This window comes from Myxococcus sp. AB056, from assembly GCF_006547365.1.
GTDB classification, from domain to species: Bacteria; Myxococcota; Myxococcia; order Myxococcales; family Myxococcaceae; genus Myxococcus; species Myxococcus virescens.
Genome location: NZ_VHLB01000008.1, coordinates 54,210 through 111,880, shown reverse-complemented (window position 1 = coordinate 111,880; position 57,671 = coordinate 54,210). Strand labels below are relative to the sequence as shown.

The window sequence follows — 57,671 nt, the reverse complement described above, 5'->3', positions numbered from 1 at the left end:
AGGGCCTGCCGGTGATGACCTCCACCTGCCGGCTGGCCATCACCAACCGGCCGGATGGTGCGTCCGCGATGAACACGCCCGCGGGCATCTGGTCCAGCACCGACGCCAGCCGCGCGCGCTCGGCCTCGATGGCGCCCAGCAGCCGCTGCCGGTCCATCTCCATGGCGCGGCGCTGGGTGATGTCCACCACGGTGGCCACCCGCTGCTCCACGCGGCCGGCCTCGTCCTTGAAAGCCGTGACGTGCGTGAAGGCGGGGAAGCGGGTGCCATCCTTCCGCATGTGCAGGGATTCATATTCGTGCGACGGCTTGGAGTTCGCCGCCGCGACGTGCCGAGGCAACACGCCGCGCGCTTCCGGCGCATAGGTGTCCTCCAGCCGCCGTCCCGTCAGCTCCTCGGGCGAGTAGCCATGCATGCGAGCGAAGGCGGGGTTCACCTCGCGCAGCCGCTCCTCGGTCGCGTCCACCACCGCCACGCCCACGCCCAGCCGCTTGAAGACCTGCGCCCACCGCCGCAGGCCCGCTTCACTCTCCCGGAGGCGCTCCAGGGACGCCTCCGCCACGGCGCGCGCCTCGCGCTCGCGGGCATGCGCCTGGGCCTGCAACAGCAGCGCGGTGGTGCGCGCCGCCATGGCCCGGAAGAGGAACTGGTCCTCCTCCGACAGTTCATGGGTGGCGCGGCTGCCCATCAGCGCCACGCCCATCAACTGCTCTCCCAAGAGCAACGGCACACCGAACAACGCGGACAGGTCCGCATCGCGCAAGGACGGCTCGCTCACCCGGCTGTCCGTGCGCGCCGCGCGCACCAGCAGCGGCTGTCGCGTGGCCGCGATGGTGCCCGTGAAGCCCTCCCCCATGCGCACCACGTCCCCCACGGCCATTCCCGTGCCCACCACGCTCTCCACCCGCAGGACGTCCTCTTCCAGCAGCAGGACGGCCGCCACGTCCACCACGGCCACGGTCTCCCGAAGCACCTGGAGGAGGGCCGGCAACAGCTCCGCGGCGTCGGCGCTGCCCAGGGCCGCGGTGCTGATGCGGTCCAGCGCCTGCAACGTGCGCTCGCGCGCCAGCGAGTAGCGGCTGACGGAGGCCGCCACCGCCTCATCCATGGCCTCGTGGAAGACGAGCTCCGCCTCGGGGCGGTGGGTGGCGTTCTCCCGGGACGTCCACAGGCGCAGCACGCACGCGCGCAGCAGCCGGTACTCCGTCACCACCTGCCGCAGGTCGAAGCCTTCCCCCAGCCGCTCGATGGCATGCCGGTCCGGAATATCCCCCAGGCCATCCGCCACGCCGCCGGGCGAGCTGCGCTGCATCAGCGAGGCGACGACCTCCAGCAGCCGGGGCAACCCGTCTCGCAGCGCGAGCTTTGGCAGCGCCTGGGCCGCAGGGATGCGGCGCACCTCCACCTCCCACGCGGACATGATGGATTCCCGCTGCTGTAGAAGGAACTCGGCCAGGAGGATGGGCACAATCTGGTGGATGTAGGCGTCAGCGCGGCCGACGACAACAGCAAAGCGCTCCGAGTGCCCGGCAGCGAAAATGTCCGAAAGCGTGCAGCCACCTCGCACGTCCGGAGTGCGCGTCACGGACACTCCTTGAAAAGAGCGCTGGAGGTCGCCAGGGGCGGCGCTGTTAGGGTCCCTTCGACATGAGCGGGCGCGCACGGTTTGCCTGGGCGCTGGTGGTGGGGCTGTTGGGCCATGCGCTCAACCGATTTCCCGTGGAGCTCATCCCAGGCATCGACATTCTCCTGGGCTTCTTCCTCATCATCCCCGCGGCGCCGCTGCTGGGGCCCTGGTGCGCGGGGCTCGCGGCTGGCATCGCCATGTCCACCACCGTCCAGATGTGGGGCCACCCCTGGAGCATGCTGGGTTCGATGATGGAAGGGGTCGTCCTGGGCGCGCTGACCCGGCGCTACTGGCCCCTTCAGGCGGACGGACTCTTCTGGCTGGGAGGCATCCCCTACCTCATCATCGTCGGCAATCACATGGGCGTGGACGTCACGGCGACGAGCACGCTCGCCATTGCCCTCAAGCAGGCGCTCAACAGCCTGGTGCCGGCGCTGCTGACGCAGGTGGTGCTGATGACGCCCATGGCGCGCGCGCGGCTGTGGCCCCTGCTGACGCCCACGCTGCGCACCTTCACCTTGTCGTCGGCGGTGGGCTCGGCGCTGCTGGTGGCGCTGGTGCTGCCGTTGCTGATGGTGGGAACGCTGGAGGGCCGGGCCCGCTATGCCTCCGAGCGGCGGCGGATGGACGACCAGGGCCTCTCCACCGCCCACCTGCTGGCGGAGACGGTGGACGCGGAGCTGTCCACCGCCCAATCCCAGACCGCCTTGCTGGCGAGCATCGTCACGAATTGGTGGGAGCGCGAAGGGGAGCGTCCACCCCAGCCGCAGTTGGAGAATCTGCTGCGGGACTGGGTGTATCACTCCGCGTTCGCGCTCAACTTCGGCATCGGTGACAGCGACGGCAACCTGGTGGCCATCTGGCCGCCGCTGGGCGTGGCGGCCCAACCGATGGCAGGCGCCAACTTCGCCGACCGCGCCTACTTCCAGGACGTCCGCGGCAAGCGCGAGCCCGTGGTGAGTGGCGTGTTCGCGGGCCGGGGCTCGGTGACGGGTCCCGTCATGGTCGCCGTCGCGCCGTTGCTGCGGCAGCAGCGCTTCGAAGGCTTCACGTTGGTGGCCATCAACCTGCCTCGGATGCGAGCCGTGGCGCAGGAGCGCCTGGCGCCGGGTCAGCGCGCGCTGCTGGTGGACCCGGACGGCAACGTGGCCTTTGACACCGGGTCCACGCCCGGGCCGGAGCCACAGTCCCTGAAGGGCACCGTGTTGGGGGAGCTGCTGTCGACGCTGCCCGCCACGGGCACCCGCACCTACGACACGGAGCCCAAGGCCCCCCCGTTGCGGCGGACCCTGGAGGCGCGGCACCTGGCCACCGCGCCGCTGCTCCAACCGGGGTGGCGCGTCCTGGTGGAACATCCGATGCGCGACATGGACTTCAGCGTCATCGGCACCTACAGCGCGCTGCTGGCCACGCTGGCCCTGACGCTGGTGCTGGCCATTCCCATCACCCGCCTGCTGACGCGCATGCTCTCCAGGCCCGTGGAAGCCGTGTCCCAGGCCGCCGGCCGCATGGCCGCGGGCGAACGCGACGTGCGCGCCTTCGGAACGCGCCACCGCGCAGGCGCCATCGAGGTGGAGAAGCTGGGCCTGGCCTTCGATGAGATGGCGGCCCGGCTCCAGCGGCACCTGGAGGAAGTGGAGCGCGTCAGCCAGGCCAAGGCGGCCTTCTTCTCCATCGCCAGCCATGAGCTGAAGACGCCCCTGGCCACCCTCAAGCTGCGCTTGCAGCGGCTGCGTCCGGACACCGTGCGCCAGCAGGACCTGGTCCTCATGGACCGGCAGGTGGATCGGCTGGCGCGGCTGGTCAACCAACTGCTGGATGTGTCCGAGCTGGCCAGCGGCCGGCTGTCACTGGCGCAGGTGCCCCTGGAGCTGTCCGCGCTGGTGCGGCGGGTGTCGGAGCGGCGCGCGGCGTCCGCGCCCCAGCACCAACTGAAGCTGAGCCTGGAGCGCGTGGACGGTTGGTGGGACGAGCCCCGGCTGGAGCAGGTCGTCTACAACCTGGTGGACAACGCCATCCGCTACAGCCCGGAGGGCGGACCGGTGGAGGTGGTGCTCCGGCGGGAGGGCAATGACGCGCTGCTGGAGGTGAAGGACCGGGGCGTGGGACTGGGGCCGCGCGGGGGCGAGGAGCTCTTCAGCCGGGCGCTTCGCGGCAGCACGCTGTCCACCATCAGCCGCGTGGAGGGCCTGGGCGTGGGATTGTATTTGAGCCGTGAAATCATCACCCGCCATGGCGGCAGCATCCACCTGGCGGCCCGCGAGGGCGGCGGCACCTGCGCCATCGTCCGCCTGCCCCGGAACGACCCGCGCGAGGCGTGACGTGCACACCGCTCATGGGTCGACGGGTGGCACGTCGGGCCAGGGCCGCGGCAAGGAGGGCGCGGCCACGTGTGTCAGCCGCAACAAGCCGCGCCCCAGGTCGAGCTGGTAGCGGACGCGAAAACCCGAGTCGAGCACCACCAACCCACCCTGGTCCGACATCAAAGGCCCGTCGAGAGGAAGGCCCGCGGCGAGAGCGCCCAGCTCACATTGAAGCTTCTCTCGCACCGGAGTCGAACATCCTGCCAGGGTCCGGAGTGCCCGGGGAGCGAGCTGAAGTCGAAGGGCCATGGTCGTTTCACACTGACGAGCCGTGGCGATGACGACAAGCTGTACCTGAAGTGCATATTTGACGTCGGCTTCCAGCCCCATGAGGGGACCACCCCTCACTTCGCTGTGGAGTGCCAGACACCCAAGACGGTGAAGACGCCGCCCGGGCCGAGATTACCGCTGCCGCGCGAGGATACGCCGCCCTTCGACGTCGATGGCGTAGGTCGCTTCCATGTCCATGATGATGTTCTGCTTTTCACAGACATCTGGGCGCAATGTCACACGGACGAATGTCACGCCTTCGGGGCCCGGGGATGCAATCACTTCGTACGATTCACGCCGATAGAGACAGCGCTCCACGTCCAGGGGCAGGAAGTCATCGAGCGCAAGAAGCTGAAAACCTGTTTCATCTTCCGGCACCCGTCATGGAATCGATTCTGGACGCGAAACACGGGTGGAGTGCCGTAACGCCAAACTTCGACGCCATCCAACCTTTCCAGCGAGAATCCATGCTGAAGACCCGTCAGGTGGGTATCATCACATCCCACAGGCCCCAGGGAAGCACCGGAGCCCCAGGGTGTCGGGCATCGGACGCGGGGGGCGCTGGCCCCTGGCGCAGCCCTCAGGTCCGGGGTATCTGAGACCCCTCACCTCTTCTTCCACCATGTCCCGGCCGCTCCAGCACCTGCTTCTCGTCGAGGATGACCTCGCCTGGCGCGAGCGGCTGACCGTGGTGGCTCGCGCGGAAGGGGTGAAGGTCTCCCACGCGGCGGATGGCCAGGAAGCCCTGGACTGGCTGTGCACGCGGCCCCGGGCGAGCCACCCTGACCTCATCCTCCTGGACCTGCTGCTGCCGCGGATGGACGGGTGGGAACTCTACGGGCAGCTCCGGACCAACGCGCGTCTGCGCCATCTGGGCGTGCTGATGTTCTCCGGCGCGCTGAGCGGCCAGGAGCCCCCGCTGGAAGGCGTGGTGGGCTACCTGCGCAAGCCGCACGCGCCCGAAGCCGTGGACGGGGCCCTGCGCGCCCAGCTTCGCGGGCTCCCTGAGCTTCCCGCGAGGGACTCCGCCGAGCCCTACGCACTGCACCTGCCCGAGGACGTGTCCCTGCCGCTGCGCACCCTGCCAGGCCCCCTGAGCCACGCGGTGCGCCTGCACCTGCTGCGCGCCGCGGAGCTGACGGGGACGGAGCTCCCCCTGGCCTCCACCTGGTTGATGGCGCTCCCCGGGACGCCCCCCTCGCTCCTGGTGACGGTGGACGGTGTACAGGTGGAGCTGGAAGTGGATGACGCGCAGCGACGGCTCACCGTTAGCAACGTCACCCTGTCACCGAACCTGCGCCACGGCGCCTGACGGCTCAAGGCACCGGCAAGTGCCGGACCTCACCGCTCTCCAAATCCAGCCACACGCCCCGGCCACCCGCGTCAAATGCCAGCAAGACGCTGTCCGTGAGCCGCACCCTCGGGCGGGCATTCCCTTCGAACGTCAACACGGCGCGGGAAAATCCGCGCCTGTCCGTCAACTGAAGCTGCCAATCCGGCCCCAAATCCATCAACTCCAAAAGCCATTCTCTCGAGAGAAAGATGCCCTTGAGCGTCTCGTGGTCGCTCTCCGTCCGAACCCGATTGCGAAGAGACACGGGCCGCACCCAAGCCAGCGAGCTCCTCAGATTATTCCATCCGCGTTCCACATCCTCGGGGTTGGAGGGAGATTCCATGCACAGGACAGCAGCCTCACCGTCCGGGACCACGGACTGATGCCAGCTCACCATTTTCGGGTCCGACACCTCTGGAGGCAGCTCCGAACGGTCGCGCAATGTGGGCCCGTCCGCGAGCGTATACGTCCACCGCTCCTGTGCTCCGACGATGAAACTCATGTGTGTGGCATCCGCCGCAATGGAAAACGCACGGCTGGCAAGTTCCGGGACTCGCCAGAGCGCGCGGCAATCAGCGGCGAGCGCATCCACCATCATCACCATGTTTTCAGAGGACACGAACCAGACATTGCCGTCGTAACTGGGGGACCAGTCCGTCAATGACATATCGACCCAGGGGCTGCACCTGCGTGTGACCAGGTCCAGCCGGGACAGGCGCCACACCTCGTCCCGCCGCGCGAGTGCCAGGACCCGGTCCCCATGGATGGAAGGCACCAGGTGGAAGGCCGGCACGTCGAAGTGCGCCACCGTCCGGCCGTCCTCGCGAACCAGCCGCGCCCCCGCTTCCCCCAGTGCGTACAGCAGCCGGCCGTCTGGCAGCACCACCACGTCATGAAGCGTGAAGGTCCCCGCTTCTGAGGCCCGCACCGTGATGTCGATGCGCGGCCGTGCATGGGTATCGCGCCACGCGGTGTGGGTATTGTCGGCCAGCGACGGCAGGTCCGTGCGCAAGGTGCCGTCGGGCGCCGCGTCCAACAAGCGCTTGATGAGGCTCAGGTCCGAGGTGAAGCGGGCATTGCCCGCCGCCCGGTCCCGTAGCAACGCGCGCAGCGTGGGCACCACCAGCGCGGTGCGGTTGGCGGAAGGAGGCTCTTCCACGAGCGCCAATCCAAAGACGAAGCGCTCGGACGCGCGCTCCGGCGCGTCGTCGTCGAGCAACGCACGCACCCGCGCACCCGCCACCGTCAGCCCATCCTCGAACGCCGTGGCCCACATCGCCAGCAGCCGAGCGCCCGTCGCGCCACCACTCGCCACGCCCCGCTCCAGCCATTCGCGCGCCGGGGCACGATTCTTCGCCACCGGCCACACCACCTGAACGGCGCGCGCGTAGTCGCCGGCCTCGGCGAGCGTCTCCGCCCATAGCAGGCGGAGCGCAAGGGCCTCCGGTGGATTCGAACGCTCCAGCCGCGCCACCGCGTCCCCGAAGGCCCCACTGCGTCGGGCGATGGCGACGGCGCGCGCTACGTCCTGAGCCAGGAACCACTGACGCACCACGAGCCCTGGAGCCAGCTTGCGCCCCTCGGCCAGCTCCGCCGCCAGCTTGAAGCGGCCATGCCGCTCCAGGAAGGACACGGCTTCCTCGACGGCGCCCAGCAGCTCCGCGAGGACGAACGCGGCTTCGTCGATGCGCCCCTCGCGCTCGAAGCGACGGAAGGCCTCGCGGTAGCGCTGCTGGAGCGCGGAGTAGAGGTCAGCGCCTCCCCCGAACACGGCCCCCGCCGCTCCCCGCGCCTCCGTCTGGAGGGCGAGTTGCGCACGAGGCCCTGGCAGCCCCAAGGCCTCGCGTGCGTTCTCGCTCAGCTCCTTGCCCAGTGGAATGGCGTGCCGCAGTGCCTCGTCGAGGTTGCCCTCCTCGAACATGTCGAAGAGGCGGCGCACGTACTCCGCCTTCCGCTGCCGCCCCCACGCGCCGAGCAGGGTGTTGCGCATCATCCAGTCGGACAGCCAGCTCCAGGGACTCGGGCCCTGTAGTGCTCCGGGGGCCACCGCTCCCAAGAGCGTGGCCCCAAGCCGCGCCATCCATCCTGGCCAGCCACGCCCGGACTCGCCGCCTCCGCGCACCGCCGCTCCCTGACGGGAGAACTTCTCGCGCAGCCGTGCCCACCATCCCGGCCGGCGCGCCCCAGCGGCGACGGGAGCGCGGCGCCCCTCCATGCGCGCGAGCATGTTCTGTGCTTCAGGTGACGGCTCGGGCACGCCGGGACCGAAGCGTTCGCGCGACGGCGGAGGCACAGGCGCCAGCACGGGCACGGGGGGCGGCGGCGCGCCCAGCGTCTCCGGGGCTCGGAGCGTCCACGCGGACACGTCGAGCCATGTCGACACATCCACCCGCGGCATCGCACCGACAGAGAACACCAGGGACCGTCCCCTGAGCACCAGCAACGCCGCGCCTTCATGGAGACTCGGGTGCCGACGCTCCGCTGGAGACAAGGGCGCCGAGGAGAGGACGCCGTACTCCCGAGTGAGCGGCAGCCCCAGCGCGGCTTCGCACACCACCGTGCGTGGCGCGGACATCTCCACAAGATATCCACCCGCCACGGCGTGAACGGACATGCCGGGCGTCCACACCGCCAGAATCCGGCGGCGAGCCTCCGCCTCACCGAGCAGGGCCGGATCGAACCAGAAAGCCGAGGCCCGGACCGTGCCCCGATGCACCTGCTGCCGGGGCCGTAGCCCCGCACGTGCCGTGCTCATTCCCCGCCCCCCGTATGGATACGGCACAGCACCGCTTCATGCTCCAGGTGGTACAGCACCAGCTCGCCTTCCGTCGTCAGCCACCCGAGCACAGGCACCGCATGGCTGGCCTCCGCGTGGACCACGTCAGCGGCGGCCACCGCCAGCTTGAACTGGTGCTGGAGCCCCACGTTCCAGAAGGTTCGCTGGTCCGGGTCGAGCGCCAACAGTCCGGCATCCCCTTTCGCCTGCGGACAGACCCCGACGCCCACGGCTCGCAATCCCGAGCGCAGCGCCACGAACTGCACCGAGTCCCGATGGTGCAAACACCACATGCCTGGGATTTTGTTCACCGCGAGCAACCCAGCATCCGGATGCCCCGAATGGTGCGATGCACCGAACCAGAGGGTGTCGCCCCTCGAGTCCTGCAGGCGAACCTGGCGCACCTCCTTCGCACTCACGATGCCCAGCCGCATGCAACTCGCAGCCCCCCCATTTTCGTCGCGCGTCACGACGATGCTGGAGCCATTCACGTGAGCGGCGGCGATGACCCGCTGAGCCACCTGGGCGGAGACCACGCGGCGGGAGGAGGCGTCCTCCTCGAAGAAATAGAGCCTGTCGTCCAGGCCGGACAGGAGCACGCACTCCCGATTGAATGCATCGAGATACGTCGTCAGCCGGCCGGGGGGCTGTCCACGAGCAGGATTGGGTGGATGCGCCTGCGTATCGCGCAGCGTCCAGGGGAACGCCTTGGGCCCACGAGTCCTCGACTGATGTTGCAGTTGCCCCCGGAAGGCATAGGCATAGGCGCCCTGCCGCCGCATCAGCACGAGCAGCCCCCCCTGCCGCCGCCAACCCGCGCCCAGGAAGGTCTCATCACTCCGAGGCATCATCCGCTGGGGCCGAGCGAGGGTGGCGCGAGGAGAATTGGGCAGCGCCATGGCGCCGACGCCTCCCCCTTCATAGAAGAGCATCAATCGGCGGCCATCCGCGGAGAAGGCAAACCCCGACACCCGCGAGTGCTGGACTGTCTTCACGGGCGCGGCGACGCGCGCACGGAACGGGTCTCTCAACAGACGCACGCTGTCGTCCGGAGACGGCAGGTCCAGCAACACGGAGCGCGGCCCGCGCGCGGCGGGATGCACCTCCACCGCGAGCTGGCGCACCTCGGGCGCCAGGACTTCGGAGACCTCGATGCGCGAGAGCGTCTCCGCCCCCCCGAGCCGGGACAGGCGGGAAGACCCCACGAGCCAGGCGTCCGCCGTCCGCGCGCCGAGCTCTAGTGCCTCACACCAAGCCGAGAGCCGCTCAGCCGAGGGCGGCGCGGTGTCACGCGCGTTCAACCAGGCGCCCAGCGTGGCGGGCGTCACTTCCGTGAACCAGCCACGCCGCGGGTCTGCCTGAAGCACGCCCCATGCGAACGTGGCGCCCGCGGCCTCCGCCCTGCGCGCCATGACGATGAGCAACGCGAGGTGCGCGATGCGCGGAGCGCCAAGCTGGTCTGGTCCCGCATCGAGCAACATCACCGTGCGACGCGCGCGCTGAGGCTGGCGGAACGAGGGCTTGAGATAGGACAGCTCTCCGAAGGCGGCACGGCGCACCAGTTCGTCGGGTGCCTCCAGGGCCCACAGCCATTCACTCACCAGCAGCCGGTCGAAGGAGCCTCTTCGCGACAGGCCGTCATAGCCTTGAGGCTCGCCGCCCTCCCTCTCCGAGGGCGCCCGCAGCGGCCCCAACGCCACGGACAACCGGGCAACCAGCGGGCCCAGGTTCAGCGCCACCTCCAGCGGGAACTTCGCGAGGATCGACGCCCAGGGGCGTAGCGCATGGGGCAACGTGCTCACGGCGTGTCCCCCCGCGACTCCGTGTCCAGCCAGGCCTGAAGCGTGACACGCGACACGGGCCGCGCGGCGTCCATGCGGACGAGACACATGGACGCGGGCAGCACCGCCCACTTCGCTCCCCCCGCGTGCACATGCACCACGAACGCACGCTCCAGCAGCGAAGCCGCCACATCTGGCACCAGCGCACAGGGAAGCAACAGTGAGGGCGCCGCGGCATCCCGCCCCAGGTACACGGCACCGTCGACCCATGGCAACGACGCCGAGGCACCGAGGAGCACCAGGAGGCCCCGCCCCGCGACGCCTTCCCAACTGGCAAGGCGTGCGTCGTCCTCGGCGAGCACCCGGCGCGCGAGCGCCACCGCCACGGGGCCTTCTCCTGCCACGGCGAGCGGCTCCAGCGGCTCGGCGCGCGAACGCCACCGCACCGGCAGGAGCGCGGCGTCTTCGCCGCGCGTCTCCAGCGAGTCCCCCGTCCGCGAGTCTCTTCCCGTTGCGCTCACAGCGCGTCAGCCACCGCACCCGGGCCACGAGGCGGCGCCTCCGGAAACCGATGCGCGGAGCCTCCAGGCTCGCGGGCCTGCGCCCAGGCAGTGGCGGAGACAGCGCGGGAACCCTGCGCGCTCACACCGCCACCTCCATTTCGGATGACTCGAGCCCTGAAGCGCCGGAGGCGAGCACACCCGCCACTTCCGCGCGAAGCACCTTCAAGTCATCGGGAAGCGACTCGGGAGCGAAGCCCGCGTCCATCTCTCGCGCCACGCCCTCCAGCTTGAGCCGCCACGCGGCGAGCGCCTCGCCATGGCCATCCACGGGCCGCTCCGCCAGCAGCGCCTGCCCCGCGGAAGCGATGCGCCGCGCCCGCGCCAGGGGGCCCGCGCTGGCCTCCAGCGCCGCCGCCGGCAGCGCCGGGTTCTCCGTCCCGGCGAGCACGTCCCGCAGCACGTCCCGAGCGAGCGCCTGGGCCTCCTTCGTCGGCACGGCATACACGAGCGGCCACAGGTCCGCGGTCCCTGGCGTGCGCCGGCCCGCGAGCGCCGCGGCGGCGGCGATGAGCTTCTGGACCTTCACCGCGCGGCGGTCGGACAAGGCCACGCCCGCGGCGCGCAACGTGCGCAGCGCATGCGCCAGATGAGGGCGCACCCCGGAGAGGTCCGCCTCACGCGCGGCCTGGGCGACCACGTCCAGGGACTCCAGCGAGGTGACATGCGCGTCCGCGTCCCCCCACAGTGAAGCGCCGCCCGCGAGCAACTCCTCCAGCCGCGGGTCTGGCACGGGCTCGACGAAGATGCGTGCGAGGAACCGGTCCGCGAAGGCGGCCAGCGACTCGTCTTCCGGCAAGGCATTGGAGGCACCCACGCAGACGCGCAGGGGGCAGCGCATCCGGGTGTGGCCGCGCCGGAAGGTGCGCTCATTGAGGAGGCCCAGCAGCGTATTCAGGATGGCGGTGGAGCCGAGGAACACCTCATCGAGGAAGGCGACCTCGGCCTCGGGCAGCATGCCCTGGGTCTCCGTTTCGACGATGCCCTCGCGCAGCTTGCGCAGGTCCACGGGGCCGAAGAGCTCGGAGGGCTCGGTGAAACGCCCCAGGAGGTATTCGAAGTACGAGCCGCCCAGGACACGTGCGGTGCGCCGCACCGCCTCGCTCTTCGCGGTGCCCGGCGGACCGATGACGAGCAGGTGTTCCCCCGCCACGGCGGAGAGCGCGACGAGCTCCACCATCGCCTCGCGTTCGACCAGACCCCGGCCCGCACTGGAGAGTGCGTCACGAACAGCGGAGGCGGCGGATTCGAAGGAGCTGGACATGGAACACCACCCTAGCTTCCGGACTTGCCCCTCCGGAAGCACATGCAGGTCCCCACCCCACCCCTCTCTCCGACAGGGCGGCAGTAGTTGGACTGTCCGCAGGGATGCGCATGGCCACACCGAGGCACGCGCGTCTGCATGATTTCATGACACGCAGCGGCACTCGGAGTCCCCCACGGCGACCTCCAGGCATAGAGTGCAACGCATGAGAAAGCAGTCGATGTGGGTGGCGGTGGTGGGCGTGCTGTGTGTGGGAACGGACGCGGTGGCGGCAGGCTGGAATGGCTATGCATCGCTGGGCGCCGGCATCACCCTGGACCATTTGAGCAACTTCCGCACGAAGGGCCCGGCGCTGCACGGATGCCTGGGCCTGGAGACGCCACCCGGATTGTCGGTGGGCCTGCTGGCGGAAATCTCCGAGACGTGGGGCCAGCAGTTCCCGGACGCGATGCGGCCGGGGCAGTTGGAGCGCTCGCAGCTCGACTACCGGGCGGTGGGCATCGAGGCGCGGCTGCGCTTCTTCCAGGACAAGCCCATCACGCCATGGGTGGGCGCGCGGCTGTCGAAGAGCTGGGGGAGCACCTTCACGCCGGACGACGTGGGCACCTGGCTGCGGCAGAACATCGACACCACGAGCATGGCCTTCCGGGTGGGCGTGGACGGCTGGTTCAGCGACCGTTGGGGCGTGTCTGTCTCCACGGGCTTCCAGTTCTGTGACGTGAAGCTGACGACCAACTCGCTCAACCAGTGCGCCAAGCTCATGCAGTCGGTGATTGCCGGTCCGGTGTTGCGCATCTGAAGCCACGGCCCCGCGCGCCCGTTAGAGTGGGCCTGTCATGAGCACTTCGACGACATCGCCTTCCGCCGTGGGTCCTCGCTGGCTGTACCTGCACGGCTTCGCCTCGGGTCCGGATTCGAAGAAGGGCGTGGCCGTGGCCCGGCACTACGCGGACCAGGGCATTCCGGTGGAGCGGTTGAACCTCCGCGTCCCCTCCATGGAGCAGCTGCGCCTGAGCGCCATGCTGGACACCGTGCTGGCCGCGATGGGCGGGCCCGAGGAGCGGGTGGTGCTCATCGGCTCCAGCCTGGGAGGCCTCACGGCGGCCCGAGTGGCGGAGCAGGACGCCCGCGTGTGTGCGCTGGTGCTGCTGGCGCCCGCCTTCCGCGTCGTCCCGCAGCTGCGCCGGAGAATGGGGAACGCGGCGTGGCAGCATTGGCAGACGTCGGGCTGGATTGAGACGGACGACTTCGTGACGCAGCAAAAGGCGCGCATCCATTCGGGCTTCATCGCCGACGCGGAGGCAGTGGACGCCCGCACGGGTGGCTGGCCCGACGTGCGCGTCCCGACGCTCATCATCCACGGCCGTCAGGATGACACCTGTGACGTCCAAAACTCGCGCCAGTGGGCGGAGGGCAAGCGCCACGTCCGGCTGGTGGAGGTGGACGATGGCCACGAGCTCACCGCGTCACTGCCGCGGATCCTGGAGGAGACAGAGGTGTTCCTCCAGCCCTGGGGCACCCGGGGTCCTCGCGCTCAAGGTTCGATGCCGTAAGCGGCAGTCACCTGCTGGATAAAGCGGAGGATGTCGGGCGGCGTGTCGCTGTCCAACGTCAGACGCGTGCGCCGGCCGTCCACGGTGAATTCGAACGTCGTCACCTGCTGGTCATGTGCGACGGGAGAAGGGCGCTGTGATCCTCCTTGTATTCGTCCAGCCGGTGCGCGGCGATGAGCAGCATCGTGAGCCAATGGGCGTCGGCCGCGTTCACGTCGGATAGGCGCGAGCCGTTGCGCTTGGAACGGCCATCCCTGAAGACCTCGAACGAGAAGTGCCATGGATTGGGAATGCCCGGCGACGTCTGGAGCCTGAGCACGAGCGGGTCCGCGGAAAACTGCTGCTGCCTACGAGCCGGATGATCCAGCGGTGAAAGTCCTTCGCTCAAACGTGGAGGGAGCAACGGTGAGTACCGGCGAGCTGAACCGTTTCAACCCACGCTCCTCGCGTTCACGAGGAGCGACCCTCTGTTTCTGTCGGCTACGACGTCCACAAGATGGAGTTTCAACCCACGCTCCCCGCGTTCACGAGGAGCGACGGCGGCACGCTGCCGGGCTGCCAGGACGTCGTCGGGTTTCAACCCACGCTCCTCGTATTCACGAGGAGCGACTGCCCCCTTGCCCCAGAACCACCCCGCGATGCGGGTTCAACCCACGCTCCCCGCGTTCACGAGGAGCGACTGCTCGTCTGCTCGTCATCCATAGCGGCTCCCAGGCGTTTCAACCCGCGTTCACGAGGAGCGACCAGACCGACGGAGATCTTCCTCACTATGACCTGTTTCAACCCACGCTCCCCGCGTTCACGAGGAGCGACCGCGCAGGCGGCGGCGCAGGCCCAGGCGCAGCAGTTTCAACCCACGCTCCCCGCGTTCACGAGGAGCGGCTCACCTACAGCACCTCGACGGACCAGTACGCCTCGTTTCAACCCACGCTCCCCGCGTTCACGAGGAGCGACCCCGGCCACCTGCTCGCGCGAGCGAGGCCGGTCAATGTTTCAACCCACGCTCCCGGCGTTCACGAGGAGCGCCCCAGGCCGCGCCCCTAGCTAGCTCTTCGGCGTGTTTCAACCCACGCTCCCCGCGTTCACGAGGAGCGACCGAGCCGCAGAAGGAGCAGAAGATGCCGGACGCGTTTCAACCCACGCTCCCCGCGTTCACGAGGAGCGACTTCTTGTTGACGGGCTCCTTGAGCCACGCGGATGGTTTCAACCCACGCTCCCCGCGTTCACGAGGAGCGACTCCAGCTCGCAGTAGCCGGACCACTCGAAGCAGTTTCAACCCACGCTCCCCGCGTTCACGAGGAGCGACGGTAGCCCGTGTCGATGTCGTGGTAGTCACAGTCGTTTCAACCCACGCTCCTCGCGTTCACGAGGAGCGACCACGCCTGCAGATGGGCCACCCGAAACCCTACGTTTCAGCCCACGCTCCTCGCGTTCACGAGGAGCGACCGGGCCACGCCTGGGACTGAGCGTGCCCACCGTCGTGTTTCAACCCACGCTCCTCGCGTTCACGAGGAGCGACAGAGGCCAGAGGGAGCGCCACTCGCCGAGACGCAGTTTCAACCCACGCTCCTCGCGTTCACGAGGAGCGACTCGTCTGCGGCCTGAAGCTGCGCTTCCACCGCGCATTTCAACCCACGCTCCTCGCGTTCACGAGGAGCGACGCAGGCCCAGTGGAATACGCGCGAGGCCGCGCAGTTTCAACCCACGCTCCTCGCGTTCACGAGGAGCGACGCTCTTCCGCGCGTTGGACAGGCCGGAGCACGTGTTTCAACCCACGCTCCTCGCGTTCACGAGGAGCGACCAGGTCGCCGACCTTCTTGGCCCCTCGCGGACTCGTTTCAACCCACGCTCCTCGCGTTCACGAGGAGCGACGACCGGACCTCGTCGTCGAGCGGAACGCGCAGGACCCGTTTCAACCCACGCTCCTCGCGTTCACGAGGAGCGACCGACGACTTCAAAGAGACGTGGGCCAAGGCTGAGTTTCAACCCACGCACCTCGCGTTCACGAGGAGCGACTGCGATCGGCGATGCGTTCGCCGTACCGAGTCCGGTTTCAACCCACGCTCCTCGCGTTCACGAGGAGCGACCGGCAGTGCCAGTCGCCGTTCGGCTTCCGGCCTTTGTTTCAACCCACGCTCCTCGCGTTCACGAGGAGCGACCGGCCTGCCAGGTGCGGTTCGCCCCGGGCACGAAGTTTCAACCCACGCTCCTCGCGTTCACGAGGAGCGACCTTCATCGGCTACCGGGCGCTGCCGGTGGAATGTTTCAACCCACGCTCCTCGCGTTCACGAGGAGCGACTTCGGCGTCGCCACCTCCCTGGTCGCCAACTACGCGTTTCAACCCACGCTCCTCGCGTTCACGAGGAGCGACGGCCCTTCTGGATCACCTTGGGGCCCTCCGGGTTGTTTCAACCCACGCTCCTCGCGTTCACGAGGAGCGACGGGAGGACCTCAACGCTCTCTCCCTCCGACAAACCGTTCCAACCCACGCTCCTCGCGTTCACGAGGAGCGACTACACCCCGGTGCACGCGGTGTGGCGCACGGCGTGGTTTCAACCCACGCTCCTCGCGTTCACGAGGAGCGACCATCGGGGCCTACGTTGGGCGTGGGCGCATCATGTTTCAACCCACGCTCCTCGCGTTCACGAGGAGCGACCCCGCGCGGCGCTCAGCTCCTCTTCGAGCAGACGTTTCAACCCACGCTCCTCGCGTTCACGAGGAGCGACGTCGTAGATGCGGAGCCACAAGGTCCGCACCCAGGTTTCAACCCACGCTCCTCGCGTTCACGAGGAGCGACTTCTTCTGCCCGGCCTTGGACGGCTCCCCAAACAGGTTTCAACCCACGCTCCTCGCGTTCACGAGGAGCGACGGGTCGGCCTGGACGAGTACGCGCGGCCGCGAGGCTACGTTTCAACCCACGCTCCTCGCGTTCACGAGGAGCGACCGACGCGATTTTGCCTTGCGTGGGTCGTCTGGGTCGTTTCAACCCACGCTCCTCGCATTCACGAGGAGCGACGCGCCCGTTGTCAGTGCGTGGGTGGGGAGGGGCCGGTTTCAACCCACGCTCCTCGCGTTCACGAGGAGCGACATGCTGGTCGAGCGGCACAGCTCCACCAACTCAGTTTCAACCCACGCTCCTCGCGTTCACGAGGAGCGACAGCCCGCGAAGGTGCGCACCTCGTTGAACTCGTTTCAACCCACGCTCCTCGCGTTCACGAGGAGCGACCGCAACCGCGAGCGTGCCCGCGAGGAACTGGCCGTTTCAACCCACGCTCCTCGCGTTCACGAGGAGCGACTCTGCACTTCGGCGCGCAGCTCCCGGACTACGAGTTTCAACCCACGCTCCTCGCGTTCACGAGGAGCGACGCGGCGGGTCAGCCGGAGGGCCGTCGAAAATCGAGTTTCAACCCACGCTCCTCGCGTTCACGAGGAGCGACCGGCCTGGGTTCGCTGAGGTGGCGCGCTACCGGTTTCAACCCACGCTCCTCGCGTTCACGAGGAGCGACTGGCGGCCCAATACTCGGGAATCTCCTGCTCACGTTTCAACCCACGCTCCTCGCGTTCACGAGGAGCGACCTGCCCCGCGCTGGCTCCCTCGGAGCCATCGCGTTTCAACCCACGCTCCTCGCGTTCACGAGGAGCGACCCGCTGCGTGGTCTGCCCCCCGATTTTCGGACCAGTTGAAGCGTGAGAGAGTCCTCGCGTTCACGAGGAGCGACATGCCGCTGCGTCCGCCAAGCGCCGTGTGTAAATGTTTCAACCCACGCTCCTCGCGTTCACGAGGAGCGACACGTCTCGATTTCGACCGTCATGTCGGCCATCTCGTTTCAACCCACGCTCCTCGCGTTCACGAGGAGCGACTCGTGAAGGTGCGGTTTGTTCACGAACCGGGAAACGTTTCAACCCACGCTCCTCGCGTTCACGAGGAGCGACGCCGACCGGTCGCCGTCTCACCAGAACGCGGAGGTCGTTTCAACCCACGCTCCTCGCGTTCACGAGGAGCGACTGCCGCCGAATACCGAGACAATGCAGCCATATCCAAGTTTCAACCCACGCTCCTCGCGTTCACGAGGAGCGACCTGGAGAGCTGCACGGCTCGGTTTGGCGAATGGTTTCAACCCACGCTCCTCGCGTTCACGAGGAGCGACCTTCGAGCCGCGACGCCCGATGGTGAGACCTGTGTTTCAACCCACGCTCCTCGCGTTCACGAGGAGCGACACCACCAAGCCGACCGCGTCCCACGGACCAACCACGTGGTTTCAACCCACGCTCCTCGCGTTCACGAGGAGCGACGCTTCGGCGGCGCGCTGGGACGCCAGTGCACGCGCGTTTCAACCCACGCTCCTCGCGTTCACGAGGAGCGACACCGCGCCCGCGCGGGGAGGACGACGCATATGAGGTTTCAACCCACGCTCCTCGCGTTCACGAGGAGCGACCAGCGACGCGCGGAACAGCTCCCGCATCTGGTCCTTGTTTCAACCCACGCTCCTCGCGTTCACGAGGAGCGACCCGCAACCGCTCTCAGGTTCCCGATGGGGTCCCACGTGTTTCAACCCACGCTCCTCGCGTTCACGAGGAGCGACGACTGGCTTTGGACGGACCTCGACGGCGAGAGCTGTTTCAACCCACGCTCCTCGCGTTCACGAGGAGCGACTGTCGAGGTACGTAGCAAACGTGCCCGGGGGGTGTTTCAACCCACGCTCCTCGCGTTCACGAGGAGCGACGTCAGCGCTCGGCCCACAACTCCCAATTGACGCTGTTTCAACCCACGCTCCTCGCGTTCACGAGGAGCGACGCCAGACGCGAGCGATGAACACCTTATCCGGACCGTTTCAACCCACGCTCCTCGCGTTCACGAGGAGCGACCAACCACCCTAGACGGGGCCCCGTGTTCAGTATGTTTCAACCCACGCTCCTCGCGTTCACGAGGAGCGACTCTTCGGTGAACGCGTTGCCGACATCGTATCCGGTTTCAACCCACGCTCCTCGCGTTCACGAGGAGCGACAGCTGACGGACGTGGAGTTGGCCAAAGATTCGCTGTTTCAACCCACGCTCCTCGCGTTCACGAGGAGCGACCGGGGGGCAGGAGCGTCATCAAAACGCGCTTCAGGTTTCAACCCACGCTCCTCGCGTTCACGAGGAGCGACCGGAGGCGGGTAGTACTGACTGGGGGCGCCGTACGGGTTTCAACCCACGCTCCTCGCGTTCACGAGGAGCGACGGCCCGCGCCGCGCCTGACGCCTTCCGCTTGCTCGGGTTTCAACCCACGCTCCTCGCGTTCACGAGGAGCGACCGCGAGGGGTCTGCCGCCTCGGATGCCACGACAGGTTTCAACCCACGCTCCTCGCGTTCACGAGGAGCGACCTCCTTCTCGGCCTGGCTGGACTGCCACCAGGCGTTTCAACCCACGCTCCTCGCGTTCACGAGGAGCGACTCCGCCGCGACAACTGACCCGACACCAGCAGACGTTTCAACCCACGCTCCTCGCGTTCACGAGGAGCGACCGCGGACAAGCAGCGCGCGAGCTGCCACAACGTGTTTCAACCCACGCTCCTCGCGTTCACGAGGAGCGACGGGCCTGCTCGTGCCCGTGCTGGCCGACTACCTGTTTCAACCCACGCTCCTCGCGTTCACGAGGAGCGACCTCAAGCACGACGGCCTCCCGGGATGACGACGAAGTGGTTTCAACCCACGCTCCTCGCGTTCACGAGGAGCGACTGCGTCCAGCTCCCGTTCCAGACGCATGTGATAGCGTTTCAACCCACGCTCCTCGCGTTCACGAGGAGCGACGTTCAATTTCAGTATCGGCGCGCGCGTCGATTTGTTTCAACCCACGCTCCTCGCGTTCACGAGGAGCGACCCCCCTCCAGCTCCAGGCGGTCGAACCCATTCGCGAGGTTTCAACCCACGCTCCTCGCGTTCACGAGGAGCGACTCCCACACCGATACTTCGCACGCACGTAGTCCCGCGTTTCAACCCACGCTCCTCGCGTTCACGAGGAGCGACCGCGCACCTTGATGCGGTAAATCGCGAAGGCCGCGTTTCAACCCACGCTCCTCGCGTTCACGAGGAGCGACTTCGCCGCGTCGCCACCGGTCAACTCCGCTCCCAGTTTCAACCCACGCTCCTCGCGTTCACGAGGAGCGACGTTGCCCACCGGAATGGTCTCGCCTGTGTTGGCGTTTCAACCCACGCTCCTCGCGTTCACGAGGAGCGACCCCGACGATGAGCCCGGAGAGCTCCTCGCCAGGCTCGTTTCAACCCACGCTCCTCGCGTTCACGAGGAGCGACCCGCGGGCCCCATCCCTGCTGAGGCGGATGGGACGTTTCAACCCACGCTCCTCGCGTTCACGAGGAGCGACATCCGGATTCCACTCCCCGCCGCCAGTCACAGGGGGTTTCAACCCACGCTCCTCGCGTTCACGAGGAGCGACTTCCGCGACCTCGCGGACAAGTTCAAGGGCGAGGTTTCAACCCACGCTCCTCGCGTTCACGAGGAGCGACAACTCTCCCCACACCTTCCGCGCATCCGGATTGGGGTTTCAACCCACGCTCCTCGCGTTCACGAGGAGCGACCCCAGGCGTACTTCGAGGGCTACATGCTCGTTTGGTTTCAACCCACGCTCCTCGCGTTCACGAGGAGCGACGCATCCCAAGTCGGACGTGGGGAATGGGCCCCGTCGTTTCAACCCACGCTCCTCGCGTTCACGAGGAGCGACCCGGTCAGCTCGTCTCCGCCGTCTGCGCCGTACAGGTTTCAACCCACGCTCCTCGCGTTCACGAGGAGCGACTACCGGTCGGCATCGGGCATCACCACCAGCCCCGAGTTTCAACCCACGCTCCTCGCGTTCACGAGGAGCGACGCCATGGCTCACTCACTCAGTCCCAGATGAACGAGTTTCAACCCACGCTCCTCGCGTTCACGAGGAGCGACTGGCTACGCGGGGAACGTCCTTCACCGCGCCAGTGTTTCAACCCACGCTCCTCGCGTTCACGAGGAGCGACGGAGGGGGAAGAGTTTGAAGCCCGCGCGATGATGTTTCAACCCACGCTCCTCGCGTTCACGAGGAGCGACGCTGCTCTCCAACGAGCGGCCCATCAACGCGCTGTTTCAACCCACGCTCCTCGCGTTCACGAGGAGCGACACCGCCCGCAGATTGCCGATGGGGTCCCAGGTGTTTCAACCCACGCTCCTCGCGTTCACGAGGAGCGACGACACTGGCGGCGAGTCGCGCGGCGAGTCGCAGAGTTTCAACCCACGCTCCTCGCGTTCACGAGGAGCGACCGTGGCGGCGCGAATGCACGCTGCGCCGCCTCGAGTTTCAACCCACGCTCCTCGCGTTCACGAGGAGCGACTCTGCCTCTCCAACATAGCGCTCTGACTACGGAATCCAGCCGCATTTCGCGAACCAGCCCGTACTGCCACGAAGGCTCCCCGCCGCTCGTGACGTACACTCGCCCAACCCCTTGATTCTATTTGGGATTTCAAAGAGCGCGAACCCTCGACGGAGCGTACACCGGGACGGGTTCGCGGAGGCCTACAGGACCAGCGGCCCCTCGACGTCCAAGGGTGCTCTGGCGCCATGATGCTCCGTCTTCCGGGCATCGTCCTCCGACAGGAAGTAGAAGCGCAGGCTGTCGCATTCCGAATCGAATGCGCCGAGCAGGCGGGCGCGCAGGACGACCCAGTCCTTGGGCTCCAGGACACACTCGAAGACGGAGTATTGCACTCGCACGCCATGGTCTCTGCAAGCCCGCGCAATCTTGCGCAGGCGCCGAGGCCCCTGTGGGTCCGACACCCGCACGTCGTAACAAATCAGCACGGTCAATCTACGCATCAGCGCATCGCGAAGGGAGGGTAGCCGTCCAGCTCCCCTCGGAGGTGGCGTGCCAACAGCAACGCTTGCAGGTGAGGCGCCATGCCCCAGGTCGTCTCCTGCCCCAGGAACGCGTGCCGCACCCCCACCTGCTTCGCCTCCTGGTAGGCCACGAGGAACGTCTTGCGCGCATCGTCCTTCAGCAACACGGCCCCCGCCGACTCCGTGCGGAAGTCCCCGGGCTTGAGTTGCCCTCGATTCACCAGCGAGAAGACGAGCCGGTCCACCACCGGCGCACGGAACTCCTCCATCAAATCCAGCGCCAACGACAGGCGCCCAGGGCGGTCCTCGTGCAGGAACCCCACGGCGGGGTCGAGCCCAACACCCGTGAGCGCGCCCGCGCAATCCTGCGCCAGCAACGCATAGCCAAACGAGAGCATCGCGTTCAGCGGATTCCTCGGAGGCCGGCGGTTGCGGCCATCGAACTCGAAGCCCTGGGCGCTCTTCTTCAGCAGCGCGGGAAAGGACTCGAAGTAGTCGCGCGCCGCGATGCCTTCCAGCCCTCGCACCTGCTCCAAGTCCTCCACGCGTGTCAGCGCGCGCAGGTGCTCCGACAGCCGCCGCGCCGTCTCCGACAGGGCCTCCTGTCGCTCGGGCGCCGCGTCACGCCGCGCATGCAACACGAACTGCCGCGCGTTCCCGAGCTTCCCCACCACCAATGCCCGGGAGATGGCCACCGAGCGAGCAACGTCATCCGCCGCCCGGTACTGCTGCCGCCGCAACAACACGTTGCCGCCCGGCACGCCCTCCACCCTCGCCAGGAAGCGCCCCGTCATCCCGAAGAAGGAGACATGGATGCCCGCCTCCAGGCAGCTCTCCATCAACTCAGGCGTCAGCCACGCGCGCGTCAGGCACACCACCGAGCGCAGGTGCCGCAAGGGAACCTCCGCCTTCTTCTGGTCTTGAACCGTCACCACCACGCACTCGCCTTCCTTGTTCAGGCGAGTCCCTTCCGCGGTAATGAACAGCGTGTTCAGCGCGGTTGTCATGCGCTCCTCCGTTCAGCCGTCTTCGTCCATCCACCGAGTCAGGAAGTCCCGGGCGCTCCGCTGCCCCGCCGTCACTCCAGGAAGGCACAGCGGCTCCAGCGAGCACTTGTCACATCGGGGTGCGCGCGCCACGACAGGGACCTCCTGCCGGCGCAGCACCTCGTGCATGCGCGCGATGGCGTCCTCGGTCCGCTGGCGCAGCTCCGCGTCGAAGCGCACCGCGGCACGCTTGTGCTCCACACCGTAGAAGAGCGCCCCTTCCGGGACATCCACGCCGTGCATCTCCTCCAGGCACAGCGCCTGCGCGCAGAGCTGCACGCGGTCCGCCTCACCCGCCTTGCGCCGGCCGCGCTTCACCTCCACCGGGAAGGGCCGCCAGCCCGCCCCCTTCGCGTCCCGCTGGTACTCGACCATGTCCGCGCGCCCGGACACGCGCAGCCGCTGCGAGCCCAGCAACACGGCCCGCTCCACCCGCCGTCCCACCCGCGCGTCATGTCCCGGCAGGTCCACGCGCTCGTGCAGCAGTCTGCCGGAGGCGGTGTTGACGTCCTCGCGCCATTGCCGCTCGACGTGGATGAGCGCCGCCTGCCGCTCGCAGTACAGCAGGTGCTGGAGCGCCGACAGCGCCACCCACGTCTCGCGGTCCGTGCTCATCCCACCAACTCCAGCACCTCGATGCCCTGGGGCAGCCCTGCCTTGTCCACACGCACCGCGTAGTCGGAGAAGCTTCGAGCTGGCTTCTCCGGCTGGGCGCGCACCGCATGGACGCGGTCGAACAGCGCGTGGGCCGGCGCGTTGCCGAGCCCCGAGCCATGCTTGAACACCACCACCTTGCGCATGGACATCAGCCCTCGCGCGGCGCTGCGGTCCAGTTCGAACATGTGCGTGAAGGACTGGAAGAGCATCTCCAGGTCCGCCGTGCCGAACCCCGTCTGCTTCGCCAGGTGCGGTGAGACGAAGCCGTGCGCCCGGTAGAGCCCGTAGGGCACGGTGTTCTTCCGGCCCATGGTGCGGTTGTCACCGCCCTGCTTTTCCGCTTCGTCCTCAGTCGCCACCGCCATGCGGGTGATGGAATGCTCTTGCGACACAATAGGGTCCACCGAGCGGGCGAAGGTGAGCTGCACCGGCCCACGCACCTGCCCCGCATTGGGCCCCGTGGACATTACCGCACCAAAGGTGCGGACATCGAAGAACGTCTTGCACATCCACGCGCGGCCCTTCTCCACCTCGGAGCCCTGGGCCCTGCCCTTGTCGTTGCGCTTCTTGCCATCCTCCGCGCGAGCGGGTTTCTCGTTCAGGTCGATGCCCAGGCTCTTGTATCCATCCGCAATGCGGTTGTTCAGGATGGCCTTCTCCTTGACGAAGATGTCCAGCCCGGGCTTTCCCTCCTGCGTGAGCAGGACGAAGTTTCGCACCTTGCGCTTGAGGCTCACGTCCGTCACCAGCCCATGGCCCGTCTCCGCATCAATGCGAGGCAGGTTGCCGGCGTCGGGATCCCCGTTTGGGTTTCCATCCAACACGTCGAAGAACAGGACGAAGTCATGGCGTTGCTTGAGGTCGGTCATGGCGCTTTCTCTGGAATGGGTTTGGAGGCGGAGAAGGCTCAGGTGGAGGACGCTGCCGAATCAGCCGGAGTCGCGGCGGCCTCGCGCTTCGTGATGAACGCTTCGCGCTGGTGGTAGTAGCCCACGGCGAAGAGGCCCTGCTGCTCGGGCTGGAACACAGGCGGAAATGGGTCCTTGGAAGGCAGCAGGGCCATCACCTCCCCCTTCGTCCGCTCCAGCCACCTGCCGTTCTCCCCCGCCTTGGAGGCATGGTGAACGGAGAGCTGAATCAGCCGGGGGAAGACGGTGACGGGGTTTCGAGACGCGGCGCCGAAGTAACGGTCGCGGATGGTGGCGTTGAGGTCCTTCAGCGCCACGCCCTGCAGTCGCTCCAGCACAGCGAAGAGGCGGCCGAGCACATAGGGCTGCGAAGGATTGTCCTTGTCCAATGACACAGTGACCTCCAGGGGAGTGGATCCACGATTTCGATCTCGCAACAGGTACGCCTTGATGAGCGCGACGCGGAGCCGGAGTTGCTCGCGCTCGACCCCGCCGTCAGCGGGCGGCAACCGCAGCCGGTCCAGCGCGGCCACCAGGAGCTGGCGCGGGAAGGGCTGACCTCGCAACGCCGCCCCCAGCATCCGTGCGGCGATGTCCGGCGTCAGGCCTCGTCCCGAGGGCGCCTCCACGGCCTTGAGCAGGCGATAGACGGGGATCGGCCCCGCTGGCGCGTCGCCCATGCGCAGGTCGTCGAAATAGCGCCGGATGTTCTGCTTCACCTCGCCCACGCGAGACTCGAACCAATCATGCACCGCGACGCGGCCCGCGTTCCCCGCCAGCGTCACGGCGTAGAAGGCGCGGTCATCCAGTTCTCCCCGCTCGACGCCCTTGAGCGGAGACTCAACGAAGCGCTTGAGGTCATCCTCCGTCGGGTCCAGGAGCGACAACAGGAAGCTCTCTTCCGAAGGAGAGGCGCGCGTCCAGAACACCATCACCGAGCCATCCGCCAACTGAATGCCTTGACGGAAACGGCGCTGCTCCGTCCTCCGCAGCATGTCGTTGAGGGCCAGCACGTAGCCCAGCGACGCCTCCTGAGAGATGGGCGCGTTCTCCCCCTGCTCCAAACCATGCGACGAAAACGCGGGCGCGTTGAAGGACACCAGCGGCGCCCCGGACGGCTGGGCCTCAGGGACGTTCTTCAACTTGGGGTGCGTGACGGCCACCACGCCCTCGCGGCCCGTCACCAGACACAACGCCCTCCGCCCCAACGCGCGCTGCGCACCCGCGCGACGCTCCCAGCAGGCACGGATGGCGGGGTTCTGGTGCACGGGCGTCGTGGCCTCACCAACGACGAATGCGAGCATCTCGGAGCCCGTCCACTCCTCGGCCCCCCTGTCCGCCAGCGCCTTGCTCCGCTCGGCCTCGCTGCCCAGGAAGGACGCCACGGCCCGGGCCTCCGCGTCCTTCGTCTCCGCGACGACCTCGCGCACCGGTTTCAAGAAGGCTTCCAACCGGGCCAGGCGCTTCTCCACGCCGCCTGCCTTCGCCTTGGGCGCATCCTTCTCGTAGGCGAGGACGTACTTCGAGTTGTCCGCGAAGAAGCCCGCCGCGATGTTCACCGAGCGCTGCGGCAACCTGGGGATTGGCATCGAATTGCCTCTCCCGTCTTCCCTCGCCAGGGACTCCAGCTTGATGAACTTCCCCTTCGCGCTGATGCGAATGAAGAAGTCCACGGGCTTGACCTCGTACAGAGGGTCATCCGTGAGCCCTCGCTCGCGCGCGAAGTCATTCAGCGCCGTCAGCATCATGGAACGCCTCCCCCCAGCACCTGCGCCCGAGGCGGCACACGCAGCACACCGTCCTCCAGGAACGCCTGGAAGAACTCAGGACGCACCGGCTCTCCAGGAATGTCGAAGACGAAGTCGTAGAACATGAGGCCCAGCGGCCTCCGCCCCTGGCCTGACTCATGCGGCAACAGGACGTCCTCCGCGGGCTCGACGCGCGCCGCGAACTCACGGCATCCCAGGTAGGGCGCATGGAAGAACTGGCCTCGCTCCAGACGCCGCTCGAACATGTCCTCGAACTTGCGCACGTTGTCGTCGGGCCCCGCCTTGCCCGGCACCAGGGCGAAGGACGCGGTGATGACGTAGTCCACGTCTCGCAGCGCCACCGTGTTGCGCTGGGCCCGGTCCTCGTCCGCCGCGTAGTCGAACTTCCCCACAGTGGCCCGGCTGTTGACCTCGTTGCGGCGGAAGCTGGTCCACCGCACCGGCGCGAGCACGGCGATTTCGTGAACGTGCCAACGAATGGCCGGCTTCCATAGGATGGCCTCCAGCACCCCACGTGCCGCGGAGGGCGTCATCACCTCGTAGCTGACGCGCTCGGCCTTCATCTCGGGCCGCGTGAAACAGGCCACGGGCCCCCGCGCCCTCACGCGAAAACTTCTGCCTGGCGTTGCTGTCATCCACACCTCCTGAAGCGGGTCTCAAGCGGGAATGAGGAAGGACGGGTCGAAGATGCCGACGTGGTCCGGAAGCAGGCCGAAGCGCTTGTGGTACGCGGACGTGTGCTCCGGCCCCAGGTACGCCACCGTCTCGGCAGCGAGCCGCGCCAGCTCGCGCGCCAGCCAGGCGTCCCGGAGCTTGCGGGGCACCGTCACCGTGAAGCGTTGCAGCGCGCGCAGCCGCTCTCGCGAAGGGCCTCGCTCACGCAGCGCATTCACCAGCGGCGCATGGCCCGCGTAGGGCACCACCACCGAAGCGCTCCAGTCGTCCTCGACGAGCTTGAACGCCTTGGACACCTCTTCGAACTGGAACTTCGCGCGCAGCGCCTGAATACCCTTCTCATCCCGGTGGCGCGTGGCGTAGAGCCTGGCGAAGTAGCGCTGGAAGCTCTCGGGCGCGAACAAGTCCAGGTCTGGTGATTGCTCCAGCAGGCCGCGTGTGACGTCCTGGGCGGCGCGAGGAACGCCCCTGGGGGGCTGCGTCTCAGGCTCATAGACGCGCAGCTCGCCCAGGCCCTCCATCAGCCCCTCCCGGTTGCACCGGCCAGCGGCCTGGGCCAGCGCGTCCAGGCCTCCCAGGCCTCGGTAGACGACGCCGAAGTCCAGGTCCACGCCCGCCTCGACGAGTTGGGTGGCCACCAACCGCACAGGCTCCCCTCTTCGTTTTCGGGCCTTGATGTCCGCAAGCACCTGGGAGCGATGCTCCGGGCACATCAACGCGGACAGGTGCAGCGTCTCTTCATGCCCCAGCCGTTCATCCACGAGCTCGCAGAGCCGCCGCGCGTCGGCCCGCAGGTGGACCACCGCGAGCACGTCCCGCTCGGCCGCCACGGCGTCGGCCAACTCGGCATAGGGGAGCTTCCGCCCTGACGAGGGCCAGCGCACGCGCACACGGCGCAGCCGCTCGAAGGCGCGCACCGAGGCCGGGACGATTTCACGCACCTCCGGCAGCCCTTCCGGGAAGTCCGGGCGACGGCCCAGCGCCGGCTGCGTGGCGGTGCAGATGACCACGGAGCAGCCGTAGTCCCTCACCAGCGCGCCCAAGCCATCCAGGACGGGCTCCAGGAGCGAGGCGGGCAGCGTCTGTGCCTCGTCGAGCACGATGACGCTCCGGGCCACGCGGTGCAGCTTGCGGCACGCCGACGGGCGGTGAGCGAAGAGGCTCTCCAGGAGCTGCACCGTGGTGGTGACGATGATGGGCGCGTCCCAGTTCTCACTGGCGACGCGGTTGAGCGGCGTCTCCCGGTCCGGGTCGACAGCGGAGTGGTGCTCGATGACGGCGTGCTCCAGCCCCTGGAAGGCCTGGCGGTACGCCTCCGCGCTCTGCTCGATGATGGAGGTGTAGGGGATGGCGACGATGACGCGCTGAAGCCCCTGCGTCCGCGCATGTTCGAGCGCGAAGGCCATGGACGTCAGCGTCTTCCCTCCCCCCGTGGGTACCGTGAGGCTGAAGACACCGGGGCGCTGCACCGCGGCCTCCACGGCTGCGGTGAGCACCTCGCGGCGCACCCGGTTCACCTCCGTGTCCGGAGCCCCACGCTGCTTCTCCCGCAGGAAGCCGCGGAGACGCTCGGCGAGCTGCGACAACGACACCGGCACCTCACGGGCCGCGCTCCTGTTCGCATCGAAGAAGGCTTCGGTGTCCAGGAAGTCCGCGTCACAAAGGACGGAGAAGAGCATCCGCGTCCAGAGCTCCACTTGCCGTGGTTCGAGCTTGTCGAGCGCCTCCGGAGAGAAGCCCAACGGTCCGTCCAGCAAAGCGGGTGCGTCACAGCGAGCCCGCGCATCGGAGAGCAACGCCTGCTTCTCCGTGCGCCCCACGCGGTTCCGGAGGTTCGACGCGTCGGGCAAGCCTGAGTGGTGCCCGGCTATCGCGAATGCCAGCGGCATCAGACGCCGGTCCCGACTCAGCGCCCAGAGCGCCCCGGCCGTCGAGTGGTCTCGCTCCAGCGCGCCCTCTTTCTCCAGGTGCGCCTCGAAGCCGTTCTCCTTGCGGATGCGTATCTGGAAGTCCCGGGTGTACTTGCCCAGGTCATGCCACTGCCCCACGGCCAGCGCGGGTGCGCGCAAGTCCTCTCGCGGCGCCAGCCTCGCGGCCCACTGCCCCACGGCCTCCAAGTGCTCGCGCAGCAGATGAGCCCGGCCGTCTTCTGCAACGTGAGCCAATGGCTCCGCCGTGACCACGCGTGGCACGGCGGGCTGCTCCGGAAGCCCGAGGTCCTTCTTCATGGCACTCCCCCCACCGCCCACGTGTCTGACCGCACAAGCGAGCACGTGCGTCTGCATTCTCGTTTCCGTCTGGAGACCGGCACAAGACGACTTGTCCTACGAAAGCCCAGGACGCGCGCTCCCCCTGGGGTGGTATGCCCAAGAGCGAGCAATGCGGGCAGGCTTCTGGCCACACAGGCGGCAACCCATGCGTGCCAGACGGATGAATCCGCCGCGACGTGCCAACCGATGAAGCGCTCAGCGCCGCTGCGCCATCACCTTGTCCTGGCGGCCTCGCCTCCCCTGGCCATGCACGCGCACGAATGGCCTGGAAGTCTCGCGTTCAAAGCTCGACACCCTCAGTGGGAGCCGCAACGAATACCCGGGCGGGTAACCGCCGACTCGGCAAAGTCAGACATCCACCCAGGTGTTCAATCCCGGCAGTCCGGCAGGCGGGCCTCGCACTCCAGTCGTTGCCTTTGACGCATTGCGATTAGATTGCGCGCCATGAACCGCGAATACCACCGCTGGTACAGCGAGCGACTGCACCGCGACATGGAGCTGCTCATCTTCGGTCACTCGGGCGAACCCGTGCTCCTGCTGCCGACCAGCAAGGGCCGCTTCTTCCAGGCCGAGGACTTCGGCCTCATCGGCGCCATCGCCGACCGCGTCCAGTCCGGCCGGTACATCGTGGTGTGCCCGGACTCGGTGGACGAGGAGTCCTGGTTCAACACCGCCATCCACCCGGCGGAGCGCGTCCGGCGCCACCAGCAGTGGGAGGAGTACCTCCTCCACGAAGTGGTGCCTCTGCTCAAGAGCCGCAGCACCGGCGGGCGCCTCACCCTGGCCGGGTGCAGCTTCGGCGGCTTCCACGCGTACAACGTCGGCCTGCGGCACCCGCACGTCTTCCGGCGCCTGCTGTCCATGGGCGGCAAGTTCGAGACGAACGAGTTCCTCGACGGACACCACGACTCGGACGTCTACTTCCATTCGTGCACGGAATGGCTGCCGAACCTCACGGACCCCGCGCAGCTCTCCGCCCTCCAGCGTGTGGAGATGGTGCTGGCGGTGGGGGAGCACGACTTCTGCCGCCCCTCCAACGAGCACCTCTCCAACCTGCTGTGGAAGAAGGACATCGGCAACCACCTGGCCGTGTGGCAAGGCGGCACGCACGACTGGCCCGTGTGGCGGCAGATGATTCAGCAGTACCTGCCCTGGTAGCCGCCGCGCGCCGCTACGCTTCGACCGGACGCAGCGTGCCCGCGCTCATCCGGTTGAAGCGCCACAGCAACGCCACGGCCACGGTGATGAGGCCCGCGCACAGGCCCCACCAGATGCCCACCACGCCCAGGCCCAGCTTGAAGCCCAACAGCAGCGTCAGCGGCAGGCCAATGGCGTAGTGCCCCACCATGTTGGCCAGGAAGGTGAAGCGCGTGTCACCCGTGCCGCGCAGCACGCCCGCGCCCACGCCCTGCACGCCGTCGAACACCTGGAAGATGGCGCTCACCATCAGCAGCGGCACCACCAGCGGCAACACGTCGTCGGGGGCCCCCGCCAGCCGCGCCAGAGACTGTGGGAACAGCGCGAACACCAGGCCCCCCAGCGCCATGAAACCCGCGCCGCCCGCGAAGGCCATGAATCCGCTCAACCGCGCCTGAGGCGTGTTGTGCGAACCCACCGCCCAGCCCACCCTCACGCTGCCCGCGTTGCCAATGCCCATGGCCACGGTGAAGGTGACGCTCGCGAAGGAGATGGCAATCTGGTGCGCACCCACGCTCGCTGGGCCCAGCCCCGCCGCCAGGACGCCTGCCAGCGCGAACACGCCAATCTCCGCCGCGATGTGGAGCCCAATGGGGATGCCCAGCTTCACCGCTTGCGCCAGGTCGGCCCACACCGGCAGGCGCGTGGAGCGCACCGCCCCCTCCAGGGGCCGCGCCCGTACCGCGAGCACGACGACGGCCAGTTGCACCCCGGTGCACAGCGTCGTGGCCAGCGCCGAGCCCGCCACGCCCATGGCCGGAATCGCGCGCAGCGGCCCGAAGACGGGCGGCAGCACCTCGCCGCCAAATACGAGCAGGATGTCCGCGCCCAGGTTGAAGATGTTGGCCACGACGGTCGCGATGACCAGCGGCCGCGTGAAGGCCGTTGACTGGCAGTAGGAGCGCACCGAGAGGAAGGCCAGCATCAACGGCATGCTGGGCGCGCGCCACACCAGGTAGTCCCGCGCACCCGCCACCTCGTCCGGGCCGACTCCCGCCAGCAGCAGCAGCGGCGGCGTCAGCAAGAGCAGCAAGGCCAGCAGCACGCCCGCGAACAGGGCCAGCCACCCGCCCTGCCACAGCAGCGCCCGCGCCCGGGTGAACTGCCGGGCCCCCATCGCCTGCGAGAGCAGCGGATCGAAGCCCATCATCAGGCCCATGCCGAAGCCGCTGACGGCGAAGAAGAGGCCGTTGCCCAACCCCACCGAGGCCAGCGCGGACGTCCCCGCGCGGCCCACCACCAGCGTATCCACCAACCCCATGAGCGCCTGCCCACCCTGGGCGATGGCGATGGGAACCGCCAGCCGAGCCAGCTCCCGGAGCTCGGTGCGGGGGGAATTCACGGAGGACGTTGGCAACACGGCGGTGGACATGGGAAGTGCGCCTATAGCGCCTTCCGGCAGGGAATGCGCTGCCCACGTCCGACGCGCCACGCCTCCCTCGCCTGACCGGAAGGCCCGGTCACACACCCGTGATGCGTCCCCCTGGGACACCCGGCGTCCCAGGGGGCAAGCCCCCGTTACGGCAGCATGGGCGGATGGAAGGGCGCGGTGACCAGCGGCGTCTGGAGGCTGTCCACGTGGGACACGCGCAGCCCCGCGTCGGAGATGGTGTAGACGTAGTCGTCCGCCATGATGCTGCGGCGCACCGTGGGCTGCCAGTACCAGCTCCAGTGCCGGAAGTTGAGCGACTGGTACATGTCCCGCACGGAGACGGTGCCCACCGGCGAGAAGCCCGTGGCCGTGTCCACGCGGAAGACGCGCAGCTCGCTGCGGAAGCCGGACCAGTAGTCGTAGGCGTTGTAGTCCCAGTCCGTGAAGGGCAGGGCCAGCAAGCCCTTGGCGGGGAAGTAGGTGAAGGCCTTGTGCTCGTAGAGCGCCTCGCTGTGGCTGCCCATCGAGCCCAGCAACTGCGTGAAGGTCTCCCGGGGCTGCGCCAAATCACTCACGTCGAAGAGCGACAGCTTGAGGGCGCGGTCCTGCCAGGTGCCGTCCTCGTTGCGGTGCTCGCCGAAGGTGAGCAGGTGCGTGTCACCCAGCGGGTGGATGTACGTGGAGAAGCCCGGAATCTTCAGCTCGCCCACCTTGCGCGGGTTCGCCGGGTCGCTCAGGTCGAAGGTGAAGAGCGGGTCCACCTGCCGGAAGGTGACGACGTAGCCGCGCGTGCCCATGAAGCGCGCGCTGAAGATGCGCTCACCCCGGGCCAGGTCCTCGCTGCGGCCCAGCTCCTTCAGGTGCCCGTCCCGCGCATGCAGCGTCACCACGCGGTTGACCGTCTCCGGGGGCGTCCACACGGTGTCCCCGCCGTTCCCGGTCCCCGGGTTCTCCGGTGGGAGCTCCACGGTGGTGGCCACCCGCAGCACGCCCTCGCGCTCGTCCATGGCGAACTGGTTGACGATGTATCCCTCCACCGTGCCGCTGCCCACGTAGGTGGCCTGGTCCGGGTCGCGGATGTCGAACTTGTGGAGGTACGTGTGCGGCGTCTGGCCGGGCTCCGGCCACCACCACCAGTGGCGAGACGCCACGTAGAGCGCCTCATGGGACGCGTACACCTCGCCGGGCGTGCCCACCACGCTGGTCCGGCTGGGCGACGAATCCTCCGCGTCCAGGTTCAGCGACAGCACCGACATCAGGCCCAGCCCGGTGGGCCCGTTGACGCGGTAGAACGACGTGCAGTCATACGCGAGCGGCTTCACCTCGCCGTCCGCCGTCACGCGCCGGCCCTTCGGCAGCCAGTCCTCCAACGACTGCGCGCGGATGCGCTGCTCGTTCTGCTTGATGAGCGCGTCGATGGACGCGACCAGCCGGGAGCGGTCATCGAAGAACCCCGGCGAGTACTCGGGATAGAGGCGCACGTCCGCCGGCCAGCGGAACCCGTCCGAGAACACCAGCCGCACCGCGCTGTCCACGCGCCGGGCGTTGATGTAGCCGCCGGGCAGGTAGACCTGCTCCAGCACCCGAGGCGCCTCCAGGTCCGCCACGTCCACCACCGTCACCTTCACGGTGTTGCTGTACGCAGGGCCACAACCGAAACCGGCGCAGTCGACGACTGGCATGTCGTCCATGCCGCGGCCCCCCGCCACCGTCCCGGGGCGGTCCTCGGCCACCGCCGAGGTGATGACCAGCCGGTTGCGCTCGGCGTCGAGCAGCATCTCGCGCGGCCAGCCCTCCACCTCCAGCACGGCCGTCCGCGTGAGCTGCTCCGCGGGCCACGAACGGTGGATGTAGAGCCGGGGGCCCGACAGCACGAAGATGCGCGTGCCGTCGTTCTGCACGAAGTCGGCCTCGTGCACGCCGGCGACCTGGTTGTTCGTGCCCGTGTAGTCGTTGGGCCTGTCGCCGCCTCCGGAGGAGTCCTCTTGGGGGGGGCCCGCCGTGGGCGACTCATCGCCGCGGCCACCGGCGTAGGCGTACTGCTTGTAGACCTCCAGCGACGCGCGCATCTGCTTCGTCGCCGTGTCCTCGATGTGCTGCTCCAGGGCCTCACAGCCAGGGAAGCTCTCCAGCCGGGCCTCCTGCTGCACGGGCTCGTTGTCGACCGGGGACAACGGCTTGTTGCCCTCGTCACACCCCACCGCGACGACAGCCACCACTCCGGCCCAGCTCCAGCGTTTCCACTGCCGCATTCGACCCTCCCGTTGCACTTCGGCCCCACTGACGGCCCCCGGGCCTCCCCGGTGCCACGCCAGCGGCGGCCGGGACATCTGCCACCGGCGTGCCAGGGCACTGGCCCCCTGGGAACCCCGGCCCCGCCACCCGGTGCGGGCGTCCTCGCCTCTCAGAAACCTGAGGCGCGCGGCGAACCTGGAGCCGGAAAACCGAGGCCCCGGGGCACGAAGCGGACGAACTGCTGGGTGAGCACCGGATCCATGTGCTCCAGCCGCAACCCCATGCCCACCGAGGACCGGAAGACGCCCTGCGGCAGGGGCGGGTTGGACCACGCCACCGTCGCCTCGGCGGTGCAGGGCGCGCGCTGGCCCGCGAGCAACACCTTCAGCGTCAGCCGGGTGCCCTCGCGCGCCGGCGTCAGGGTGCGCACGAAGAGCGCGCCCGGCCCCGCGTCATGGCTGAAGCCCGACAGCGTCGCCCCGTTGGGCGTGGTGAACTCCACCACCGTGAAGAAGGGCACGCGCTCCGCGGCGCGCAGCGGGGCGTGGCCCGGAAGCAGTCGCCCCAGGACGCAGCCGAGCAGCTCGTCCGCGCCCATGTGACGCTTCTCCAGGAGCGGCGCGCCTCCCAGCGCCTGCGCCCGGGCGAGCACCTCCTGCGACTCCTCCGCGCGCGACAGCAGCACCAGCGGCTTGCGCGGGTGCGCGTCGTGGAGCTTCGTGGCCAGGGCCAGCGCCTCGCGCGGCGTGCGCGACACGTCCACCACGAAGCCATCCAGCTGCGCGCCGTGCTCCGCCGCCAGGTTCGCCGCGTCCCCCATGTCCCGCGCGTAGAGGACGTGGAGGCCCTCCTGCTCCAACGAGCCGCCCAGGAAGGTGTGCAGGAAACGCCCGCCCTCCACCAGCAGCACCCGACGCCCACGCGGCAGGCCCTCGCGGACACGCTCCCGGGCCTGGCGCACCGCGGCCAGCTTCGCCTCCAGGGCGCCCAGCGCCACCGGCTTGGGCAGGAAGTCGTCGGCGCCCGCGCGCCAGCAGTGCATCACCTCGTGGGGCTCGCCGCCGGAGGTGAACATGATGACGGGCACGTTGCGCCCCGCGGCGTGCGCCTTCACCAGCCGGCACACCTCGTCCCCCTGCATGCGCTCCATGCGCAGGTCCAACAGGATGAGCGCCGGGGTGCGCCGGGCCAGCTCGGCCATGCACGCCTCGCCCCCCTCCAGCGCCACCGCCTCGCAGCCCAGCCGTGTCAGGTGCAGGCGCACCACCTCCCGGGCGGTACGGGAGTCATCCACCACGAACACGGTGTCACGCGCGTTGGGAGGAGGGCTCATACGTTCACGGATAGGTGGAAAGGGGTGCCAAGGCCACCGGCGCCCGGGGCCACCGTTCGGGGATGGACGCTCAGGCGCGAGGCTCCTGGCGACCAGACAACAGCCGCGTGAGCTGCTTGGCAATGGTGGCGCACTGCGCCGCGTTGCCGCTGTCGAGGGCAGAGCGGCCACCATCCAACAGACGCTGCACCGTGCCCAGGGTGGCCTGCGCCTCCGGGCTGGGGTTCTCCTGCGCGCTGCGCTGGAGCAGCCGCGCCAGCTTCTCTCCGCGCTCCAGCAGCTTGCGGAACAGCTCCTCCGCGCGCTTCGCGTCCACCACGCCCTGCGAGCGCGCGTAGTGGGCCTGCTCCGCGCCCAGCTTCTCCGCCTCGCCCTGCGGCAGCCCCGCACGGGCCTCCAGCCGCACGGCCTCCATGTTGCCTGAGGTCAGGTCCGTGGCCTTGACGGACAGGATGGCCTCGCTGGACAGCTCGAAGACGACCTCCAGCGGCACCTCTCCGCGCGCGGCGACGTGGAGGCGCTTCAGCACCACCTCGCCCAGCTTGTAGTTCTCGTCCTGGAACTCGCTCTCGCCCTGGTACACGGGGATGCGCGCTTCCTGCTGGCCGGAGCTGCCCGGATAGAAGATGTCCCGCGCCACCACCGGCACGCCGGTGTTCTTCGGGATGAGCCGCTTCACGCGCCCACCCATGACGCCCACGCCCAGGCTCTGGGCGGCGACGTCCAGCAGCAGCGCCTGACCGGACTGGCGGACGAGCTCGTCGGCCTGCACCGCGGCACCCAGCGCGACGGCCTCCTCCGGGTGCACGTCCGTGGAGGGCGCGCGGCCGAAGAAGTCCGCCACCAGCCGCCGCACCAGCGGCACGCGCGTCATGCCGCCCACCAGCAGCACCACGTCCACCGCGTGGGGGTCCATGTTCGCCTCGCGCATCACCGACTCGCAGACATCGAGGCAGCGGCGCGACAGCGGCTCGGACAGCGTTTCGAAGAAGGAGCGCGTCAGCACCGTCTCCAGCTCCACCATCCGCTTGCCGGGCGCCGAATGGTCGCCCAACCCGGCGACGTAGATGGACGCCTCTTCCTTCTCGGTGAGCTCGCGCTTGGCGGACTCGGCGGCCACCTTCAGCCGGCGCAGGCTCTGCGCGTCCTGCGACACCACGTGCCGCAGCTCATCGTCCACTTGCGCCAGGAGCCACTGGACGATGCGCTGGTCGAAGTCCTCGCCACCCAGCCGCGGATCGCCGCCGGTGGCGCGCACCTCGAAGACACCGGACTTCACCTCGAGGATGGACACATCGAAGGTGCCACCGCCCAGGTCGAACACCAGCGCGTTGCCTTCGAAGCCGCGTGACAGGCCATACGCCAGCGCCGCGGCGGTGGGCTCGTTCACCAGCCGCACCACGTCCAGCCCGGCGATGCTGGCCGCCTCGCGCGTGGCCTGCCGCTGGTTGTCGTCGAAGTTGGCCGGAACCGTGATGACACACTTGGTGACGGGGCGGCCGAAGTGCGCCTGCGCGTCCAGGGCCAGCTCGCCCAGAATCATCGCGGACACCTGCGTGACGGGCATCACCCGCCCGGCGAGCCGCACGCGCACGTCGCCAGAGGGCCCGGCCACCAGCGGATACGGCACCAGCGCCTTCGCCTCCTGCACCAGCTCCGGCGTGTAGCGGCGCCCCAAGAAGCGCTTGGTGGCCCACACCACGGAGTCCGGGTGCTCCTCGCCCAGTGCTTGTGCCGCAGCGCCCACCACGCGCTCACCGGCTTTGTTCACGCCCAGCGTGGACGGCGTCAACCGACCACCCGCGCGCGGGGGAATCATACGCGGGCGTCCGTCTTCCACGGTCGCCACGGCGCTGTTGGTAGTACCCAGGTCGATGCCGATGACGAGGTCAAGCATGGGGGGCCGAGAGGACACCACCCTACGGGTGTTCGCGCCAGCTCGCCAAGCCCCCTTCCCGCGCCTTCCTGCCGATAAGCGCCGCTTTCCCGCGCCACGGCCCGGGCCAGCAAGCGTGCCCCCGGTGACAGGGCTTCGCGATGCCAGGGACGTTGCTCGGGGGAAATCCCCGTGCTAAGGGCGCGACCGCCATGGTGAACGTGTCGATCGCCCGCCGCTACGCCCGCGCCCTCCTCGATGTCGCTTCGGAGGCGGGCCGCACTGACGCCGTCGCCGAGCAGCTCACCGCCTTCGCCGATGTCATCGCGAAGAACGCCGAGCTGACGGATGTGCTCGTCAACCCCGCCTACACCCGCGAGCAGCGCCTGCGGGTGGTGGAGTCGGTGATGCAGGCCATCCCCGGCGGCGTGGAGGCCACGCTGGCCAACACCCTCCGCCTGCTGGTGGACCGCAACCGCCTGGGCTACCTGGCGGACATCGCCCGCCTCTTCCGCGACATGGCGGACGCCCGTGCCGGCCGCGTCCGGGGCCACGTCACCAGCGCCGCGCCGCTTCCGGCCGACGCCCTTGCCCAGCTCCAGCAGACCCTGCAACAGCTGACCCAGCGCAACGTCCTCCTGGAGACGCGCGTGGACCCCAGCCTGTTGGGTGGTGTCTCCGCCCAGGTGGGCAGCATCCTCTACGACGGCAGCATCCGGACCCAGCTCGAAGAGATGCGCCGCGAACTGAAGCAGCGCTGAAGCCCGTCCGCTCGCCGGGCAACCAACGTTCCAGGTCGTCTTCATCACCCCGCAGTCCAGGGCTAACCGGTATTTCCAGCGGACCCTGACAGCGGTATACTCTCAGGTGGTGCGGGACAGCCCCGCGCCGCCTGGACGACCTGACCATGCCGCAGTCCCTACTCCACCGGTATTCCGAAGGTCCGTCCACGCTGGCGGCGCCCGAGGAGGCTCGGCCCTTTCTGGGGGCCCTCCTGAGCGCGGCGGGTTGTGGGGTGGCCCTGCTGGACCGGGAGCTGCGTCCCGTGTGGGTGAATGCCACGCTGGCGGCGCTGTCCGGTCTGGAGCCGCGCGCGCACGTGGGCCGTCCTCTCGCGGAGCTGTGGCCGCAGGTGGCGCAGGCCCTGTCACCGCTGCTGGCCCGGGCACTCTCCGGAGAGGACGTCACGGATGCCCCTGTGCGGGGCGTGCTGGCCCCCGCCGCGGGTGAGCGGCACCTGCGGGTGGGCCTGTCCCCCGCGCTGCAGGGCGGCACGCTGGCAGGGGTGGCGTTGTGGGTGCGCGACGAAACGGAGCGCTTCCTCGAGGAGCAGCGCCTGCGCGCGCGGGAGTCCCACATGCGCAGCCTGGCGGACGTGGCCTGCGACGGGCACTTCCTGCATGACAACGGCATCGTGATGGACGCCAACCGCGCGATGTCGCAGCTGCTGGGCTACGCGTCACCCTCAGAGATGATCGGCCGGCACCTGGCGGACTACGTCGCCCCGGAGTTCCGCTCGCAGGTGGGGCTGGTGCTCAGCCGCGGGCTGGAGGCCCCCTATGAGGTGGTCGTCCTCCGCCGGGATGGCCAGCGGTTGCCCCTGGAGGTGCTGGGGCGCTACGTGACGTGGGAAGGCCGGCAGGTGCGGCTGGTCGCCGTCTGGGACATCAGCAGCCGCAAGGCCGCGGAGGAGCTCTCCGCGAACACCGAGCAGTTCCGGCACCAGATGCTGGGCGCCGTCGACGCGGAGCTGCGAGCGCCCCTGCAATCGCTGCGGGACGGCACGCGCTCCCTGCAGCGGCTGGACGGGCTGGAGGAACCGCAGCGCACCCTGGTGAGCCAGGTGGCCCGGTCCGCCCGGCGCATGGAGCGGATGCTCCAGGAGTTGATGGACTTCACCCGCACGCGGCTGGCGGGCGGACTGGCGCTGCGGCCAGAGCCCGCCGTGCTGGACGCGGTGGTGGCGCGCGTCGTGGAGGAGCGCCGCCGTGAGCATCCCGAGCGAACCCTCCACCTGGAGACGGAAGGCGACCTGCGCGGGCACTGGGACACCCACCGGCTGGCGCAGCTGGCCGACAACCTCCTGGGCAGCGTGCTCCTTCAAGGGGCCGAGGATTCGCCGGTCACCCTGCGCGCCGTGGGCGCGGTGGGCGGCGTCACGATGTGTGTGAGGAGCCCCGGACTCACGGTGGCGGCGGAGGAGCGCCCCTCCCTCTTCGAGCCCTTCCGCAGGGAGCGCGGCGCCACGCCAGAGGGCCTGGGCCTGGGGCTCTACATCGCCAGGCAGATCGCCGTGGCCCACGGCGGGAAGCTGGCGGTGGAGTCCTGCTCCGAGGGAGGCATGAGCTTCACCGCCTGGCTGCCCCGGGAGGGGCCGGGGCATTGAAGGCCTCCGCGCCTAGCGCCGCCTCAACGGCGGCTGATGCACCAGAGTAGTCAGGCCCGATTCTGGCCCACCCCTGGAGCGTCTTTGCGCAGCCGCCTGTCCCACTCCTGAACGGGCGTCCTCTCCCACCCCGTGGCGGGTGGCGCGGACCGCATTGCAGCGGGTGGGTGTGCGTGGTAAGGGGCCCCGACTTCAAGGTTTCGGCGGCCTGCTCCACGTCGGCCGCCCCTGCGCAAGGACGCATACGCTCATGGAAATCCGCGCCGACGAGATCAGCAGAATCATCCGGGAGCAGATCAAGGACTACGGGAAGAAGGTCACCGTCGCGGAGACGGGTACCGTGCTGTCCGTCGGTGACGGTATCGCGCGCATCTACGGCCTCGAGGGCGCGCTCGCCGGTGAGCTCGTGGAGTTCGCCAACGGCGTGCAGGGCCTCGTCCTCAACCTGGAAGAGGACAACGTCGGCGTCGCCATCATGGGTGACTTCCAGTCCATCCGCGAGGGTGACACGGTCAAGCGCACCCAGCAGATTGCCTCCGTGCCCGTGGGCAAGGAGCTGCTCGGCCGCGTGGTGGACCCGCTCGGCAAGCCGCTGGACGGCAAGGGCCCCATCGCCGCCACCGAGACGCGCCGCCTGGAAGTGAAGGCGCCCGGCATCGTGTCCCGCAAGAGCGTGCACGAGCCCCTGCAGACGGGCATCAAGGCGCTGGACGCGCTGGTGCCGGTGGGTCGTGGTCAGCGCGAGCTCATCATCGGTGACCGCCAGACGGGCAAGACGGCCGTCGCCATCGACACCATCATCAACCAGAAGGGCCTGAACGTTTACTGCATCTACGTGGCCATCGGCCAGAAGCAGTCGACGGTGGCCCAGGTGGTGGAGAAGCTGAACCGCTACGGCGCCATGGAGTACACCACGGTGGTGGCGTCCAACGCCTCCGACCCGGCCCCCATGCAGTTCTTCGCGCCGTACGCCGGCGTGGCCATGGGCGAGTACTTCCGCGACAACAAGATGCACGCGCTCATCGTGTACGACGACCTGTCCAAGCAGGCCGTGGCGTACCGCCAGCTGTCGCTGCTGCTCCGCCGTCCGCCGGGCCGCGAGGCGTACCCCGGTGACGTGTTCTACGTGCACAGCCGCCTGCTGGAGCGCGCCGCCAAGCTGTCCGACGAGGAGGGCGCCGGTTCGCTCACCGCGCTCCCCATCATCGAGACGCAGGCCGGTGACGTGTCGGCGTACATCCCGACGAACGTCATCTCCATCACCGACGGGCAGATCTTCCTCGAGACGGACCTCTTCTTCGCCGGCGTCCGCCCGGCCATCAACGTGGGCCTCTCCGTGTCCCGCGTCGGTTCGGCCGCGCAGATCAAGGCCATGAAGCAGGTCGCCGGCACCATGAAGCTGGAGCTCGCGCAGTACCGCGAGCTGGCCGCCTTCGCCCAGTTCGGCTCCGACCTCGACAAGGCCACCCAGGAGACGCTGGCGCGCGGCGCCCGCATGGTGGAGCTGCTCAAGCAGGGCCAGTACGAGCCCATGCCCGTCGAGAAGCAGGTCATGCAGATCTACGCCGCCACCAACCGCGACGACCCCAAGAAGCGCGGCTGGATTCGCGACATCCCGACGGCCGACGTGGTGCGCTGGATGCGTGAGTTCCTGGAGTTCGCCGACGGCAAGCACCCGAACGTCGCCAAGGACCTGGCGTCGAAGCGCGAGCTGACCGCCGACATCAAGGCGGCGCTGAGCAAGGCCATCACCGAGTTCAACGAGGTCTTCCAGCCGACGCCGGGCGCCAAGGTTTAACGCCCCCGCCAGTTGTGACCCACGAGCCCCGCGCTCCCTTTACCGGGAGGCGGGGCTTCGTGCTTGCGGGCCCGGCCTTCAGCGAAGGCGGGGCAGCACGCCGTGCAGGCTGCGGTCCACGCCGCCGCGCGCGCCCAGCAGCTCCATGGCCTTCAGCTCGTAGGGCAGCACGTTGTCACGGGCCACCAGCTGCACATGCGCGCCCAGCGCGGCGGGCAGCGCCAGGTCCAGCTCGTAGATGTCACCGGCCACCAGCGTCTGCTCCGGCGTGGTGCCCGTGGACTCCCAGACGCGCTTGAGGGCCTCGAAGTACCGGCCCCGGCGCAGGTAGACGGGGCGGCGCAGCACGCCGTCCAGCGTCTGCGTCTCCGGCACCGCGGTGAAGCGGGCATCCGCCGCGTCCGGCGGGTCCAGGAGGAACTTGCGCGCGTCCCCGGACACCGTCAGCTTCTCGCGCCCCTTGGGCGCCAGCTGGTCCAGCTTCTTCTCCACCAGGTCGGTGTGCGCGTTGGTCACCACCGTCACCGGCAGGCCCGTGGCCACCAGCGCCTCCAGCACCTCCTTCGCCTCCGGCTTGAAGGCCGTGGCCGAGTGCGCGTAGGCCTCCCGGTAGAGCGTCTGCACCACGTCGGAGCGGCGGGCCTCGTCCTGCCCCTGCCCGAAGCGCTGCATGAGGCGGTGGGCCGCGCAGGTGGCCGTCAGGTACGGGTCCGCCGTGGCGGGCGCCACCACCCGGCCGCCCAAATCCCAACCCAGCGCGTCCGCGCCCGCGCGCAACGCGGCGACTTCCTCCTCCCACGCGGCCTCCAAATCCTCGCCCAGCGCCGCCGCCAGGCCCTGCCGGAAATGCCGGAGGAAGGGCGCGCTCTCCGCCGCCACGTCCGTAAAGGTTCCGTCGAAGTCCAGCACCACGCACGCAATCGCCATCAGACCACCAGCTCCCGAAGATGAAGAAAGGGGCCGGATGACGCCTCACCCACGGGCCTCGAATCAAGCCCGCCTGCATCAACAGGCGGCCAGGCGGCCACCGCCCGCGGGAGCATCACCCCGCGGACGTTCCCCCAGCCCCCCGGGTTGTCATCCCGCCACGGAACGGCCCAACGTACAGCCCAGGCCACACCCGTGGCCTGTCGCCCATGTCCGAGCCCCTTTTGCCCTGTTCCCGTGAGACCGCCGCGGCCTCGGCGCGGGCGCGGGAATTCCTCTCCGAGGCCAGCCGCCTTCTCGCGGAGTCCCTGGACTGGGAGCGCACCCTCGCGTCAATCGTCCAGCTCGCCGTGCGCGAGTGGGCGGACGTGGCCCTGCTGGACGTGCTGGCCGCCGACGGCGCCATGGTCCCTGGCGCGCACGCCGCACGGGAGCCGTCATGGCAGCAGCGGCTGGAACAGGAACGGCCCTGTCCACCTGCCTGGACTTCGCGAACGGACGAGGCCCCCCTGAGCGTGGCCGGCCCGGCGCCGGACTGGCTCGCGGCCCGCTCCCGGCTGGTGCTGCCGCTGAGGAAGGAGGCACGGCCGATGGGCCTGCTCACCCTTGTCTTCACGGGCGACACGGTGCTGGCCGTGGAAGTGGCGGAGGACTTCGCCCACCGCGCGGCGCTCGCGCTGGCGAACGCGCTTCAGTACCGGGAGGCGCAGGCGCGGCTCGCGGACCTCCAGGCCTTCATGAATGCCTCGCCCGTGGGCATGTCCCTCTTCGATCGGGATTTGCGCTGCCTGCGCACCAACCCCGCGCAGGCCGCCTTCAACCGCCTGCCGCAGGCGGCACACGTGGGCCGTACTCCGTCGGAGCTGATGGGCCCCCGCGCCGCGCCAGTGGAGGCGGTGATGCGGGAGGTGATGCACACCGGCGTGCCCGTGGTGGACCAACTGCTGACGGACGTACACCCCGGGGAGCGGCGCCACTTCCGCATCACCTCCTTCCCCGTGTGTGACGGGGAGACGCCGGTCGGTGTGGGCACCACGGTGTCGGAGGTGACGGCGCAGAAGGTGGAGGAGGAGCGGCTGCGCTTCCTCGCCGAGGCCACCTCGCGGCTGTCCCACTCCCTGGACTGGCGCACCACGCTGCGCACCGCGGCGCAGCTGCTCGTGGGCGGGAAGCTGGCGGACTACTGCACCGTGGACGTGCTCGCCGATGACGGCCAGGGCCTGGAGCGCGTGGAGGCCCTGGCGAGCGATGCGGCCACCCAGCAACTCATGAAGGAGGCGCTGCGCTACCCACCGCCGCCCGGCTCGCGCTCGCCCATCCGCCGCGTGCTGGAGACGGGCCGCCCGGTGCTCGCCGCGCAGGTGGACCCGGACTGGCTGGACGCCCTCACCCTGTCGCCCGAGCACCGGCGGCTGATGGAGACGCTGGGCGGCCAGTCGCTGATGCTCGTCCCGCTGGTGGCGCGAGGCCGTACCTTGGGGGTGCTCAGCGTCGTCTCGCAGGACCCGCACCGGCGCTACCAGGACCGGGACCTGGACTTCCTGGAGGACCTGGCGTCCCGCACGGCGCTCGCGGTGGACAATGCCTGGCTGTACCGCGAGGCCTCGCGGGCAGTGGCCGCGCGCGACGAATTCGTCGCCATTGCCACCCACGAGCTGCGCACGCCGCTGTCCGCGCTCCAGCTCCAGCTCGCCTCGCTGTCGCGCGCGCTGGACAAGGACATACCGGGCCCTCCGGAGCGGCAGAAGCTGGGGCTGGCCAGCGCGCAGCGGCAGGCGGAGCGGCTGTCCCACTTGGTGACGCACCTGTTCGAGGTGGCGCGCATCAGCACCGGCCGCCTGACGCTGGAGCGAGAGGACGTGGACCTGTCCGCGCTGGGGCACCAGCTGGTGACGCGCATGGAGGACGCACTGGTGGCGGCCGGCTGCGCGCCGGTGCTGCACGCCAGCGCGCCCGTGTTCGCCCATGTGGACCGCCTCCGGTTGGAGCAGGTGCTGATGAACCTGCTGTCCAACGCGATGAAGTACGCCCCGGGCCAGCCGGTGGAGCTGTCCGTGGACACGGACGGCACCGCCGCCGTCATCGCCGTGCGCGACTGGGGGCCGGGCATCCCCGTGGGCGCGGACGCCCGCATCTTCGAGCGCTTCGAGCGCGCCACCGGCGAGCATGCCCGCGCCAGCCTGGGCCTGGGCCTCTACATCTCCCGCCAGATTGCCCGCGCCCACGGCGGCGAGCTGACGGTGGAAGCGCCTCCCGTGGGCCCCGGCGCGCGCTTCGTGCTGCGCCTGCCCATGGCCCAGGTGCCGCGGGCTCCCACGTCCTCCCCTTGAAGCCTACCCCGCCCAGGCCGCTAACCTCACGGACATGGAAGCGATGCAGCGAAACGAGTCGGCGCCCCCGCGCCGGGCGTGGCTGCCCTGGGGCCTGCTGGTGAGCGCGGTGCTGCTCGCCACGACAGGGGCCTGGGCGGGTTCGCGCTCCATCTCCGCCCTGGTGGAGCGCAACGACGCGCTGATACGCGAGGCGGCCGAGTCCGAGGCCCGCGTGGCCGAGCTCCAGGCCCTGCGCGAGGCCATGTCGCGCCGGCTGCGCACGCTGGAGCAGCAGCACCACGCCGCCTATGCCGCCGCGGTGACGGCCACCGCCGCGTGCACCACGGCGCTCCAGCCGCCGCCCGCGCCGGGCAAGCCCGAGCCCCGGCGCCTGGCCAAGGCCAAGAAGCAGGGCCGGCGCTGAGGGCGCGTGGCCACCACGTCCACACCCCCTGAGAGGGTGTGGACCCCCAGGCAACAAGGCCCACCGCCAACCCCGCGAAACCGCGGGCCTGAGTGCCCGGCCCGCTACGTGCTACCGCCGGAGCCACCGAGTCCCTTTCGCTCCGAGGTCCACGCTCCATGTCGCCCTTCGCGCTTCGCCGCTCCTCGCGCTCCCTGCGGGCCGCGCTCCTGTTCCTGACCGCGCTGCTGCTTCCCCAGGCCCCGGCCCGGGCCGAGCCCGGCATCCGCATCCTGAACTCGCTCCGCGCCGAGGAGCTGGCCTTCAACGCGCTCACCAGCAACCGGGCCGCGCTGGACGCGCTCACCGAGATGCCGCTGCACTCGAAGACGTTCGTCGTCGACGGCCGGCTCAAGTACGCGCTGGAGCACCCACCTGCCCGGAACGTGATGGCGTACCTCACCGAGTGCGCGCTGCCGTCCGGCGCCGCCGTGGAGTGGACCAGCCGCGCTGGCGACACGTACACCTTCAAGGGCGAGGTGGGGCTGTGCCCCGAGTGGGAGAAGGACAAGCCGAGCCAGGCCTGCCTGGGCTATGTGACGGCCTGTCTCCTGGCGCGCAACAACGCCTTCGGCCGCCGCGTGATGGTGTCCATGCGCGGCGAAGACCCGAGCGAGCCCCGGCGCTTCAACCCCTCGGGCGCCCGCGAGGAGTGGAGCCCCATGTTCCTGCCCTGCGCGTCGGGTGAGGCGGGGCTCCATGCCGAGTGCGGCTGGCTGGGGGAGAACGTGGGCACCTGCAAGCCGGGTGACCCGGTGACGGTGGCCGCGGGCGCGCCCCACCCGGCCACGTGCACGGGCCAGCTGGGCCGCATCTTCGGAGACCGGGTGCTGCGCGTGTGCGAGGACCCGCGCGGCTGCGCCTGGGAGGACCGTCTGGCGGACACGCTCGGCAACCCCTGCGGCGGAATCGAGCCCAGCGTCGAGTTCAAGTGCCCCGCGAGCGGCCGCTACAGCGTCATGTCCGCGCCCTACAGCCGCGCCGCGATTCCGGGCTCGTGGGTGGCCCCGGTGGCCACCTCCGGCACCTACCCGGCCGAGCCCTTCGGCGCGTACACGTTCCGGGAGGGCGCCTTCTACGGGAACATGTTCGACTCGCGCGGCCTGACGGTGGAGGTCGTCCTCAATCAGGACACCCTCCAGCCCAAGCTCGTCAACCTGCGCTTCAAGGGCGTGGTCCATGACAACGTCCACGCCTGCCACGGCCGGGACTGGGTGGACGGCGACAGCCACCTGCGCTCGCGCATCTGCGCCAACGCCGACATCGGCGGCGAGCACATCGCCGGCTGCATGGCCCGCGCGGAGGGCCCCTGCGAACCGGGCAGCTACAACCCCCGCGCCGCCCGCTGCAAGGTGAACGACGGCACCGCGGTGTGGGGGGACGGCGACTTCGAGGGTTGCATGGACGAGGCCGGCTTCCAGCACCCCGAGCCCATCACCGTGTACCTGCGCTCGCCCTGCGAGGCGATTTCCCCCAAGACGCAGACCACCTGTGGGGTGACGTGTGACTACTCCGAGTTCCCTCCCAAGTGCGCGGACACGTGCAAGCTCAGGAAGTCCCCGGGTCAGTGCCTCCAGACGGACGCGTGCCTGAACAACCCCAAGAACTGCCCGGCGCCACCGCAATAGTGATGCGGATTGAATAAAGCAGGCCGCCAGGCGTCCAGGTCTCCGGCGGCCGCATCCCCGGCCCATCGTCAGGAGCTGACCCGTGTTCCCAATCCGGACCCTGCTGTGTGCCCTTCTCGCGCTCGCGCTGGGCCTGGGTCCCACGGCGGCGGAGGCCCGCTTCGGCAAGCGCTCGCGGCCGTCCCAGAGCGACTCGAACCGGGACAGGGATGACAAGGAGCACGGGGCCTCCGCCATCGGCTCGGACGACGACGACGATGACGACGCGCCCCGCCGCTCCTCCCGGCGGCGCTCCTCGAGCAACCGGCGGCACGTGAGTGGCGGCTCGAGCACGGCGACGGTGAGCTGGCTCTCCTACCTCTTCATCACCGGCAACCATCGGATGGGCGTGTCGCCGGAGCTGCGCGGGGAGCGCCACGCGGCGGCGGTGTCCTTCCGCGTGGGCATCCAGGGAGGGCCGCTCAACGAAGGGGGCGGCGGCGCCGACCTGTTCCTCGGGCTGGAGGGCCGGCGCTTCGGCGTGGACCTGCGGCTGACGGGCCTGGGCCTGCCCACGGATGACGGGACGAGCGGTTCGGACTCCATCACCCTGACGCAGTCGCACCTCACCTGGGCGCTCATCTCCCACGAGCGTGCCCGCCTGCGCGCGGAGGCCGGTGTCAGCACCGCGCACGCGCCCGACATCACCTTCGTCGGCCCCAGCTTCGGCGCCTCCCTGGAGGCCTGCATCATAGGCCCCCTGGACCTGGAGGCGCGCTTGCAGGTGACGCCCTTCCCCTACCGGCAGGTGGACGCGAACGCCGCGCTGGCGTTGAAGCTGGGCGCGGTGGTGCTGCGCGGCGGCTACCGCGGCATGGTGCTGGACGACGCCGGCTACGTGGATGGCGTCTCCCACGTCGACACCTTCCACGGTCCCTTCCTGGGCCTGGGCCTCACCTACTGACGTCCGCGGAAGTCCTCACGCCCGCGTCAGCGCGCAGCCCGCGCTCACGCGGGCGTCTTCACCGCGCCGCTGGGCACCGGGCAGTGCCGCCGCGTCGCCTCCAGCAGCATCTCCAGCCTCACGGGCTTGCGCAGCACCCCCGCCGCGCCAGGCGGCAACGGCCCGGCCTCCGCCGTCATCACCACCACCCGCGTCCCGGCGAAGCGCTCATCGGACCGCAGCCGTTCGAGCAGACCTCGCCCGTCCACGCGCGGAATCTCCCAGTCGAGCAGCACCAGGCAGGCGGACTCCAGCGCCGCGAGCACGCGCAGCGCCTCCACGGCGTTGATGGCCATGGACACCTCGAAGCCCTCGTCATGCAGCGCTTCCGCCATGGCCCCCCGAACGTCCGGGTCATCCTCCACAATCAGGACCTGCGGCTGCACCACGGGATGAGTCACACCCGGCACCCTAGTCCCTCCTTCGCGCCCAGGCACGAGCGACTTCGCCGCATTCCGCTCTCTGTCAAAGCATGAGCATCTGCCGGGCCCGCGCATGCAGATATTACAGCACGCGAAAGGCCGCTGCGGCACCGCGAGCCACACGGCCTCCCGGACAGGCGCGCGGCGTGAGCTTCCACCGGATGGCATTCGCAGCGACGGCGAGCCGGAGCGGTGTCCAGCGCCGCACAGCACACGCTGGTGGACGACTCCTCGCGCCTGGAGGCCCATGGTCCCTGGGGAGGGAAGTCGGTTGAATCCGCCCGCCCCCGAAATCCCCACGAGGAGTGGACCTTGCCCGCATCCAAGGCCGTGCTGTGCGCCGCGCTCGCGGTCAGTGTCCTGCTGGGCACCTCCCCCGCGCAGGCGCGCTTCGGCAAGCGAGACACCTCCTCGTCTTCGTCCTCGCCACGGAGCACGTCCCGTCAGGCCTCCTCATCCCAGGAGTCACGCGGCGCCCGAGCCCACCCCGCGTCCCCCATTGGCCAGCCCCGAGAGGGCCGCACGCACCCGGCCTCCGCCATTGGCCGCGAGCGCACGCCCCGGAGTGACGACGCGCCCCGGCGGCGCGCCATGCGCGTGCTCCGGCCGCCACTGGGAGCCATCGTCACGGGGGCCGTCATCGGCGCAACCCGCCCGGGCTTCGCCGCCGCGCGGCCCGCCCAGCGGGTGGTGCGCGAGCCAGAGGACACGGTGCCGCTGCTGGTGCGCATGGGCGTGCAGGGAGACTTGCTGGGCGACGCCGGGGCCATGGGACTCTTCATGGCCATGGATGGCCGCCGCCTGGGCCTGGACGCGCGCATCACCGGCATGTCGCTGCCCGCGATGGATGGCTCGGATGCCACCGACCGCATCACCCTGCTGAGCGCGCACGCCACCGCGGCGCTGTGGGCAGGGGAGCGGGGCCGGCTGCGACTGGAGGGCGGCGTCGCCAGCGCGCATGCGCCGGACATCCTCTTCGTGGGCCCCAGCTTCGCCGCGTCCGTGGAGGCCTGCATCGGCCCCTCGCCGGTGGACCTCGAGGCCCGCATCCAGGCGGTGCCCTTCCCGCACCGTCAGGTGGATGCCCAGGCCGGCCTGGCCGTGCACGTGGGTTCGCTCCACCTGCGCGGCGGCTGGCGGGCCCTCTACCTCAACGACGCCGGGCACACGACCGGGGAGAAACAAATCGAACGGCTCACCGGCCCGTACCTGGGACTGGGCCTCACATTCTGACGCCTCGGGTGGTGCTGGCCGGAGCCCCTTCTCTCACGGGCCCCAGCCAGCCGCCCGTCGCGCGCTACTCCTCGGACGCGGCGGCCATGGGCGCCGAACCGCCGCCCAGCTCCGCCACGTTGGACGTCGCAGGCGCGGTGCCACGCTTGGCGCCGCGCCGCTTGGGCGGAGGCGCCAGCCGCGGCTGCGTGCCGAACAGGCGCTCATACGTCTCCGGCGTGTTGATGTTCACCACCACGCCCGGGTCCTTCACCGGCACGCGGCGCACCTTCATCGTCGCCAGCGCGGGCTCCAACTGCTGGCCCTCCGCGGCGCGCAGCCGCTCCGCCCCGCTCCGCGAGAGCACCAGTGGCCAACCAGGCGCGCTCTCGAACTCCGGGCGCAGCAGCTCATCCGCGTCCCCCGCCATCTTCAGGAGCGACTTGAGCGTGGACGCGCGCAGCGCCGGCATGTCCACCGGATGCAGCAACACCACGTCCGCGCCCGCCTCCAGCGCGGCGTCCAGCCCCGCCTTTATCGACAGGAGGGGCCCTTCCTGCCACCGCTCCGCTTCCACCAGCTCCATCCCCGGATGCTGCTCGCGCACCGCCTCGGAGTCCTTCCCCACCACGCCAAGCACCATGGAACCCGCCTTGCCAAAGGTGGATGCCAGGGACTGGAGGAAGCTCTTGCCTCCCTCGTGCTCGATAAGCGCCTTGGGGTGGCCCATCCGCCGGGCCTCACCCGCAGCGAGGATGATCGCCACTGCCTTCATGCCAGCCTCCTCCGCCCCCATGAATGAACGCCGCAGGCCCGGGGGCCTCCTCTCAAAGGCTGTGGCGTCCGCGTGGGATTGCAGCCCACCCCTGGGTCCCAGCCGTCAGCCAGACGCCAGTCACTCCGGACGGGTGTTCGCTGGATGAGCATCCAGCCAGGCGCTCCGTCCCCTATCCGTCATCCGAAACACCGTGCCCTGTCAGGGGGGCTCCCGCGGGAATTCGAAGCCGCAGAAGGGCTCCGGGTCGGAACCGGGGCAGCCCTGGAGGGCTCCATGACGGATGCCTCCCCGCGCTCAACGTGGCCATCCTCGCCGCCAGGTGCACCAGCTCCGGCGCGGACTTCCGCTCCCAGGCCGTGTCCTCCGGACGCGGCGTGCGAAGCGGAGCGCGCCCTTCTGACACCGCTGAAACCTTGCACCGCCAGACACCTGCGCACACTGGAGCGCCTTGAGGCACACCCTGGGCGTCTGGCTACGGTGCCCTCCGTTCAGCCACTCGGGAGGTCGCGACATGACGGAGTCCACGCAACACGGCCAGGCACAGCACGGACGACCCTGGGTGCCCTGGCTGGTGACGGCGTTGGTGGTGCTGATGTCGGGCGGCGTGATGTATCTGGCGCACCGCGGGACGAGCCAGGCCGAGGCATTGGCGGAGCAGTCCCGCCAGTCCGCGGTGGAGGCCGCCACGCGGGCGCGTGACGCGGAGGCCGCGCGGCTGCAACTGGAGCAGAAGCTGGCGGCGCTGGAAGCCGAGCGCGCCCAGCTCGCCACGGAGAAGGAGCAGCTCAGCTCGGAGAAGGAGCAGCTCAGCCAGACGGTGCAGGAGCAGGAGGCGGAGCTGGCGAAGCTGAAGGCCACCTACGACGACCTGCAGGACAAGATGAAGGCGGAGATCGCCGAGGGCGCCATCCGCCTGTCCCAGGCCGAGGGCCGCATCCAGGTGGACCTGGTGGACAAGGTGCTGTTCGACTCCGGCGACGCGAGCATCAGCGCGCGCGGCCAGGAGGTGCTGACGCGGCTGGGCGGCGTGCTGGCCAAGGTGGATGACAAGTCCATCCAGGTGTCGGGCCACACGGATGACTCGCCCCCGTCGCAGAAGCTGCAGAGCACCTTCCCGTCCAACTGGGAGCTGTCCGTGGCGCGCGCGGTGAACGTGGTGCGCTTCCTCCAGGACACCGGCGGCGTGCCCGCGCGCCGGCTGGTGGCGGCGGGCTACGGGCAGATGCGGCCGGTGTCCACCAACGCGACCCCGCTGGGCCGCGCGCGCAACCGGCGCATCGAGGTGCTCCTCATACCGGACCTGCCCTCCAAGCGCACACCGGCCGCGGCCGTCCAGCGCGCGGTCGCGGGTGGCACCGCGACCAAGGCCCAGGCGAAGCCCGCGCGCGGGGCGAAGTAGCCGCGCGCCGCAGGCCACGCCTTTCCGCTACTGCTTCTCCACCGACTCCAGCAGCTTGCGGAAGGCCTTCTCCGAAGCGGCCACCGTCTTCTCCGGGCCCGTCAGCTTGAAGAAGACGGCGCCCTGGGCGCCTTCGACGATGGCGCCCAGCAGCCGGAAGCCGGGCTTGGGCGTCGAGGGGCCCATCATCGGCCCGCCGCCCGTGTACGTGCCCTTCACGTCCACCGTCGTCAGCGGCATGCCGTTGACCTTCTCCGCCTTCGTCTTCGACTTCTCCTGGGGAATGGGCTTGCCGTCCGCCGTCTGGAACTGGCCCACCCAGCGCTTCACGTTGGCGTCCACCGCGCCGCCCTGGCCCTGGCCGAAGTAGAAGACGGCCAGCTCCGCGCCCTCCGTGTCGCCCTTCGCCGCGGGAATCTTGTACGTCGCCGCGCGCATCGGCCGAGCCCCCTGCACCGCCCAGTCCGCGGGCGCTGTCCACCTCAGGCCCCCCACCTCCTCCGCATGCGCCACCACGGCAACGGCCACCACCAGCACACCCAATAGTCGGTTCATGCGCGGCAGCGTAACCGCCCGAGGCCCACTGCGCAGCGTGTCAACGACCGCCCGTCTCACAACCCCGCACGCGCCATCACAAGTGACACGACGCGTCAAGTCCCTTGTCTTCCTGCCAACCCATGGACGTGGTACGCCACGAACGTTTCCAGTCCAGTCATCCCAACCCAGGACTTGGAGGGGGTTGTACCCATGAGAAAGGTGTTGTTCCTCGGGGCCTTTGCCCTGGGCGCCTCGGCCTGTACTCCCGATATCGCCCAGGATCCGCCGCGGAGCCCCGAAGACTCCGTCGTCGCGGAGTTCGATCCGACCGGGTCTCCGCCCGTCGTCCCGTCTCCCAACGACCTGGCCATCGTCAACGGTCTGGTCAACGCGCCCATCAACCCTCAGGCCTCCCCCGCGGAGCAGGAGTTCACGCGCGACTACGTGAACACGCTCAACGGCTTCCCGACCACGGTCACCGCGACCACCCGCATCCGGGGCCTGGAGGCGGGAACGGTCAACGCGAACACGGTGAAGATCATCGACGTGTACGCGGGTACGCCGCTGGCGAAGCCGGCGACGCCCAGCTACATCGGGTACAACGAGGAAACCAACCTCGTCACCATCATCCCCCCGCTGCCCGGAGGCTGGCCCAAGGGTGGCCGCTACGCCGTGGCCATCATCGGCGGTGAGAACGGCGTGAAGACGACGGATGGCAAGCCGGTCATCCCGTCCGCCACGTGGGCCTTCGCCAGCTCCACCGAGCCGCTGGTCACCTGCGACGACCTGGATGCGCCCAACTGCCAGACGGCCACCGAGCTCATCCCCTCCACGGAGACGGAGCCCGCCGCCCGCCTGGCGGACCAGACGGCCAGCGCCCTGCGGCTGGAGCAGCTGCGCCGCGGCTACGCGCCCATCCTGAAGGAGGTGTCCGAGCAGTTCAGCGTGAAGCGCGAGGACATCGTCCTCCTGTGGACCTTCTCCATCATGGACCACCCGGAGGCCACCTTCGATCCGGGCAACGGCGTCGTCCCCTTCCCCAATGACCTGCTGCGCAACCCCGCAACCGGGAAACTGGCCCTGCCGGTGCCCCCCGAAGCCGGCACCGCACAGAACCTCATCCTGGGCCTCAACACATTGGACGGCTGGTCCACCACCGCGCCCATCGTGTCGGAGAACGGCGCGGGACGCGGCCCCATCGACACGGGTTCCCTGCTGGACGCGAACACCGTGCGCATGAAGATCGGCTTCGAGCCGGACACCGAGGAGGAGCCGAAGACCACGCTGCGCTTCGTCAAGCTGACCAACCCCACCTCGGGCACCAATCCCCAGGTGAAGGTGTGCTTCAACTGCGAGCCCGTCGTGGAGGGCCTGACGCCGGCGCCGAACTCGCCGCAGCAGCTCCAGATTGTCCCGGAGGTGCCGCTGGACGAGGCCACCCAGTATGGCGTGGTGATGCTGCGCGGCATGAAGGACACGCTGGGCCGCACCGTGGCGCCCACCGCCGCGCAGGCGCTGATGCGCATGGCCAACCCGCTGGTGGACGCCAACGGCAAGAGCCAGGTGGCCGCCGTTCCTGACACGCTCGCCCGGGACCTGGAGCCGGTGCGTCTGGGCATGAAGTCGCTGTTCGACGGCCTGGAGGCCGCGGGCATCCCGCGCAAGGACATCAACCTGGCGTGGGCCTTCACCACCCAGAGCACCCGCTCCATCCTCGAGCGGCTGAACGAGGCCCCCACGGCGGTGCCGGCCGACCCCGTCTACCTGGTGGACCAGACGGCCACCATCAAGGGCACGATGGACGCCCTGACGCTGGAGAACAACGCGGTGGGCCGTGTCTTCATCGGCGCGTACCACTCGCCCTTCCTCCTGGATGACGTCCAGGGCACGCTCAACCGCGCCACGCCGCGCATCGACCGCGTCCCGTTCATGCTCTTCACGCCCTCGGGCGCGGCGCCCGCGGACGGCTACCCGGTGGTCATCTACGGCCACGGCCTGACGGGCAACCGCACCAACATCATGACGGTGGCCAACAACTTCAACGCGGCGGGCTACGCCGTGGCGGCCATCGACACCGTGTTCCACGGTGAGCGCGCCAGCTGCGCCGGCATCAGCGAGGACGCCCCGGTCATCGTCGACGCGAACCGCGATGGCGTCCCCGAGCTCACCATCACCACGCCGGACGCGGCCTGCGACGACGGCGACACCTGCGACGTGACGGCGGGCAGCCCCACCTTCGGCCGCTGCGTGTCGAACAACCAGCCGGCCTGCAACGTGGGGCCGACCGCGTCGCCGCACGGTGACCTGTTCTGCTCCAGCCAGGGCCTGGGCCGCTGCGTGGCCGCCCCGAACAGCGCCACCGGCACCTGCGAGGGCGGCGACTTCGCCCGTCCGGGTCCCGCCCAGCCGCCGTACGTCTCCAGCGCGGGCTTCCTGAACCTGGTCAACCTGTTCGCCACCCGCGACAACTTCCGCCACCACGTGGTGGACTTTGCCCAGCTGGTGCGCGCGCTGGACACCGACACGCTCAACGGCCGCCTGGTTGCCGCGGGCGCCGGTACGCTGAACACCAGCCAGTTCAGCTACGTGGGCCAGAGCCTGGGCGGCATCCAGGGCGTCCTGTCCGCCTCCGTGTCCCCCGTCGTGGGCCGCACCGCGCTCAACACGGTGGGCGGCGACCTGGTGGACATCCTCCTGACGGCCACGGACCCGGCGTTCGTGCGGTACCGCTCGGGCTTCTTCCAAACCCTGGAAGACAACGGCCGCGCCCCGGGCACGCCGGAGTTCTACGAGTTCATCACCCTGGCGCGCACCATCCTGGACCCGGCCTCGCCCCGCAACTACGGCAAGTACCTGGAGAACTGGCCCGAGGACGCTTCCAAGCCGTCGCTCCCCGAAAACCGCGATGCGTTCATCCAGTACATCGCGGAGGACATGGTCATCCCCAACGCGGTGACCGAGGGCCTCATCAGCGCGGCCCACCACCCGCTGGTCAACGTCTCCACGCCCCGCACGGTGCAGACGTACCTGGCGAAGGACGGGATGGGCCTGCCGACGGACGTGCGTCACGCGTTCTTCGGCATCGTGGACCCGTCGCTGGACCCCAGCTCGGCGGCCAGCCAGTTCCTCCGGTCCGTGCGCAACACCGCGCAGAACCAGGTCATCCAGTTCCTGAACACGGGCGTCGCGTCGCCCACCCCGTAACGGCCTCCAGAGAGAGAACGAACCAACATGAAGAAGACACTCTCCCTCATCACGTTGCTCGCCGCCGGGACGACCCAGGCCGCGGGCTTCCAGGTCAACACCCAGAGCGCACGCTCCTCGGGCATGGCCAACGCGGCGGCGGCGTGGCTGGATGACTCGTCCGCCATCTACTCCAACGCGGCCAACATCCTGGGCGTGGAGAAGCTGGACGTCACCGCGGGCGTCACCGGCATCCTCCCCAGCCTGCAGTTCACCCCCACGGATGGCCTGGTGCAGGGGCAGAAGACGACGCTGTCCCCGCCGCCGCACGTGTTCGCCGTGTACAAAATCACGGACTCGCTGGCGGCCGGCGTGGGCTTCTACACGCCGTTCGGCGCGAGCAGCCGGTGGAAAGACGGGTTCGTGGGCCGCTTCCGCGCCCAGGAGTCCGCGCTGTCCATCTACAACATCAACCCCACGGTGGCGTACCAGCTGCACGACCGCTTCCGCGTGGGCGCGGGCCTGAACATCACCCGCGGCACGCTGGAGCTGAAGCGCGCCCTGGGCTTCGTCACCAGCGAGGGCCAGGTGCACCTGGGCGGCGCGGGCTGGGGCCTCGGCTTCAACGCCGGCGTCCAGGCCGTGGTGGTCCCGAAGCTCGTCACGTTGGGCGTGCAGTACCGCAGCCCCATCAGCATGACGTTCAAGGGCGACGCGGACTTCCAGAACGTGCCGCCGGCCTTCCAGGGCCGCCTGCCGGACACCCGCGTGGAGGGTGACGTCAAGCTGCCGCAGTCGGTGGTGGCGGGCATCGCCGTCACGCCGCTGGACCGCCTGACGATTGCGTTCGACGCCAACTGGGTGGGCTGGTCCAGCTTCCCGGAGCTCGCCATCGAGTTCCCGGACAACCCGGCCATCAACAACCCGCTGCCGAAGAACTGGCGGTCGACGTGGAACTTCCACCTGGGCGGTGAGTACGGCATCACCGACGCGCTGCAGGTGCGCGCCGGCGTGCTGCTGGACCCGGCGCCCAGCCCGGATGACACGCTGACGCCGGACCTGCCGGACGCGGACCGCTTCGGCGTGTCGGCGGGCGTGGGCTACAGCTTCGGCGCCGTGCGCGTCGACGCGGCCTACCAGTTCGTCAACCTGTCCGACAAGAACAGCACCGCGCCGGGCATGACGGGTACCTACAACGGCACGGCCCAGGTGTTCGGCCTGACGCTCGGCTACTCCATGTAGTCTTCCGGCACCGTCCGGACCTCACCGCGCCCGGGTCTCCTCACGGAGGCCCGGGCGTTGTGTTTCCAGCGCCAGCCCTTCGCGTCAGACGCGCAGGTCTCCGTCGTGCAACACCCGCCCGGAGGCCAGCGCCTGCGCCGTGCGCTGGAGCCGCTCCGTGCCCATGCGCATCAACTGGCCCTTGAGACCTGGCTGACTGAGCAGGTGCTTCTGGAAGGCGTCGCGCTCCAGCCGCAGGACCACGCCCGCCACGTCCGCGCGCACCGTGGCGGACACCGGCTTGTCCAGCAGCAGGGAGATTTCACCGAAGACGTCGCCCTCGCGCAGCGCGGACAGCGCCACGCGCCGTCCATGAGGCTGCTCCAGCCACGGCGTGCAGCGCCCACGCAGCAGCACGTAGAAGGCGTCTCCCGGCTGGCCCTGCGTCATCAGCGCCTCGCCCGCGGCGAAGGAGCGCAGCTCGAAGTCGCGCGACACCGCGGCCTTCTGCGCGGGCGACAGCTGATTGAAAAGCGGGTTGCTGCGCAGCAGGTTCTCCACCATCCGCCGCCGGTAGAAGGCGTCCACCACCGCCGTCACGTCCGGGTGCCGCGCCGCCACCGCCTCCATGTGCTGGCGCGTGAGCTCCAGCAGCACCGCGCGCTCGGTGGCCACCACGGTGGCGAGCCGGGGCCCCTCGGAGATGAGCGCCAGCTCCCCGAAGAAGTCCCCGGGCGTCACGGTGCCCACGCTCCGCCGTTGGCCGTCCTCCAGCGCGCGCACCACGTCCGCGCGGCCCTCCACCAGGGCGAACATGGAGGCGCCCGGCGTCCCCTCCTCCACCACCGTCTGCCCCGGAAAGAAGGCGCGCACCTGAAGCACCTCGAGCAGCGCGACGAAGGTCTCCCGGCTCACCTGCGAGAGGATGGGCAGCCCTGTGGCGCCCTCCTCCGCGACATGCACCCGGGTGGCCTCCACGGGCACCGCCGCGCCCGGCGGCAGGGCGAAGCGCTCCGCCAGCACGCGCGCGGTGCGCACGAGCGAGGCCTGGGGCGCGCCCAGTCGAGGCAAGGCCACGCACGCGGCCACCGCGCGCAGGGGCTGGCCCGCCTTCGTCCAAGCCAGCGCAGCCTCCTGGTACGCGGCAGCGGCGTCCGCGGAACGGCCGAGCCACTCCAGCAGCTCCGCCACCTTCTGACGCACCTCCGCGTCGTCCGGCGCGTCCTTCACCACGCCCTGGTATTCCGCCAGGGCCTCCTCCAACCTGCCCTCGCTGGCGAGCTGGACGGCCCGCTGCCTGTCCGCGCCGTGCACGTGCGCCATGGCCGCCTCCCCTGCTACGCGCTGAGCGCGCGCACGCGCTCCGCGAGCTTTTCCGTGAAGAGGCGGAGGATGCGCAGCGCGGCCGCCGCGTGCGTGTCCAGATAGTGCTGGAAGTCCACGCGCGTCACCCGCAGGGCCCGCACGTCCGTGCGCGCGCGCACCTGCGCGGACGTGTCTCCGTCCAGGATGAGGGAGACTTCGCCGATGAAGGCTCCAGGCCCCAGCGTGTTGAGCAACCGGGCGCCGGGCTCCGGACCGGCGAGCACGTCCACCGTCCCCTCCAGCAGCACCAGCAGTCCCGAGCCGGGCGCGCCCTTCTCCAGCACCGTGGCCCCCTGCGCGAACTGCACCGGCCGCGCCAGCTGGTAGAGGTCC

Annotated in this window: 42 protein-coding genes and 1 CRISPR repeat array (2 of these 43 cut by a window edge); of the genes, 16 read left to right on the top strand and 26 right to left on the bottom strand. The window is 69.5% G+C overall.

The annotated features are described in order from the left end of the window. Positions 1 to 1,420, bottom strand: partial view of a PAS domain S-box protein gene (locus FMP39_RS05740; RefSeq protein ID WP_194858258.1) — the 5' portion only. The gene continues 980 nt to the left of window position 1, outside the view; the window shows 1,420 of its 2,400 coding nt (coding positions 1-1,420); the start codon lies at positions 1,418 to 1,420; its stop codon lies beyond the left edge, outside the window. A 227-nt stretch (positions 1,421 to 1,647) separates the two neighbouring features. On the opposite strand from FMP39_RS05740, the gene FMP39_RS05735 reads away from it, so the two are divergent. Further along, positions 1,648 to 3,948, top strand: coding sequence for a sensor histidine kinase (locus FMP39_RS05735; protein WP_141588993.1), 2,301 nt, complete (start codon positions 1,648 to 1,650; stop codon positions 3,946 to 3,948). Between the two features lie 12 nt (positions 3,949 to 3,960). Here FMP39_RS05735 and FMP39_RS37790 read toward each other — a convergent pair whose 3' ends face one another. Together FMP39_RS37790 and FMP39_RS05725 are read right to left on the bottom strand one after the other, a co-directional pair. Then, complete coding sequence (locus FMP39_RS37790; RefSeq protein WP_225888304.1) at positions 3,961 to 4,176, bottom strand: hypothetical protein; 216 nt, start codon at positions 4,174 to 4,176, stop codon at positions 3,961 to 3,963. Between the two features lie 216 nt (positions 4,177 to 4,392). Next, positions 4,393 to 4,638 carry a hypothetical protein gene (locus tag FMP39_RS05725; RefSeq protein ID WP_228557705.1) on the bottom strand — a complete coding sequence of 82 codons (246 nt, stop codon included), beginning with the start codon at positions 4,636 to 4,638 and terminating at the stop codon, positions 4,393 to 4,395. 244 nt (positions 4,639 to 4,882) lie between these two features. On the opposite strand from FMP39_RS05725, the gene FMP39_RS05720 reads away from it, so the two are divergent. After that, positions 4,883 to 5,572, top strand: a complete 690-nt coding sequence (locus FMP39_RS05720; RefSeq protein ID WP_141588991.1) for a response regulator — start codon at positions 4,883 to 4,885, stop codon at positions 5,570 to 5,572. A 4-nt stretch (positions 5,573 to 5,576) separates the two neighbouring features. Here the strand turns inward: FMP39_RS05720 and FMP39_RS05715 are convergent, their stop codons facing one another. The 4 genes from FMP39_RS05715 to FMP39_RS05700 all read right to left on the bottom strand — a co-directional run bounded on the left by FMP39_RS05715 (position 5,577) and on the right by FMP39_RS05700 (position 11,974). Next, entirely contained in the window at positions 5,577 to 8,348 is a 2,772-nt protein-coding gene (locus FMP39_RS05715; protein WP_228557704.1) for a bpX6 domain-containing protein, read from the bottom strand. Then, complete coding sequence (locus tag FMP39_RS05710) at positions 8,345 to 10,171, bottom strand: hypothetical protein (RefSeq protein WP_141588989.1); 1,827 nt, start codon at positions 10,169 to 10,171, stop codon at positions 8,345 to 8,347. Before FMP39_RS05710 ends, FMP39_RS05715 begins: the two co-directional genes overlap by 4 nt. Beyond that, positions 10,168 to 10,671, bottom strand: a complete 504-nt coding sequence (locus tag FMP39_RS05705; RefSeq protein WP_141588988.1) for a hypothetical protein — start codon at positions 10,669 to 10,671, stop codon at positions 10,168 to 10,170. The genes FMP39_RS05710 and FMP39_RS05705 overlap by 4 nt, the downstream gene beginning before the upstream one ends. Before the next feature lie 121 nt (positions 10,672 to 10,792). After that, entirely contained in the window at positions 10,793 to 11,974 is a 1,182-nt protein-coding gene (locus FMP39_RS05700) for an AAA family ATPase (protein WP_141588987.1), read from the bottom strand. A gap of 205 nt (positions 11,975 to 12,179) precedes the next feature. Here FMP39_RS05700 and FMP39_RS05695 point away from each other — a divergent pair, with 205 nt between their 5' ends. Further along, positions 12,180 to 12,773: a hypothetical protein gene (locus FMP39_RS05695; protein ID WP_141588986.1), complete on the top strand. Its 594-nt coding sequence runs from the start codon at positions 12,180 to 12,182 to the stop codon at positions 12,771 to 12,773. Positions 12,774 to 12,810: 37 nt separating this feature from the next. Further along, the gene (locus FMP39_RS05690; RefSeq protein WP_141588985.1) at positions 12,811 to 13,527 is read left to right on the top strand and encodes a YqiA/YcfP family alpha/beta fold hydrolase; all 717 of its coding nucleotides are present in this window, start codon (positions 12,811 to 12,813) and stop codon (positions 13,525 to 13,527) included. Here the strand turns inward: FMP39_RS05690 and FMP39_RS38395 are convergent. The 9 genes from FMP39_RS38395 to FMP39_RS05650 form a co-directional block, all read right to left on the bottom strand. Then, positions 13,509 to 13,631: a hypothetical protein gene (locus tag FMP39_RS38395; protein WP_255508457.1), complete on the bottom strand. Its 123-nt coding sequence runs from the start codon at positions 13,629 to 13,631 to the stop codon at positions 13,509 to 13,511. The genes FMP39_RS05690 and FMP39_RS38395 overlap by 19 nt on opposite strands. Continuing rightward, the gene (locus FMP39_RS05685; RefSeq protein ID WP_228557703.1) at positions 13,628 to 13,915 is read right to left on the bottom strand and encodes a hypothetical protein; all 288 of its coding nucleotides are present in this window, start codon (positions 13,913 to 13,915) and stop codon (positions 13,628 to 13,630) included. Before FMP39_RS05685 ends, FMP39_RS38395 begins: the two co-directional genes overlap by 4 nt. A 319-nt stretch (positions 13,916 to 14,234) precedes the next feature. Next, a CRISPR array of direct repeats spans positions 14,235 to 20,884; the repeat unit is 37 nt; unit sequence GTTTCAACCCACGCTCCTCGCGTTCACGAGGAGCGAC. Positions 20,885 to 21,066: 182 nt separating this feature from the next. After that, positions 21,067 to 21,366 (bottom strand): CRISPR-associated endonuclease Cas2, encoded by a 300-nt coding sequence (gene cas2, locus FMP39_RS05680; protein ID WP_225888307.1) that lies wholly within the window; start codon positions 21,364 to 21,366, stop codon positions 21,067 to 21,069. After that, positions 21,366 to 22,394, bottom strand: a complete 1,029-nt coding sequence (gene cas1c / locus FMP39_RS05675; protein ID WP_141588983.1) for a type I-C CRISPR-associated endonuclease Cas1c — start codon at positions 22,392 to 22,394, stop codon at positions 21,366 to 21,368. The genes cas2 and cas1c overlap by 1 nt, the downstream gene beginning before the upstream one ends. A 12-nt stretch (positions 22,395 to 22,406) precedes the next feature. Continuing rightward, entirely contained in the window at positions 22,407 to 23,048 is a 642-nt protein-coding gene (gene cas4 / locus FMP39_RS05670; protein WP_141588982.1) for a CRISPR-associated protein Cas4, read from the bottom strand. Continuing rightward, complete coding sequence (cas7c, locus tag FMP39_RS05665) at positions 23,045 to 23,959, bottom strand: type I-C CRISPR-associated protein Cas7/Csd2 (protein ID WP_141588981.1); 915 nt, start codon at positions 23,957 to 23,959, stop codon at positions 23,045 to 23,047. The genes cas4 and cas7c overlap by 4 nt, the downstream gene beginning before the upstream one ends. A gap of 38 nt (positions 23,960 to 23,997) precedes the next feature. Beyond that, the gene (cas8c, locus tag FMP39_RS05660; RefSeq protein ID WP_141588980.1) at positions 23,998 to 25,746 is read right to left on the bottom strand and encodes a type I-C CRISPR-associated protein Cas8c/Csd1; all 1,749 of its coding nucleotides are present in this window, start codon (positions 25,744 to 25,746) and stop codon (positions 23,998 to 24,000) included. Continuing rightward, entirely contained in the window at positions 25,743 to 26,402 is a 660-nt protein-coding gene (gene cas5c, locus FMP39_RS05655) for a type I-C CRISPR-associated protein Cas5c (RefSeq protein WP_194858250.1), read from the bottom strand. The genes cas8c and cas5c overlap by 4 nt, the downstream gene beginning before the upstream one ends. 21 nt (positions 26,403 to 26,423) lie before the next feature. Next, a complete protein-coding gene (locus tag FMP39_RS05650; RefSeq protein ID WP_228557702.1) occupies positions 26,424 to 28,670 on the bottom strand; it encodes a CRISPR-associated endonuclease Cas3'' in 2,247 nt (748 codons plus the stop codon). Positions 28,671 to 29,156: 486 nt separating this feature from the next. Between FMP39_RS05650 and FMP39_RS05645 the strand changes: the two genes are divergently transcribed. Then, a complete protein-coding gene (locus FMP39_RS05645) occupies positions 29,157 to 29,870 on the top strand; it encodes an esterase family protein (RefSeq protein WP_141588977.1) in 714 nt (237 codons plus the stop codon). 13 nt (positions 29,871 to 29,883) lie between these two features. Here FMP39_RS05645 and FMP39_RS05640 read toward each other — a convergent pair whose 3' ends face one another. The 4 genes from FMP39_RS05640 to FMP39_RS05625 all read right to left on the bottom strand — a co-directional run bounded on the left by FMP39_RS05640 (position 29,884) and on the right by FMP39_RS05625 (position 36,746). Beyond that, entirely contained in the window at positions 29,884 to 31,281 is a 1,398-nt protein-coding gene (locus FMP39_RS05640) for an MATE family efflux transporter (protein ID WP_141588976.1), read from the bottom strand. 146 nt (positions 31,282 to 31,427) lie between these two features. Next, on the bottom strand, positions 31,428 to 33,611 hold the full coding sequence (locus FMP39_RS05635) for a beta-propeller domain-containing protein (RefSeq protein ID WP_141588975.1): 2,184 nt from the start codon (positions 33,609 to 33,611) through the stop codon (positions 31,428 to 31,430). A gap of 74 nt (positions 33,612 to 33,685) precedes the next feature. Further along, on the bottom strand, positions 33,686 to 34,849 hold the full coding sequence (locus tag FMP39_RS05630) for a TIGR02266 family protein (RefSeq protein WP_141588974.1): 1,164 nt from the start codon (positions 34,847 to 34,849) through the stop codon (positions 33,686 to 33,688). A gap of 70 nt (positions 34,850 to 34,919) precedes the next feature. Further along, complete coding sequence (locus FMP39_RS05625) at positions 34,920 to 36,746, bottom strand: Hsp70 family protein (protein WP_141588973.1); 1,827 nt, start codon at positions 36,744 to 36,746, stop codon at positions 34,920 to 34,922. A 191-nt stretch (positions 36,747 to 36,937) separates the two neighbouring features. Between FMP39_RS05625 and atpH the strand changes: the two genes are divergently transcribed. The 3 genes from atpH (at position 36,938) to atpA (ending at position 40,909) form a co-directional block, all read left to right on the top strand. Further along, complete coding sequence (gene atpH, locus FMP39_RS05620; RefSeq protein ID WP_011556945.1) at positions 36,938 to 37,486, top strand: ATP synthase F1 subunit delta; 549 nt, start codon at positions 36,938 to 36,940, stop codon at positions 37,484 to 37,486. Between the two features lie 146 nt (positions 37,487 to 37,632). Continuing rightward, positions 37,633 to 39,111, top strand: a complete 1,479-nt coding sequence (locus FMP39_RS05615) for a PAS domain-containing protein (protein WP_141588972.1) — start codon at positions 37,633 to 37,635, stop codon at positions 39,109 to 39,111. A gap of 250 nt (positions 39,112 to 39,361) precedes the next feature. Further along, positions 39,362 to 40,909 (top strand): F0F1 ATP synthase subunit alpha, encoded by a 1,548-nt coding sequence (gene atpA, locus FMP39_RS05610; protein ID WP_141588971.1) that lies wholly within the window; start codon positions 39,362 to 39,364, stop codon positions 40,907 to 40,909. Between the two features lie 78 nt (positions 40,910 to 40,987). Here atpA and FMP39_RS05605 read toward each other — a convergent pair whose 3' ends face one another. Beyond that, positions 40,988 to 41,836, bottom strand: coding sequence for an HAD family hydrolase (locus FMP39_RS05605; RefSeq protein WP_141588970.1), 849 nt, complete (start codon positions 41,834 to 41,836; stop codon positions 40,988 to 40,990). Between the two features lie 209 nt (positions 41,837 to 42,045). Between FMP39_RS05605 and FMP39_RS05600 the strand changes: the two genes are divergently transcribed. The 4 genes from FMP39_RS05600 (at position 42,046) to FMP39_RS05585 (ending at position 47,182) form a co-directional block, all read left to right on the top strand. Further along, positions 42,046 to 44,166, top strand: coding sequence for a PAS domain-containing sensor histidine kinase (locus FMP39_RS05600; protein ID WP_141588969.1), 2,121 nt, complete (start codon positions 42,046 to 42,048; stop codon positions 44,164 to 44,166). Positions 44,167 to 44,200: 34 nt separating this feature from the next. Further along, positions 44,201 to 44,572 carry a hypothetical protein gene (locus tag FMP39_RS05595; protein ID WP_141588968.1) on the top strand — a complete coding sequence of 124 codons (372 nt, stop codon included), beginning with the start codon at positions 44,201 to 44,203 and terminating at the stop codon, positions 44,570 to 44,572. Between the two features lie 158 nt (positions 44,573 to 44,730). Beyond that, positions 44,731 to 46,239 (top strand): hypothetical protein, encoded by a 1,509-nt coding sequence (locus tag FMP39_RS05590; protein WP_228557701.1) that lies wholly within the window; start codon positions 44,731 to 44,733, stop codon positions 46,237 to 46,239. 82 nt (positions 46,240 to 46,321) lie between these two features. Continuing rightward, on the top strand, positions 46,322 to 47,182 hold the full coding sequence (locus FMP39_RS05585; RefSeq protein WP_141588967.1) for a hypothetical protein: 861 nt from the start codon (positions 46,322 to 46,324) through the stop codon (positions 47,180 to 47,182). A gap of 44 nt (positions 47,183 to 47,226) precedes the next feature. Here the strand turns inward: FMP39_RS05585 and FMP39_RS05580 are convergent, their stop codons facing one another. Further along, on the bottom strand, positions 47,227 to 47,631 hold the full coding sequence (locus FMP39_RS05580; protein ID WP_141588966.1) for a response regulator: 405 nt from the start codon (positions 47,629 to 47,631) through the stop codon (positions 47,227 to 47,229). A 324-nt stretch (positions 47,632 to 47,955) separates the two neighbouring features. Here FMP39_RS05580 and FMP39_RS05575 point away from each other — a divergent pair, with 324 nt between their 5' ends. Then, on the top strand, positions 47,956 to 48,876 hold the full coding sequence (locus FMP39_RS05575) for a hypothetical protein (protein ID WP_228557700.1): 921 nt from the start codon (positions 47,956 to 47,958) through the stop codon (positions 48,874 to 48,876). Positions 48,877 to 48,940: 64 nt separating this feature from the next. Here the strand turns inward: FMP39_RS05575 and FMP39_RS05570 are convergent, their stop codons facing one another. Then, positions 48,941 to 49,630 (bottom strand): NTP transferase domain-containing protein, encoded by a 690-nt coding sequence (locus tag FMP39_RS05570; protein WP_194858249.1) that lies wholly within the window; start codon positions 49,628 to 49,630, stop codon positions 48,941 to 48,943. 514 nt (positions 49,631 to 50,144) lie between these two features. On the opposite strand from FMP39_RS05570, the gene FMP39_RS05565 reads away from it, so the two are divergent. Continuing rightward, positions 50,145 to 51,032, top strand: a complete 888-nt coding sequence (locus FMP39_RS05565) for an OmpA family protein (protein ID WP_141588963.1) — start codon at positions 50,145 to 50,147, stop codon at positions 51,030 to 51,032. Between the two features lie 27 nt (positions 51,033 to 51,059). Here FMP39_RS05565 and FMP39_RS05560 read toward each other — a convergent pair whose 3' ends face one another. After that, complete coding sequence (locus FMP39_RS05560) at positions 51,060 to 51,587, bottom strand: hypothetical protein (protein WP_228557699.1); 528 nt, start codon at positions 51,585 to 51,587, stop codon at positions 51,060 to 51,062. 192 nt (positions 51,588 to 51,779) lie between these two features. On the opposite strand from FMP39_RS05560, the gene FMP39_RS05555 reads away from it, so the two are divergent. Together FMP39_RS05555 and FMP39_RS05550 are read left to right on the top strand one after the other, a co-directional pair. Continuing rightward, entirely contained in the window at positions 51,780 to 54,773 is a 2,994-nt protein-coding gene (locus FMP39_RS05555; RefSeq protein ID WP_141588962.1) for a hypothetical protein, read from the top strand. Between the two features lie 27 nt (positions 54,774 to 54,800). Next, complete coding sequence (locus FMP39_RS05550; protein WP_141588961.1) at positions 54,801 to 55,994, top strand: OmpP1/FadL family transporter; 1,194 nt, start codon at positions 54,801 to 54,803, stop codon at positions 55,992 to 55,994. Between the two features lie 84 nt (positions 55,995 to 56,078). On the opposite strand, the gene FMP39_RS05545 is transcribed toward FMP39_RS05550, so the two are convergent. Next, entirely contained in the window at positions 56,079 to 57,296 is a 1,218-nt protein-coding gene (locus FMP39_RS05545) for a cyclic nucleotide-binding domain-containing protein (RefSeq protein ID WP_141588960.1), read from the bottom strand. Positions 57,297 to 57,310: 14 nt separating this feature from the next. Beyond that, a protein-coding gene (locus tag FMP39_RS05540; protein WP_141588959.1) for a cyclic nucleotide-binding domain-containing protein crosses the window boundary here: on the bottom strand, positions 57,311 to 57,671 show its final stretch. Its footprint extends 821 nt past the window's final position; only the last 361 of its 1,182 coding nucleotides appear in the window; the start codon falls outside the window, past its right edge; its stop codon occupies positions 57,311 to 57,313.

Excerpts from the sequence above, each read along its gene's own strand:
- FMP39_RS05735 (WP_141588993.1), top strand. The coding sequence starts at position 1,648 with ATGAGCGGGCGCGCACGGTTTGCCTGGGCGCTGGTGGTGGGGCTGTTG.
- FMP39_RS05720 (WP_141588991.1), top strand. The coding sequence starts at position 4,883 with ATGTCCCGGCCGCTCCAGCACCTGCTTCTCGTCGAGGATGACCTCGCC.
- FMP39_RS05715 (WP_228557704.1), bottom strand. The coding sequence starts at position 8,348 with ATGAGCACGGCACGTGCGGGGCTACGGCCCCGGCAGCAGGTGCATCGG.
- FMP39_RS05700 (WP_141588987.1), bottom strand. The coding sequence starts at position 11,974 with ATGTCCAGCTCCTTCGAATCCGCCGCCTCCGCTGTTCGTGACGCACTC.
- FMP39_RS05695 (WP_141588986.1), top strand. The coding sequence starts at position 12,180 with ATGAGAAAGCAGTCGATGTGGGTGGCGGTGGTGGGCGTGCTGTGTGTG.
- FMP39_RS05690 (WP_141588985.1), top strand. The coding sequence starts at position 12,811 with ATGAGCACTTCGACGACATCGCCTTCCGCCGTGGGTCCTCGCTGGCTG.
- cas2 (WP_225888307.1), bottom strand. The coding sequence starts at position 21,366 with ATGCGTAGATTGACCGTGCTGATTTGTTACGACGTGCGGGTGTCGGAC.
- cas1c (WP_141588983.1), bottom strand. The coding sequence starts at position 22,394 with ATGACAACCGCGCTGAACACGCTGTTCATTACCGCGGAAGGGACTCGC.
- cas4 (WP_141588982.1), bottom strand. The coding sequence starts at position 23,048 with ATGAGCACGGACCGCGAGACGTGGGTGGCGCTGTCGGCGCTCCAGCAC.
- cas7c (WP_141588981.1), bottom strand. The coding sequence starts at position 23,959 with ATGACCGACCTCAAGCAACGCCATGACTTCGTCCTGTTCTTCGACGTG.
- cas8c (WP_141588980.1), bottom strand. The coding sequence starts at position 25,746 with ATGATGCTGACGGCGCTGAATGACTTCGCGCGCGAGCGAGGGCTCACG.
- cas5c (WP_194858250.1), bottom strand. The coding sequence starts at position 26,402 with ATGACAGCAACGCCAGGCAGAAGTTTTCGCGTGAGGGCGCGGGGGCCC.
- FMP39_RS05650 (WP_228557702.1), bottom strand. The coding sequence starts at position 28,670 with ATGAAGAAGGACCTCGGGCTTCCGGAGCAGCCCGCCGTGCCACGCGTG.
- FMP39_RS05645 (WP_141588977.1), top strand. The coding sequence starts at position 29,157 with ATGAACCGCGAATACCACCGCTGGTACAGCGAGCGACTGCACCGCGAC.
- FMP39_RS05640 (WP_141588976.1), bottom strand. The coding sequence starts at position 31,281 with ATGTCCACCGCCGTGTTGCCAACGTCCTCCGTGAATTCCCCCCGCACC.
- FMP39_RS05635 (WP_141588975.1), bottom strand. The coding sequence starts at position 33,611 with ATGTCCCGGCCGCCGCTGGCGTGGCACCGGGGAGGCCCGGGGGCCGTC.
- FMP39_RS05630 (WP_141588974.1), bottom strand. The coding sequence starts at position 34,849 with ATGAGCCCTCCTCCCAACGCGCGTGACACCGTGTTCGTGGTGGATGAC.
- FMP39_RS05625 (WP_141588973.1), bottom strand. The coding sequence starts at position 36,746 with ATGCTTGACCTCGTCATCGGCATCGACCTGGGTACTACCAACAGCGCC.
- atpH (WP_011556945.1), top strand. The coding sequence starts at position 36,938 with ATGGTGAACGTGTCGATCGCCCGCCGCTACGCCCGCGCCCTCCTCGAT.
- FMP39_RS05615 (WP_141588972.1), top strand. The coding sequence starts at position 37,633 with ATGCCGCAGTCCCTACTCCACCGGTATTCCGAAGGTCCGTCCACGCTG.
- atpA (WP_141588971.1), top strand. The coding sequence starts at position 39,362 with ATGGAAATCCGCGCCGACGAGATCAGCAGAATCATCCGGGAGCAGATC.
- FMP39_RS05605 (WP_141588970.1), bottom strand. The coding sequence starts at position 41,836 with ATGGCGATTGCGTGCGTGGTGCTGGACTTCGACGGAACCTTTACGGAC.
- FMP39_RS05600 (WP_141588969.1), top strand. The coding sequence starts at position 42,046 with ATGTCCGAGCCCCTTTTGCCCTGTTCCCGTGAGACCGCCGCGGCCTCG.
- FMP39_RS05595 (WP_141588968.1), top strand. The coding sequence starts at position 44,201 with ATGGAAGCGATGCAGCGAAACGAGTCGGCGCCCCCGCGCCGGGCGTGG.
- FMP39_RS05590 (WP_228557701.1), top strand. The coding sequence starts at position 44,731 with ATGTCGCCCTTCGCGCTTCGCCGCTCCTCGCGCTCCCTGCGGGCCGCG.
- FMP39_RS05570 (WP_194858249.1), bottom strand. The coding sequence starts at position 49,630 with ATGAAGGCAGTGGCGATCATCCTCGCTGCGGGTGAGGCCCGGCGGATG.
- FMP39_RS05565 (WP_141588963.1), top strand. The coding sequence starts at position 50,145 with ATGACGGAGTCCACGCAACACGGCCAGGCACAGCACGGACGACCCTGG.
- FMP39_RS05560 (WP_228557699.1), bottom strand. The coding sequence starts at position 51,587 with ATGAACCGACTATTGGGTGTGCTGGTGGTGGCCGTTGCCGTGGTGGCG.
- FMP39_RS05555 (WP_141588962.1), top strand. The coding sequence starts at position 51,780 with ATGAGAAAGGTGTTGTTCCTCGGGGCCTTTGCCCTGGGCGCCTCGGCC.
- FMP39_RS05550 (WP_141588961.1), top strand. The coding sequence starts at position 54,801 with ATGAAGAAGACACTCTCCCTCATCACGTTGCTCGCCGCCGGGACGACC.
- FMP39_RS05545 (WP_141588960.1), bottom strand. The coding sequence starts at position 57,296 with ATGGCGCACGTGCACGGCGCGGACAGGCAGCGGGCCGTCCAGCTCGCC.